This is a genomic window from Pedobacter lusitanus, from assembly GCF_040026395.1.
GTDB lineage: Bacteria > Bacteroidota > Bacteroidia > Sphingobacteriales > Sphingobacteriaceae > Pedobacter > Pedobacter lusitanus.
This window is the reverse complement of the sequence record NZ_CP157278.1, coordinates 3,806,314-3,863,984: the sequence shown is the minus strand read 5'-3', so window position 1 is coordinate 3,863,984 and position 57,671 is coordinate 3,806,314. Positions and strand designations below refer to the sequence as shown.

Genomic DNA, 57,671 nt, shown 5'->3' with positions numbered 1-57,671 from the left:
AAGATGTTGTGTAATATATTTAGCAATATTAGCTACTCTATTACCAGATTTAGCCTTAATTTCTATTTGCGACGCTCTGACTTTAACGATTGCAAACTCAGCTGCAACGAAAAAGCCGTTTAAGACGACTAAGAAAAAGGTTAAGAATATTTGAAAGCCCATTAAGAGTTTTGTCTAAATGTACTATTATAAAGTTCAATACTTTCTTCAATTACCTTATAAGCATAAGTAACGCCCATCAGTTTTTCGATAGTAACGTTCTTTTCTTCTAAAGCTTTATAATCCTGGAAAAATCTTACGATTTCTTTCATCTGGTGTGGTGGCAATTCTGAAATATCGTTAATGTAATTTACTGACATATCATTTTTTGCAACAGCGATGATTTTATCATCCTGCTCACCATTATCCACCATGTGCATTACACCGATAACTTTTGCCTCAACAATAGATAAAGGATAGACATCAACAGAACATAAAACAAGAATATCCAATGGGTCATTATCATCACAGTAAGTCTGAGGAATGAAACCATAGTTTGCCGGATACATCACAGAAGAAAACAGGACACGATCCAATTTAATTAAGTTAGAGTCTTTATCTATTTCGTATTTAGCTTTTGATCCTTTTGGAATTTCAATAATAGCATTTACCGATTCTGGTAAATTAGCACCTGGAGAAACACTGTGCCAGGGATGTTTTGTGTCTATTTGCATTTTTTTTATTCTTATTATTTATTCTCTTCGTTTGTATGTACCCTCTTTTTTAAAAAAGTAATAAGCAGAGGGATAGTAGTTATAACCATAAAACCCACAATAATATAAAGCAGGTAAGCGTTGATTTCCTTTTCAAATTTCTTGCCAAGAAAATAGCCCAGCAAAGTTAAAGATGTTATCCATAAAAAAGCACCACAAATATTATATAGTGCGAATTTCCTGAAGTCCAGTTTGACAACACCGGCAATAATCGGGGCAAAAGTTCTTACAATTGGTACAAACCTGCCCATGATTAAAGCAAAAGCACCCTGTTTATGATAGTAAGCTTCTGCGGCCTTAAGATAACGCTTTTTGAAGAAAAGAGTGTCTTTACGATCGTATAGAACCGGTCCGGTCTTCTTCCCAAACCAATAACCTGTAAAATTACCTGAAACGGCAGAAACAATTAAACCAAAGATGAGCACATAGATGTTCACATCAAGTTTACCCGTCGCCACGAACATCCCGGCAAGAAACAGTAAGTAATCTCCAGGTAAGAAAAAGCCAAAAAATAATCCTGTCTCAGCAAAAATCACGAAGATCAGGACATAAAAACCGCCTTCTTTAAGTAATTTCTCAGGATCAATAAAGTGATGTACGGAGGTCCAGAAATCGTGCATAATTCAAGTAATCGTAAAATTACAAATAATTTCCTGAGAAATGCCTAAATCAGATTTAATATTATAGTTGGATAAACCCCTAAGAATATTGTGATGATTACCGATAAAATTAAAACAACCTTATATTGAACAGGTGTTTCTAATACGATCTCAGAACCTTCTTTAAAGTACATGGCAACAATCACCTTTAAGTAATAGTAAAACCCTACAAGAGCATTTAAAATAGCAAATGCGACCAGATAAATCTGGTATTCATTCATCACATTTAAGAACATCATGTATTTTCCAATAAAACCAGCTGTAAGTGGTATACCTGCCAGAGAAAGCATAGCAATAGTTAACGCAAGCGCAACTAAAGGATTACGTTTTCCTAACCCGTTGAAACTTTCAAAAGTATCATGACCCGTTTTTTGTTTCACGAGAATTAATACCGCAAAAGCAATAATACTCGCAAAAGTGTAGGCCGCTGCATAAACCATTACATTGTTAGCTGAATTAGCCGTCAGTGTAATTAAAGAGAATAACAGGTAACCTGCATGTGAAATACTTGAATAAGCAAGCATTCTTTTGAAGTTCTTCTGGAAAAGGGCTGTAACGTTACCGATAAACAGGGTAATACATACTATAGCCATTAAAGGTGGCATCCAGAAGTCATGAAGCGGTGCGAAAGTTCCTGCAAAAAGACGAAGGAAAGCCGCAAAACCAGCAGTTTTCACTACCGTAGACATAAAGGCCGTAATTAAAGAAGGTGCGCCTTCATATACATCCGGAGTCCAGAAGTGGAAAGGTGCAGCACCGATTTTGAAACATAATCCAATCATGATCAGGATTACACCCGGATAAAACAGCGGAGATACCGCCTGATAGTTTCCAATCAGGTATTGATTAATGGCATGCAGACTAAATGATCCGGTTGCACCATAAACCAAAGTAATCCCGAATAAAAGGAAGCCTGTTGAAAAGGCACCCATCAGGAAATATTTTAAAGAAGCCTCATTGGAAGCAAAATTGTTCTTCCTGATACCTGCAAGGATATACAGTGCAACAGACATAATCTCTATACCGATAAACAGCATAGACATGTTGGTATAAGAAACCATGATCACAATACCCGAAAGAGCAAATAAGATCAGCGTATAATATTCAGCTATATTTTCACTGTTCTTTGAAAAATAATTCTGTGTCAGCAAAAAGATAAAAATAGTCCCTAAAATAGTAAGAGATGAAAAGGCAATTGCAAAATTGTCCATTTCCATCATTCCGTAATACACCGTATTAGAATTCCAGGCAGTAACCGCAAAGGTCAGAGAGATGAGCAGTCCCAAAAGAGTTAGTGGTAACAAAGCTTTCTTCGCTTTGAATAAACCTGCATAAAGCACCGCTAAAGCTGTAACAACAATTGTTATAATGATATTCATTTCCTTATTTTACCGATGTTAATTTTTGATTTACCTGTTCTAATAATTGTTGTACCGAAGCTTCTGATAAATGCAGAATAGGCTTAGGATATACTCCCAGTACGATAATCAGAATACAAATTATACCTAATACAATCTGCTCTGTTCCTTTAATGTCTGCAAAGCCAACAGTAAGCTCATTGGTTTTACCTAACATGATATTCTGGTACATACGGAACATATACACCGCACCAAAGATAACAGTAAGACCGGCAAATACGACAGCCCAGATATTGTACTGGTAAATACCAATCAATAACAGGAACTCGCCGATAAACCCGTTGGTTCCTGGCAGAGCAACTGTTCCCAATACAATAATCAGAAATGCGATAGCCAGTTTAGGTGCGGATTTTGCGATACCACCCAATTCAGCAATAGTATTGGTTTTCACTCTTGAGAAAACAATGTCCAGCACAAAGAACAATCCGATTACGTTAATACCGTGACTCAGCATCTGAATCATTGCCCCCTGTAATCCCTGCATATTTAAAGCAAAAATACCTGCAGAAATCAGCCCAACGTGAGCAATCGAAGAATAAGCAACCAGTCTCTTTGCATCTCTTTGTTTAAAAGCAATTAAAGACGCATATACTATACCGATAACAGAAAGGATGATTGCTGTATTACCCCAATCCTGTACACCCGCCGGTACAATCGGTAATAACCATCTGATCACACCATAAATACCCATTTTCAACATGATACCCGAAAGTAGCATCGTACCTGCAGCAGGAGCTTCAGTATAGGTATCCGGCTGCCAGGTATGGAATGGGAAAACCGGCATTTTTATAGCAAAAGCAATAAAGAATGACCAGAATATCCAGCCTTGCTGAACAGGATCCAGATGAAGCTGATAAAGTGCCTGTATATCAAAATTATGTGCCGGGTTCTGCAGGTACAGGTAAATAATACCCAATAACATGAACAAAGAACCTGCAATGGTGTAAACAAAGAACTTCATGTTTACTTTAATACGATCCTTACCACCCCAGATTGCACAGATGAAATAAATTGGAATTAAAGCTGCTTCCCATCCGATATAGAAAAGGAAAGCATCCATTGCTGTAAATACAACCAGTAAACCAGCCTGCATAAATAGAATTAATGCAAAGAAGCCAGCCGGCGATTTATAATTATGCTGATAACTTGCCAGAATAATTACAGGAACCAATACGTTGGTCAGTAATACAGTGATTAAGCTGATCCCATCGATACCTGCATGGAAACTAATTCCAAGATCCTGAATCCAGGGTAAGTTAACGACAAATTGTGTACTTGCATCCGGAACAAACTGTCCGGCAACAACTGCTGTCAGTGCCAGTGAAGCAACAGCAAAAACCAGGGCTACATGTTTAGCGGCATTGCCGGTAAATGCTGTAACCAGTGCACCAACTACTGGCAGAAATATAAGAAGTATTAAAAGTTGTTCCATTATGTTTTCTTGGACGATCTTTTATAGAGATAAATAAGTATACAATAACAACGAGATGATTCCAACCACCATCATAAAGATATAGAAACCAACATTACCAGATTGTAATAATCTGACACCCTTGCTCGCTTCTGATGTGCCCCATCCTAAACCATTGACAATACCATCAATAATTTTCTTATCAAACACCTTATAAAAGAATACTGATAAAGCATCCAGAGGTTTTCTGATTACTGTATCGTAAATCTCGTCAATATAAAACTTATGATAAGAGAGTTTAGCCAATGCTGAACGTTGTCCTTCGTCTGCCACAGGAACATGATTCTGCTTCACATATTTGTTATATGCAAATGCGATAGAAATCAATACCCCTACAACTGAGACCGCCATTAAAATATATTCAGTAGCATGATCCGGTGCTTCTCCATGATGCTGGATAACCGGGGCAAGCCAATGCGATAACCAATGATTTCCACCCAATGACTCAGGAATACCAATTGCACCACCAATAGCAGAAAGCACGGCAAGAACAATTAATGGAAGAGTCATGCTTTTTGGTGATTCATGAATTTTTTCTTCAGCATGGTGAGTTCCTCTGTATTTACCAAAAAATGTAAGGAACAACATTCTGAACATATAGAATGCGGTCAGGAAGGCAGTAAATACACCTATAGCCCACATTACTTTGTTGTACTCATATACATGAGAAAGAATTTCGTCTTTAGAGAAGAAACCTGAGAATGGTGGTAAGCCTGCGATAGCAATCGTACCAATCAGCATAGTCAGGAATGTAACAGGAAGTTTTTTACGTAAACCACCCATATGTCTCATATCCTGCTCATGGTGCATTGCATGAATTACAGACCCGGCACACAAGAACAACAACGCCTTAAAGAAAGCATGTGTAATTACGTGGAAGAATGAACCATTGTATGCGCCAACACCTAATCCCAGGAACATATAACCAAGCTGGGAAACCGTAGAGTAAGCCAGAACTTTTTTAATATCCGTTTGTGTCAGGGCAACCAATGCGCCCATAACAGCTGTTGCCAGACCGATGATTGCAATCAGATGCTGTACTACAGGAGCCAGGTCAAATAACACATTTGAACGGGCAATCATATAAATTCCAGCCGTTACCATCGTTGCTGCGTGAATCAGGGCAGAAACTGGTGTCGGACCAGCCATCGCATCAGGTAACCAGGTAAACAATGGTATCTGTGCCGATTTACCACAGGCACCAACAAATAATAATAACGCGATTAAAGCTATAGTAGAATTGCCGGAAAGCATATTGCCAGCCTGCGGAAATACTTTAGAGAACTCCACACTACCAAAAGTAGTGAAGATCAGGAATACAGCGATTAAGAACCCAAGATCACCAATACGGTTCATCACAAAGGCTTTTTTCGCAGCTGTAGCATAACTGCTGTTGGTAAACCAGAAGCCGATCAGCAGGTAAGAGCATAAACCAACGCCTTCCCATCCGATAAACATCACGATATAGTTTGATCCGAGAACCAGCAGCAGCATGAAAAAGATAAACAGGTTTAAATAGCTGAAGAACTTTCCAAATCCCTCGTCATCATGCATATAACCAATAGAATATACATGAATCAGGAATCCGATTCCGGTAATGATCAGTAACATAATTGAACTCAGCGGATCTACCAGAAAAGATACCGGAATTTTTAATGTACCCGCACTGATCCAGTCAAACAGGAAAATCTCGTGAGATTTTACAGCATCATTGCCTAAAGCTAAAAAGATGCCGATACTAATCACAAAAGAGATGAATATCACGCTACTCCCAATAAAACCGATCAGGTTTTTGGATAATGTATTTCTCCCAAGACCGTTGATGATAAAGCCTAAAAGAGGAATTAACGGAACCAGCCAAACTAAATTTATCATTTTATAATTTATTCTTAATAATTACCACTTAAGGCGATTCAATACATTAATATCTGTAGACTGCGTATTTCTGTAAACCATTACAATAATACTCAGGCCCACTGCTACTTCGGCTGCAGCCAAAGCCATGATGAAAAATACAAACACCTGTCCCGAAGGATCGTTGCTATGTACAGAGAAAGCAGTAAGTAGTAAATTAACAGCATTCAGCATCAATTCTACCGACATAAAAATTACGATAGCATTTCTGCGGGTCAGTACCCCTATTACACCGATGGTGAAAATAATAGCACTCAACCATATATAATGATTAAGCGGTACACCCTGTAAGGTTTGAGTCAAGTTGTTCACTATACTTTTTCTTTTTTAGTTAATAATACGGCACCCACCATAGCTGTAAGCAATAAGATCGAGGACAACTCGAAAGGCAGCATAAACGGACCGAACAATTCTTTACCCAGGTTTTTAACCAGACCTAAGTTTGGATTCTGCAAAACCAGCGGATCAGATACTGCTGTAGCTTTTAAAGAGCCGATCAGTGTTACAACCAGACAGCATCCGGCAACAATACCGGCGACCTTTACCAAACCAGACTTTAAAGGTTCATTCTCCTTATTGAGATTAAGGAGCATCAGGACAAACAGGAACAGAACCATAATTGCCCCCATGTACACAATAAAGTTTACTACCGCCAGAAACTGGGCATTAAGCAAAATGTAATGGACTGTGAACGTAAAAAATGTTACGATCAGATAAAGTACACTATGCACCGGGTTCTTTGCGAAAATCACCATCAGTGAAAAGAAAATACTTAAAAAAGCGACCAAATAGAATACTGATGTACCCATTTATTATTTTTGTTTTAAAGCCGTGTAAACGGCAAATGTATAAACTGTTTATATCAAGAAGCGTATGACCGCTTCAGTTTCATTATTTTTTTTCCAGAGGTTGTTCTACCAGTTTATCTTTACCGTAGATAAAATCCTTACGTAAATAATCTGATGGTACTATAGGCCCGTCAAGATAGATAGCCTCTTTAGGACAAGCCTCTTCACATAAACCACAGAAAATACAGCGCAGCATATTGATCTCATATACGGCAGCGTATTTTTCTTCTCTGTACAGGTCTTTCTCTTCAGGTTTACGTTCAGCAGCAATCATTGTGATCGCTTCTGCAGGGCATGATAATGCACATAATCCACAGGCAGTACAACGCTCTTTTCCGTCCTCATCTCTTTTAAGAGAATGCATCCCTCTCCAGTTGATAGACATTTCACGCTGAACTTCAGGGTACCTGATCGTTGCCTCTTTCTTAAAAAAATGGCTGATAGTAATCCCCAGTCCTTTTGTAATCGCCGGCAGATACATGCGCTCAGCAAGATTAAGCGGCTTTTGTATTAATACTTTCTTTTTACTGGTTAATGGTTCCATTAAACCTCCTTTTATATTCCGCAGAGCGGATAGTTAAAACTTTTCTACTATTGCAATCACAATACCGGTGATAATTACATTCGCTATGGCAAGCGGGATCAATACTTTCCATCCCAAATGCATCAGCTGATCATAACGGAAACGCGGAATTGTCCATCTTACCCACATAAAGAAAAATATGAATACGAATATTTTAGCGAACAATACTGCCGTACCAATTAAAGGTGCAGCGACAGGTCCAACCTGAATCAGTACCCAGTCCATACCCGGATAATTATATCCTCCGAAATAAAGCGTAGCCATAACTGCCGAAGACACAAACATATTGATGTATTCCGCAAACAGGTAAAAACCTAATTTCATCGAAGAATATTCCGTGTGGTATCCACCGATCAGCTCAGTTTCACACTCCGGTAAATCAAAAGGAGCTCTGTTTGTTTCAGCAAAAGCACAAATGATAAACAGCAGAAAGCCTAAAGGCTGATAAAGCACATTCCAGTGCCAGCCATGCTGCATTTCTACGATTTCTTTAAGACTCATCGTATTCGTTACCAGTAATAAGGCAATAATAGAAAGTCCCATAGCTACCTCATAACTGATATTCTGCGAAGCCGCACGAATAGCACTTAAAAGAGAGTATTTATTGTTGGAAGCCCAGCCTCCGATCATCACGCCGTATACACTCAGGGAAACCACCCCGAAAATGTATAAAACACCAACATTAATATCAGTAACCTGTAAAGGAATAACTTTTCCGCCAATAGTAAGCGGGCTTCCCCATGGAATAACGGCAGTTCCGATACAGGCAGTCAGCATGGCTAAACCAGGACCAACCATAAACAGCCATTTATTGGAATGAGTAGGAACAATCTCTTCCTTCATGAACATTTTCAGTCCGTCTGCCAGTGGTTGCAGAATCCCGAAAGGGCCTGCACGGTCAGGACCAAGCCTGTCCTGTAAAAAAGCAGCGACTTTTCTTTCCGCATATGTAGAATACATAGCGATAACTAAACTTATACCAAAAATGATAGCTACAAGTACAAATTTTTCTATGACGAATGAGATATCCATTAGAATTTAGCGGTTTTTTCCAGTTCAACTTTATTAGCTTCCTGCAAACGAAGATCTTCCTGAATTACAGGTAATGGAATCATCGTTTCGTAATGATTAGCAGAGATTACGGAAGTATCGCTGATAGCTGTAGGATGCTCAATAGTCCAGTCTGCAGTCATCTTTTTATCGAAACGACAGGTGTTACAAATGAATTCCTCAACTTCACCATAAATGTCTTTACGGGCAGTTACCCTTAAAACATTTTCTCCTTTGTACCATAAAGTCACTTTACCACTGCAGGTAGGGCAATCTCTATGGGCATCGACAGGTTTTGTAAACCAAACCCTGTTTTTGAAACGGAAAGTTTTATCAGTTAAAGCTCCAACCGGACATACATCAATGACATTTCCTGAGAAATCATTATCAACTGCAGTCTGGATATAAGTAGAAATTTCTGAATGGTCACCTCTGTTTAAGATACCATGAACACGCTTATTAGTGATCTGATCAGCTGTAAATACACAACGGTAGCATAAAATACACCTGTTCATGTGTAACTGAATCTTATCACCTATATCAATACGCTCAAAAGTACGGCGTTCAAATTCATAACGTGTTTTTTGTAAACCATGCTCATAACCCAGATTCTGTAAATCACATTCTCCGGCCTGGTCACATACAGGACAGTCAAGCGGGTGGTTAATTAAAAGCATTTCGACTACACCACTTCTGGCTTCAATCACTTCAGGAGAAGTAATATTCTGCACTTCCATTCCGTCCATTACAGTGGTACGGCATGAAGCAACCAGTTTAGGCATTGGTCTTGGATCTTTTTCAGAACCTTTGCTTACTTTGACGATACAGGTACGACATTTTCCGCCACTACCTTCCAGTTTGGAATAATAGCACATGGCAGGAGGCACAATATCCCCTCCTATTTGCCTTGCAGCATTCAGGATTGTTGTACCGGGCTCTACTTCGACGGTTATCCCGTCTATGGTTACCTTAACTTTTTCACTCATTGTTAAAGATATTCTTTTATCATTCCTGTGTTTTCAATAAAAAACGCAGTTCCGATAGTTAATTTTCCTGTTTTACTTCTGCTTTAGCAATTGGTACTGCATAATCAGCGATACCATAATTTCCCTGAAGACTTTTTACCGGCTCTTTCACATGCCATTCAAACTCATCTCTGAAATGTCTGATTGCACTTGCCACCGGCCATGCTGCTGCATCTCCCAAAGGACAAATTGTATTTCCCTCGATCTTTTTAGACACATCAACCAATAAGTCAATATCACTCATTTTTCCATGCCCATGCTCCAGTCTGTGTAATACTTTTTCCATCCATCCGGTACCTTCACGGCACGGCGAACATTGTCCACAGCTTTCATGGTGATAAAAACGAGAAAAATTCCAGGTGTTTCTTACGATACACTGATCTTCATCAAAAGCGATAAAACCACCTGAACCTAACATGGTTCCTGTAGCAAAACCACCTTCAGAAAGTGATTCGTAACTCATTAAACGTGGTTCACCATTAGCCAGTTTAAGCGTCAGGTTAGCTGGTAATACCGGAACAGAAGATCCACCGGCAACAGTAGCCTTTAATCTTTTTCCATTAGCAATACCACCACAATATTCATCAGAATAAATGAACTCTTCTACCGGAAGACCCAGCTCGATTTCATATACACCCGGTCTGACCAGGTTACCTGAAGCAGAGATCAGTTTTGTTCCGGTACTGCGTCCGATACCGATTTTCATATATTCATCACCACCATCGTTAATGATAGGCACTACGGCAGCGATAGATTCCACATTGTTTACTACTGTCGGGCAGCCATATAATCCCGCAATAGCCGGGAATGGAGGTTTAATCCTCGGATTACCCCTTTTACCTTCCAGAGATTCCAATAAAGCCGTTTCTTCCCCACAGATATAAGCTCCGCCACCCGGCTGAACATATAACTCCAGATCATAACCTGACCCTAAAATATTTTTTCCTAAAAAGCCTGCAGCTTTTGCTTCTGCGATAGCTCTTTCCAGGATTCTGATCTGAGGCATCATCTCTCCGCGAACGTAGATATAAGATGTCTTAGCACCCAATGCATAGCTGGAAACGATCATTCCCTCAATTAAGGCATGAGGAATATGTGTCATCAGATAACGGTCCTTGAAAGTACCCGGCTCTGATTCGTCAGCATTACATACCAGGTAGCGGGCGACACCTTCTGGTTTTGCCAGAAAGCTCCACTTCATTCCTGTAGGGAAACCTGCACCTCCACGACCGCGTAAACCAGACTTTTTAACCTCTTCCACCACTTCATCAGGGGTAAGGGTTTTCAAAGCTTTCTCCACAGCACGATAGCCACCTTTCTGGCGGTAAACATCAAGAGTATTGATGCCTGGTACGTTTATATGTTCTAATAAGAGTTTACGGGCCATTATTTTTTGCGTAATTCTTCTATCAATGTATCTACCTTTTGATTGTCGAGGTTTTCATAAAAAGTGTATTCAGGGCCTATCTGCAATACCGGGCCGTAACCACAGGCAGCAAGACATTCAACACCTCTCCAGCTAAATAAACCATCAGCTGTAACCTCACCTTCCTTTACCCCAAGAGATTTTTCCATATGCTCCATCAGTTTTTCTGCTCCTACCAGACAGCAAGGCCCGGTACGGCAAACTTCCAGAACATATTTACCCTTTGGCTGCAAGAAGTACATACTATAAAAAGAGGCTACCTCGTAAACTTCAATAGGCTCGATTTTCAGATATGCTGCTACTTTATCCATCGCATTGGAACTTAACCAGCCAAGCTCTGCCTGTACTTCATGCAGTATAGGCAATAGGGCAGATTTTTGTTTCCCCTCAGGATATCTATTTGAAATTTCATCACACTTTGCAATCAAAGCTGATGAAAACTCTACAGGTTGTTGTTCTTCTACTTTAAGCATCTAATTCTCCGGCAATAATATTCATACTACTCATGTTGATAATGGCATCAGATAATAACATTCCTTCACTCATCTTCGCATACATGGAATAATTGATAAAACTAGGTCTTCTGAAATGCAGACGGTAAGGTGTTCTTCCACCATCATTGATCAGGTAAAATCCTAATTCTCCGTTTCCGCCTTCAACAGCGTGATATACTTCTGCTTTAGGTGCATCAATCTCTCCCATTACAATTTTGAAATGGTAAATCAAGGCCTCCATATTGTTATATACCTCTTCTTTAGCCGGCAGATAGAAATCAGGAACATCTGCATGGAAAACTCCCGCAGGTTCGTTCTTCAATTTATCCATTGCCTGCTGAATCAGACTGACACTCTGCCACATCTCCTCATTACGAACTAAATAACGGTCGTAAATATCACCGCTTGTACCTACCGGAACTTCGAAATCGAATTCATCATAAGAACAATAAGGCTCACTCACACGTACGTCGTAATCCACGCCCGTAGCACGTAATAAAGGACCGGTCCAGCTGTAACTTAAAGCTTGCTCTGGTGTAACACAGGCTACACCCGCAGTACGATCAATAAAGATACGGTTACGGTTAAGCAGACTTTCAAATTCCTTTAATGCAACCGGGAATTCTTTCAGGAATTTATTGATTTTAGCAAAGGCGATGTCATTGAAATCTCTTTCAAAACCACCTATACGGCCAATATTTGTCGTCAGACGCGCACCGCATATCTCTTCATAAATTTCATAGATATGCTCTCTGAACTGGAAAAGATATAAGAAGGTGGTTGTTGCACCCGTATCCTGAGCGATAATCGTATTACAGATAATATGATCTGAAATACGCGCCAGTTCCATGACGATTATTCTTAAATAATCCACACGTTTAGGTACGGTTATATTTAACAGTTTTTCTACTGTCATGTGCCAGCCCATATTGTTAATAGGCGATGAGCAGTAGTTTAACCTGTCTGTCAAAGGTGTAATCTGATAGAAAGGTCTGTGTTCAGCAATCTTTTCAAAGGCGCGGTGAATATACCCTATGGTAGAAACTCCGCTCACAATACGCTCTCCGTCTAACTGAAGTACGTTTTGAAAAACACCGTGTGTTGCAGGGTGAGTAGGACCTAAGTTTAAGGTTACCAACTCATTCTGAGGATCGTTGTCTGTATATACTGGTTGATTGTGATTCATGTTCTTATCTACCAAAGTATTCGTCTTTTTTATCAACTCTGTTTGGATCTTCCAAAGGATATTGTTTTAACATCGGGTGAACATTCAGTTCATCCATATTTAAAATCCTTCTTAAATCAGGATGTCCTTCGAATTTAACGCCGAAGAAGTCATAAGTCTCTCTTTCCATCCAGTTTGCACCGTTCCATAGAACAGTAGCTGTAGGAATTGCAGGCGTATGCTCGTGAATAAACACTTTAACCCTGATTCTGATTTTGTTCACCATATTATGCAAATGGTAAACTACAGCAATATGTTTGGTTTCCGGATAATGAACTGCTGTGATATCAGTAAGAAAAGTAAAGCCTGTACCTTCAGTTTCTTTAAGAAACGTCAATACGTCAATAATCACGTCCTTAGTGGTCTCTACGGTAAGCAAGCCATATGGTTCGTTCACACCGCTCACTTTAGCTCCGAAACGGTCAGCTAAAAGCTGTATTACGCTACTATTGTTAACCTCTGCCATTATTCTATTCCGTATGAAGCCAACATTTGTTTATACTGATCAGAATTTCTTCTTCTGCCAGACTCATTTTTCACTAATTCCTGGATTTTGCCAAATCCATCCAGAATTGCTTCTGGTCTTGGCGGACAACCCGGAACGTAAACGTCTACCGGAATAATCTCATCGATTCCCTGTAAAACTGAGTAAGTGTCAAAAATACCACCGCTTGATGCACATGCACCTACAGCCATTACCCAGCGGGGCTCTGCCATCTGTAAATACACTTGTTTTAAAACAGGACTCATTTTTTTAGCTATGGTACCCATAACCATTAATAAATCTGCCTGACGTGGAGAAAAACTTAAACGTTCTGAACCAAAACGACCGAAATCATAGTGCGAACCCATGGTAGCCATGAATTCAATTCCACAGCATGAAGTTGCAAATGGTAAAGGCCATAATGAATGCGACCGGGCTAAACCGATAACCTTGTCTAAAGAAGTAGCAAAAAAGCCAGATCCTTCAATGCCTGGAGGCGCGTCTACTATATTGATGTCACTCATATCATAAAACAAAAAAGGCTCATTCTAATACAGAATGAACCACAAATCTACAATATTTAGAGCCAAATAGGTTTAATCTATCTCGATTTAGAACCGATCTAAATAGATTAATTCCAGTCTAGTGCTTTCTTTTTCAGAATGTAAATAAAGCCTAATAAAAGCGTCGCCATAAACACAAACATCTCTATCAGCCCAGGCCATCCCAGCTCTCTGAAATTAACTGCCCAGGGATACATAAAGATCACCTCTACGTCAAACAGGACAAACAGGATTGCAACCAGGAAATACTTAATTGAAAATGGCTGACGTGCGTTACCAACGACTTTAATACCCGCTTCAAAAGTACTTAACTTATCTTTCGTTTTACGTGCAGGACCTAAAAGGTGTGTAGCTATCAAAGTCACTACAACAAAACCCAGGGCTACAATAACCTGAAAAATAATAGGTAAAAAATCTGAAGGTAAACTCTGCGTTTCCATATAATCTTGATTAGGCTACAAAAGTAAAAGAAAAAAGGGGGAAATCAAATATTCAGTTTTAAAAACAGAACGTCCGTTTTCTCCTCATTTTGTAGCCAGAATACACATTTACCTTTATTCTTAATTATCAGCGGCAGATTACTTTCTGCTCCCTTATTGTAATTCTTTAAAAGGTTCCATCAGCCCAAAATTGCTCCCCCCGTTAGTTCCAGACAAACATGTTACAAAGAACCAGCAAAATTATCCCGCATACTTAACCTGCTTCACACTATAAAAAGCATTAATTTAGAATAAAAAACTATATGACAAAAAATTTGACTAAGCAGCTATTGATTACTTTCATAGCAATTACCTTTTCTTATGCACCCGTAGCAGCACAAAGTCATCTAACCAGTGATAGTATAGATGTTTTTCTCAAATACAAAATGCAGCAGCTTCGTATTCCTGCACTCCAGCTGGCAATTGTCAGTAAAGGAGAGCTGGTCAAATTAAACAGTTATGGGATGTCTAATCTGGAAAACTCCATCCCTGCAACTGATGAAAGCATGTTCTCTATCAATTCCTGCACAAAATCATTTGTCGGGGTAGCTATTTTGCAGCTTCAGGAAGACGGAAAACTGAACATTAATGATCCGATATCAAAATACCTTGACAGTTTACCTGAGGTCTGGAAAGAGGTTACTATAAAACAGATACTGGCCTGCAACTCGGGTCTGCCTAATATTATTGATGAGTACGAAAATGTACTTGGAGCTGGTAACGAATCCGCGGCATGGGCAAAAGTAAAAATGCTCCCTATGGAATTTAAGCCCGGTGAAAGATTCAGCTACAACCAAACCGGCTATGTTATTCTGGGAATGATTATCAATAAGCTCAGTGGAGTACATTTTACTAAATTTATTGAAGACCGCCAGTTTAGTACAGCAGGGATGAAACTAACCCGTTTTGGCGATTCACATGACATTATACCTCATTCCGCAGGCTCTTATTCTACATTGAACAATATAAATGGTAACTGGACCAGCAGTGGTGATTTAAAAATTGTCTACGCCGAATTCCCGCAGTTTTTCAGGACAGCCAGCAGTATAATTTCCAATGCCAGAGAGATTGCACAATGGATCATTGCTCTTCAGCACGGTAAGATATTGAAACAAAAATCCAGTCTGGAATTACTATGGGCCTTTGTACCTTTAAATAACGGAAAACCCGGAGGCTTTAATAAATTACTTAATGGTTATGCCCTTGGCTGGCCTGTTGCTGTAAGAGATGAACATCCAGCCGCAGGACCCGTGGGTGGGATGAGAACTTGTTATTTCGTGTACCCAAAAGACGATCTGTCCGTCATTATCCTGACTAATCTCCAGGGAGCCAATCCAGAGTACTTTATTGATGAGATTGCCGGATATTATATCCCTGACATGAAAGAATCCAATGGTTTTGGCTTATCATCCTCCGTTAAAAAATTAAGAGCAGTCTTAATTAAACAACAATACAACGATGCCTTAAAAACAGCGCGGAATTTAAAAAAGCAATTCGGTGCAAATTTCATCCTCAGCGAAGAAGACATCAATGCCTTTGGTTATAGATTGATGTCTGAACAAAAAACACAGGAAGCTATAAAGATATTCAAACTATATACTGACCTCTACCCTACGAGCAGTAATGCCTATGATAGTTATGCCGAAGCACTGGCAGCAAGCGGGAACAAAGCAGAAGCCATAAAAAACTACAAACGCTCTTTTGAACTGGATTCAAAAAACACCAATGCATTACAACAAATTAAAAAGCTGGAAAACATCTAGTCTGCCCATAATATAAAACAAGAACGGCCCCAGGTTCATCAAATAACCCGGGGCCGTTCTTATATAAGAATATTTAAATACTACTTTTTCTTGGTAGGTGCTTTAGGAGCCGGAGCTGCTAATTGTTTTGCACCTGCCAATGCGTTTGCATTTGCAGGATCAATAGCTAAAGCTTTTTTGAAATAATCACCAGCTTTTACTTTATCAGTTGCAGTATAGAAGAATCCTAAGTTAGTATAAGCTTCAACTAAGTTTCTTTTTTCAGCATCTGCTGCACCTAATTCAGGTTTTTTAACAGTTACCAGGTCAAGATATTGCTCATAGTAAGGAACAAGTAATCCTTTAGGATTAGTCTGATCATCCATCATGCGGGCAACACGTGCTCTCATGATATAAGCCAGAGTAAATTCAGGTGAAACTTTGTTTAAGTGAGATAAAGCTGAATCAGCCTCCACTAAAATAGTTTTACTTGGATTCTTTTTGTCTCTGTCTTTGTTTGCATAATCAAAATAATCGGCAGAAGCCAGGTAGTAATAGTTAGTTAATGAACCTTTACCGTTTGGATTCAATTTGATAGCATCTTTATAAACAGAAGCTGCCTGATCGTATTTTTTGTTAGTATATAATGCTTTACCAACATCCTCTAAAGCTTCAACATTAGTAGAATCTTTAACGATTGCTTTTCTGATGCTGATTAAAGCTAAACTATCCTGACCTGCATTTAACTGAGCTTTACCTAAATAAAGGTAATCTGCTGCGATTAAACGTGAAGTATCAGCATTTTTAGCGAAGAAATCAGTCAACAATTTTAAGCTTTCAGGATTTTTGTTTTCAGCCGCTGAATATGCCTGCAGACGGTTGATTACCATACTTTTCTGGTTGTTTGGATATAACTTTGCAATTTCAGCAGTTTCAGTTTCCAGACCTTTGTAGTCTTTTGCATAAAACAGGAATTGTGCATAACGTAATCTTGTATCAAAAGATTTGTCAGTCAGATCCATGTATTTTTTATAGTTCTCTAAAGCCTGTTTAGATTTTTCTGCATAATGAGCTGGTTCAAAATTTGCCCATTGCATGTATAATTCAGCAATTTCGCGGTAAGCAGGACCATAATTAGGATCTGCTGTAATTACCTCTTTTAACTGTGTTTCAGACTCAGGAAACGCTCTTGATTCTTTGTACATTCTACCGATCTGAACTTTAGCTCTCACTAAACCTTCGTTGATATTCAATGCACGCATGTAGTTTTGTAATGCTTCAGAATTCTTTTTCTGCAAAGCGTAGAAATCACCCAGAGCCAAAAATGTCTCAGGATCTTTATCAGCTGCATCAATTTCATCTGCTTTTGTCAGGTTAGCTAAAGCTGCAGTAAAATCAGGTTTCGCTTCTGCGATGTAAGCTTTACCGATGTATAAATACGGAGTATGATCTTTTTTAGAAGCCAGTGAAATAGCTTTATCAAAATTTGCTTTTGCTGATGCAGCATTATTAGAAGCAAGATCCGCCTGTCCTAATCCAACATAGTTTAACGCAAACTTAGGATCAGCTGCAATTCCGTTATTAAAAACCGCTTTAGCAGAATCCACATAGTCATTATGCAGATATACATCACCTAAATTAAAATAGTTCTCCCCTTTACCCGCCTGAGAACTTACCAGAGATTTAAGCATAGAAGTAGCTTTAGCATACTGCTCAGCGTCAATCGCTTTTTTTGCATCATTCAAGTTTTGAGCAAAAGAGGCAGAACCCATCACTACTAAACCTAAACTTAAGGTTATTGCTTTCTTTGTCATTTTCATCCTTTTTCTGTTTGTTTTTTTAAGGGTGATGAAGCATGCATGGAAAAATGCAGTTTTCATCCGTTTTCTATTTGTTTTTAGTATTTAGCTAATTCGTTTTTGGCGCACCAATAACCTCTGCCAGGTCAGGGCTCAATATAATATTAATTTTTATTTTTTATATTAATCTCCCGCGGATTCATTTTGTTTGGTCCCAGTCCGGATTTCAAAACGATCAGCTGACCCCTCTGGCCAGTTAACCACGTTGCAAAACCCGTGCCTAAACCATTTTTACCTTCCGCATTAACAATATATATATTCCTCAGAAAAGGATATATACCATCAATTAAGTTCTTTTGAGTAGGTTTATAAAAGGCATTATCCCCTTTTTTGCCCGCGGTGTTTTTTACACCCATAACTTTCACCTTAGAGGTAAAGTCCTGCTGATCCCTGCTACTTTTTAGTAGCCAGTTCACCCCAACAACCCCAATATAGTTCTTATGTTCTGCAACGTATTTTATAACGTCATTATTGTTCTGCAAAGTATAAATACCTGATTTAGGCAGATCTTTAATTTTTGCAAGGTCTTTGAAGTAGCGCAGTGTGCTCGAATAAGCGTTATCGAAAACGAGTTGTTTTCCTGAAGCAGATGTTCCTTTCAGTATAGAGACAACCTCATCCGCAGTAATTGTAGAGTCAGGATTGTCATTTCCGGTTATCAATGCAATACCATCAATAGCGAACCTGGATGTAAAAACAGGAATACTCCTTTTGCTGTAGGCTTTCTCTTCTTCCGGAGTAAGCATTCTTGATAAAATGGCCACCCTTACGCTATCATTTAGAAAAGTAGGAAGGATTTTATTCTCATTGCCCTGTATCAGTTCAAACCTGGCATCCGGATAATCCAGTTTAAAAACTTCAATCTGATCCTGAAGAACTGAAGAAAAGCTTTCATCGACAAGCATTTTAACAGTGCCTGAAGTACGAGATCCCCCCCCATCATCATTTTTAGGTTTTTGCTTACAGGCAATAAATAAAAATAATGGCAGGATAAAAATTAGCTTCTTCATTCTAATTGTCTTTTTGATTAATTAAACGGAAAAATCTGATGATTGCATAAACAATCAGCAATAGCCCAAATAAAATGCGGTAGGTCGGCTTAATCTCAAACGGAATGTCTTTCCAAAAGATCAGAGCAGCTCCCAGTACCAGATACATGGTGAGCATCACTAGCCCTAAAATGAACAGAAATCGCTGTTGAGGCGATTTCTGTTTAAATGTATTGAAGTCAAACATTATAGTAAATAATATTAGTTAGATAAAGTAAAACTGATCGGGATGTTATACTTCACACGAACAGGTTTACCATTCTGGATACCAGGAGTCCATTTTGGACTGGCCTTTAATACCCTGATGGCTTCTTCATCAGTACCACCACCTAATTTACGCTCAACTTTAATATCGGTAAGACGACCATCTTTCTCAACTACGAAAGACAAGAACACTTTACCCTGGATATTATTTTCCTGAGCCATAGGAGGATATCTTACTGCTTTATGCAGATAAGCATAGAATTTCTCCATACCTCCAGGGAAACCTGGCTGAGTTTCGATACTTACGAAGTCATAAACTTTAGTATCTTCCACTACTGCTGCCTGTTTAGGACCTTCACCTACAGGACCAGTCACTACGATATCAGCTCCCGGATCACCTTCGATTGTTTTCTGACCTGGGTCAGCAGCTTTTAATTGCTCAATCTGCGGAGGATCTTCATCACGTACCTGATTATCCGGTTTTACAATCGGAGGAGGGAACTTGATTTGATCCGTCTTTGGTGGCGGAGGCTCTACCGGAGGCGGCGGAGGTGTTTTTGGATCCACCGGCGGCGGAGGTGCAACAACAACTTCAACCTGTTTCACAATTTCCTCTTCAGGAAGCTGACCTTTGATCAGAGTAACGATCTTAGGTAAAAGAAACAAAAATATAAAAGCTGCCGAAGCAAAAAGTAGTGCTTTGGATGTGTTCGCGCCATTCTGTTTACGTAACTCGTAAGCACCGTAAGATTTGTTCTTTTTAGCGAAAACAACATCAAGCCATTCTTTATTGAATAAATCTATTTTAGATCCGAACATTGCTTGTTATTTAAAATGTTAATAATATTATAAAAGATTCTGCGATTTCATGAATGCTTTTTCAGCATCAGTGATGTTTTCATCGTCAATTGCAGGAGCCGATTTGATTCCGGTAATTGCTAATTCATCCATGATATCAACAAAGTTTTTATAGGTAGCGCCAGAAGTTGGTTTAATCACCATAACGATTGATTTACCACTTGCAGCCTGTACTTTTTGTTTGTTGTCCAGTATCGATTTTCTGATCTGAGTAAAATCCTGAACTTCAGGAGCTGATTTACCAGCTTCTCCCATGTACCATGCAACTTTATTGTTTTTACCTAACAAAATTGTCATAGTCTGAGATGCCCTTAATTCAAGTCTTTGTTCAGACTTTTCATCTTTATCCGGCTTCGCAATATCCATTGCGATTGGTTTATTCAGCGTGGTGGTTAACATGAAGAAGGTAATCAATAAGAAAGCCAAATCAACCATCGCGGTTAAATCTACTTTCGTAGACGATTTCTTACTTCTTACTTTCCCACCCTTTTTGCCACCCCCGCCGGAGGTATCTAATTCTGCCATGTTCTAATTATTTGCTACCGCCTTCAGCAGTGGTGATTAAACTGAATTTGTTAATTTTTTGTTTTTGAAGGATGTCAACAATTTTTTTGACCATTGGATAACCTTCATCGGCATCGCCTTTAATACTTACTCTCATTCCTTCAGAATGCAGCTCAGCAACTGCTTTACGGGATTGAAGAATCCAGTCTGCCAATTGATTATTGGTAGAATCTGTAGGTATACCTGTTTCCAGACCTGATTTCTTTCTTTTCTCTCCGTCCAGCATCACGAACTGTTTCAAGCTCTGAATTGGAACACCAAATGAGCCTATAACGCTAAAGCGTTTTTTCTCTTCTGGCGTGAAATTAATTTTATATTGCTCACCTATTTTTTCCAGCGTAGCTACTTTGATATCCTGACCAGCAGCTTCGAAGAAAACTTTGTCTGCACCAATCGTTAAGATTGCAATGTCCTTTTCAGGAACTTTGATCTTATACGTTGAAGTAGGAAGTCTTACATCCAAAGGATCCGGTTGTTTTGCTGTTGCTGATAAAATAAAGTAAGTAAGTAACAGGAAGGACACGTCGCACATGGCGGTCATATCAATCGAGGTACTCTTTCTTTGAACCTTTGCTCTAGGCATAATTTTAAAAATTACTTATGTTTTGTATAATGATGTTAATTCTTCCGGTTTTCCATAAAGCCGGTAAAAAAAAATTACATTATTTTCTATTTATGCGTAGAAGCATAAGTTTGGATGATGCTAAAACCAGCTTCATCAATTGCATAAGTTAATTTATCAATTTTAGAAGTCAGGATGTTGTACATGATGATCGCTAAAGTTGAAGTACCGATACCAGTAGCTGTGTTGATTAGTGCCTCAGAGATACCTGTTGCTAACGCTGCTGAATCCGGAGCTCCAGAAGCACCTAAACCACCAAACGCCTTGATCATACCTGTTACTGTTCCTAATAATCCCATTAATGTACCTACTGATACTAATGTTGCGATTACAGTTAAGTTTTGCTCTAACATTGGCATTTCTAATGTTGTAGCTTCTTCGATATCTTTCTGGATAGCTAAACATTTCTGATCTGTATCCATGTTTGCTTCAACTTCCATCTCACGATATTTTTTCAAACCAGATTTGATTACGTTAGCAACCGAACCTTGTTGTTTATCGCACTCAGCCATAGCTGCTTCGATATTATTTGAATTTAAAAGAGTTTGTACTTTTTTCACAAAAGCATCTAAACTAGATGTACCAGTTGCTTTTCCGATAACGATGAAACGTTCTACTGAGAATACGATTACCATTAAAAGCATACCCATTAAGACTGGAACGATTGGTCCACCTTTGTAAGCCATACCTGCATAGTTACCAACTTTAGGTAAGTTCTCAACGTTGTTGTCAATAAAGTTATTTGCATCTCCAAGAACAAATTTGTAGATAAGTGCCGCGATGATAATACAAATTGGAATGACTAGAGTAGCGAATAGATTTGAAGCTGATGAGCTTTCCTTTTTAACTGTTGTTGGTTTTGGTGCGTTTGCCATTTTTTTAGTTTTTGAGTTTTTAGTACTTTGTTTTTTTTTAAATTTAGATTAAATATCTCGTAATACACACAACGACGAATAGAATCAAATGTTGCAATAACAAATCTACAACTTTGATTTTAATTCCAAATTAAATTATCATTACCAGGTAAATTTGATTTTCGCAATAATTCTGTCGTCGCGTAGCTTATATTAAAAAAGATTGTCTCGGTTAGGAGACAATCTTTCACAATGAAAACTAAAAAAAAATTGAAATGCAAATTTTTCCTTAAAAAAAATGATTTAAAGTGTGATTTCTACAACTTTTGGGACTGATTTCAGTATTTCATCGTTTGCGAACTCTTCAAATTGCTTAAAGTTGTCAATAAACGCTTTGGCAAGTTCATTTGCTTTATGATCGTAATTTTGTTTGTCCGACCAGGTATTTCTTGGGTTTAATATTTCAGCAGGAACACCCGGACAGGCATCTGGCATTTGTAAGCCAAAAACAGGATGTTCAGTAAATGTTGCAGCATCCAGTTCTCCATTTAAGGCCGCTGTAATCAAAGCACGTGTATAACTTAATTTCATGCGCTGACCTACACCATACGCTCCTCCGCTCCAACCGGTATTCACCAGCCATACATTAACTTTATGCTCTTCCATTTTCTTTCCAAGCAGGTCCGCATATTTAGTAGGGTGCAATGGCAGGAAAGCTTTACCAAAACAGGCAGAGAAAGTCACCTGTGGCTCCGTTACGCCTGCTTCAGTACCCGCTACCTTAGCTGTATAGCCGGAAATGAAATGAAACATCGCCTGACCCGGATTTAATTTTGATAATGGAGGTAAAACCCCAAAAGCATCTGCAGTCAGGAAGAAAATATTTTTAGGCATACCTGCAATAGAAGGTAAAACCGCATTATCAATATAATTGATTGGGTAAGCTACCCTTGTATTCTCTGTTTTTTCAATATTTGAAAAATCAACATCTCTGGTACCCGGAAAATAATTGATATTCTCCAGTAATGAGCCAAATTTGATTGCATTATAGATCTGCGGTTCTTTTTCTGCAGTCAGATCCACACACTTCGCATAACATCCTCCTTCAAAATTGAAAACAGAAGAATCACCCCAGCCATGCTCATCATCACCGATTAATCCTCTTGCAGGATCAGCAGATAAAGTGGTTTTACCTGTTCCCGAAAGGCCAAAGAATATAGCTGTATCGCCATCAGCACCAACATTCGCTGAACAGTGCATCGACAGTGTATTTTTCTGCTCAGGCAGAATGAAATTTAAAACAGAGAAAATTCCCTTTTTAATTTCGCCGGTATATCCTGTTCCCCCTATCAGGATTATTTTTTCTGAAAAATTCAGAATGGCAAAATTTGCCTGGCGTGTTCCGTCAACGGCAGGATCTGCCAGAAAAGTTGGCGCAGCAATAATAGTCCACTCCGGATTTTCAATAGTCTCTCCGGCTTCCGGTCTCAGGAATAGGTTATTGGCAAATAGATTTTGATAAGCAGTTTCAGTGATGACCCTTATACTCATTTTATAGGCATCATCGGCACAGGCATAAGCGTCTCTTACATAAAATTTGTCTTTGTTAAGGTGCGCACAAACTTTGTGCAGCAACGACTTGAAATCTGACTGACTAAACTGGATATTAATATCGCCCCACCAAACTGAATCTCTTGTAATATCATCCAGTACTATAAACCTGTCTTTTGGCGAACGACCGGTAAATTTACCAGTGTCAATTGCCAAAGCACCTGAAGATGAGAGCGTACCCTCTCCGTTATTGATCGCTTCTTCTATCAGTTGCGGTACGCTTAACTGATAGTATGCATTATCAGTACCCAAATTCAACCGGGATAAGTCTGGTTTAGGCATTAAAACTTTGCTCATAAAATGATTATTTGTTTAGGCAAAGTTAAGGAGATATTTATTGAAAAATTATCATTCCAAAGGAAATATTTCACTTATTGTGGCATATACACTATAATACAATTAACTGAATATCAGATAATTAACCACACTATTATCCGCCGGATTTTTTCACTTTATATCCTTCTTTCTGAAGCATCAAAACAACCTTATCTCTGAAATCACCCTGGATAATAATCTCTCCGTCTTTGGCACTTCCACCTACCCCGCATTTAGTCTTCAGCATTTTGGAGAGCTTCTCCAAATCTGCTGCACTACCCCGATAACCGGTAATCAGTGTAACAGCTTTCCCTCCCCTGTTCTTACGGTCCAGCATCACACGCAGATCCTGCTGATTATTCGCAACCACTTCCTGCGCCGTATCATCCTCATTTTCAAAACTATAAGAAGGATCTGTAGAATACATGATTCCTCCAAGATCGCTCAATGACTTTTTATTCGGTTTCATCTGTTATTTATTTTCTTTTTTTCAATAACCGGCCTTAAATTATTCCGGAACCGTAATACCCATCTCCGGTGGTACAATTACATTTAAAGACAAAGGAGAAATACTTACCGCGATCTCTCTGCCCATAAAATAAGGCTCTCCGTCAATATGTATAGCCGCATCTTCCACCCTGGTAATCTGTATATCTTTCCCTTTGATAATCTCTACCAGGTCAGAACGATCAGTGGTAGCACTCAGCATATGATAAGCCAGTACCGGTAATTTATATAAAGGGAATGATTTTATAATACAAACATCCAGCAAACCATCTGTTACTGAGGCTTGTGGAGAAACGTGTGCATTATTTCCATATTGAGAAGAGTTTGCTACACTAACCACAAAAGCTGTTCTGGTATAACCCACCCCATCAATCCGGATATGATAGGTTTCAGGTTTATAATTAATCATTTCCTTAAATCCCAGTTTAAGATAACCAGATAATCCTCTTTTTTTATTCCCCACAAATACAGAACTGATATGGGCATCAAATCCCATACCTGCCATATTAAAGAAAAATTTATCATTGAATGTTCCCGTATCTATTTTAATCACATTCAGTTTGTTTAATACCTGAATAGCTTTCGCGGTATTCATCGGTATTTTTAAAAAACGGGCCAAACCATTTCCTGAACCAAAGGGAATAATTCCAAGGATTTTTTGCTGCTGCATTACTTTTGCTGCAATTTCATTGATCGTTCCATCACCGCCTACGGCAACAATAATATCAAAGTTCTTATTCGCAGCTTCTTCCGCTATCTCTGCAGCATGTCCTACATACTCCGTAAAACTATAATTAGGATTAAACCTGGACCTGTCCAGGTTGGCATCTATTATAGCAGGGATCTTTAATTTATCCTTACCCCCGGATATAGGATTAATAATAAATAGAATGTTCGACTTTGCCAAAGGATATGATTTAATTATGGCACAAAATAATTGATATTTTTTGACTATTTTGAATATATATAGTAATTTTGCATTCAAAAGGTGGACTGATTTGCGATGTTATGTTAACATGACGGGATTGCAACCACGTAAAAAAAAGTGCTAACCATTCATACACTTCATTTTACTGCCTGTTTATACGGGGTCAATGTCCATTTTAAAAAATTGTTGATTAATAAACTAATTATTTAAAATGTCATATTTATTTACATCAGAATCTGTTTCTGAAGGCCATCCTGATAAAGTAGCAGATCAAATTTCGGATGCACTAATTGATAATTTTTTAGCATTTGATCCTGAATCAAAAGTTGCCTGTGAAACTTTAGTAACTACCGGACAGGTTTTCCTGGCTGGCGAAGTAAAATCAACCGCCTATCTTGATGTCCAGAAGATCGCAAGAGAAGTAATCAATAAAATTGGTTATACTAAAGGTGAATATATGTTTGACAGTAACTCTTGTAGTGTGCTTTCTGCAATTCACGAGCAATCTCCTGATATCAATCAGGGTGTAGATAAAGAAGACAAAACAACTCAGGGAGCTGGTGACCAGGGAATGATGTTTGGTTACGCAACAAGAGAAACTGAAAACTTCATGCCTCTTGCACTGGATCTTGCACACAAAATTCTGATTGAATTAGCTGCAATCCGTCGCGAAAACACTGAAATCACCTACCTGCGTCCTGATGCAAAATCTCAGGTTACTTTAGAGTATAATGATAACAATGAGCCGGTAAGAATCGATTCTATCGTTGTCTCTACACAACATGATGATTTCGACGATGAGCCTGCCATGCTTAAAAAGATAAATGACGATATTATCAATATCCTGATTCCACGTGTATCAAGTCAATATCCTCAGTTCAGCAAACTGTTCAACAAGGATATTAAATATCACATTAACCCAACCGGTAAATTCGTTATTGGTGGTCCGCATGGTGATACAGGTCTGACAGGAAGAAAAATCATCGTTGATACTTATGGTGGTAAAGGTGCACATGGTGGTGGTGCTTTTTCAGGAAAAGATCCTTCTAAAGTTGACCGTTCTGCCGCTTATGCAACCAGACATATTGCAAAAAACCTGGTAGCTGCCGGTGTTGCAGACGAAATCCTGGTTCAGGTATCTTATGCAATCGGTGTTGCTCAGCCTATGGGTATTTACGTAAATACTTACGGTACTGCAAAAGTTAAAGACGCAGACGGCAAATTACTTACTGATGGTCAGATAGCGAAAGAAGTAGAAAAAATCTTCGACATGACTCCTTATGGTATTGAAACCCGTTTAAAACTGAGAAACCCGATTTATTCAGAAACTGCAGCTTATGGTCACTTTGGTAAAAATAACGAAGTAATCACCAAAGTATTCAAAGCTTCTAACGGTGTTGAAAAAGAAATCACAGTAGAATTATTTACCTGGGAAAAATTAGACTATGTAGATGCTGTTAAAAAAGCATTTTCTCTATAATCCGGTATAATATTCATAATTGAAAGAGCGGTGTCTGTACAGACACCGCTCTTTTTTTGTTTAACATCCGGTTGTCCTGCGGTCTGCATTCCTGCCTGTCCGCATCAGGTTCATCACAACTCCATAGCGAGTCCACCTTTTTACGCAAAAAGGTGGACTCAACGTGGACTCATTGTGGACTCGGGGTGGACTCACAGGGTCCCTGATATTAATTCATATACAGGCAGATAAAACCCGGAATAAATCGTATTATTATTATTCAATAATAAAATATGATGATGCACAGATTTATATTAATCCTGTTTATAGGGCTTCAATTTGGAAGTGTTAAAGCGCAGACTAAAACTCCTGATCAGTTATACGGACAATTATTTATTGATGTACAAATGCAGAACGTACTTAAAGACGGAAAAACATTTGTAGACTGTATCCCTAAAAGAGAGCCTGCTAAAATTCTGGCAGATTACATTGCACTGAAAAAGGCCAATACCAGCTTCAGTACGCTGAATTTTGTTAAAGAGAACTTTATCCTCCCTGATACCGCTACGACTGCTGTCATCACAGCCAACAAACCAGTTGCAGCACATATTAATGAACTATGGGAAGCACTGCGCCGTAAACCGGCAGCAAAAATTGCGAACAGCTCCCTGCTTGATCTGCCGTCTCCTTATATTGTACCAGGCGGACGCTTCAGAGAGGTTTATTATTGGGACAGTTATTTCACTATGCTGGGTTTACAGGTTTCGGGAGAAAATGAAACCATTGAGAATATGATCAAAAACTTCGCCTACCTGATAGATCAGAACGGACATATTCCAAATGGAAACAGAAATTATTACCTCAGCAGATCACAACCTCCGTTTTTCTCCCTGATGATTGGCCTGCTTGCCAAAATTAAGGGAGAAGCTATATACAGCACTTATTTACCTGTTCTGGAAAAAGAATATGCATACTGGATGGATCAGTCAGCACCAACCAGACATGTAGTGGTCATGCCTGACGGCAGCAAGTTAAACCGCTATTATGACCAGTTAAATACACCCAGACAAGAATCTTATAAAGAAGATGTACTAATCGGCAGACAGGCAGCACAAAATAACCCCGAAGTGTATCGTGATATCAGATCTGCAGCAGAAAGCGGATGGGATTTCAGCAGCAGATGGCTCGCAGACGGCATGCAGTTAAAAACCATTCAAACCACACAAATAGTCCCTGTGGATTTAAATTGTTTACTCTATAACCTGGAAGTTACCCTGCAGCAATGTTATGCTCTTCAAAAGGATACAGCCAAAGAAAAACAGTTCCGCGCCCTGGCTTTAAAAAGAAAAACCAGTATGCAAAAATATTTCTGGTCTCCGCAGCAATCCTGGTTCACGGATTACAATATCAAAACAAAAAAACAGGCTCCGGTACTAAGTCTGGCAGGCATGTATCCGCTGTTTTTCAATCTTGCAGATCTCAGACAGGCTAAACTGGCCAAAAACATATTACAGCAAAAATTCCTTAAACCAGGCGGATTGGTTTCTACACCACTGAACACGCATCAGCAGTGGGATGCGCCTAACGGATGGGCCCCTTTGCAATGGATAGCCATTAACGGACTGGGTAATTATGGTTTCCATGACCTGGAAAAAGATATTTCTGTACGCTGGATCGATTTAAACACCAACGTTTACAAAAGAACAGGCAAATTAATGGAGAAATATAATGTTGTTGATCTTCAACTGAAGGCCGGAGGTGGAGAATACGCCTCTCAGGACGGGTTCGGATGGACAAATGGCGTATTACTTTCACTGATGAAGAAATACGGTTATACGCTGTAAAAAAAGAAAACCATTTATAAAAGGCTTTGTTTTAATAGGCAAACAACCTTTATTATGGAACAACCAGCTGAAATGAACACACTTAGCCAGATTTTAGAAAAACTAAGGCAAAAAGGGCTAGATAACGAAATAAAGATGACGGATCATGGTAAGATGCAAGGGGTCGGTCTGCACAAAATCTATAACCCGGAGGATCTGACTATTATAAAAACTTATCGTTTTGAAGGTGATTCAGATCCGGGAGATAATTCTGTCCTTTATTTACTGGAAGATAAAGAAGGTCAGATCGGTTATATTATAGATGCCTATGGAATGTACAGTTCTCAGGAAGGAACGGGGTTTGATGATTTTCTGAAAAAAATCCCTACTGCTGACAGAGATCTGCAGGAATTATTTAAATAAACAACTGATCTGCACAAAGGAAAAAAGAATGGACTTCCCTTTGTGCAGATTATTTCCCTAATTCCGGAGGCAGTTCTTTCATCTCTTCACTGCCTGGAAACAGGATCACCTCATTGATGCATAGCCGGGCTGAAATACACAGTTACTTATCTGTAAAGGAGCTTTCAGGAAAGGTTTAATGCTGCACCATTTCAAACGTTTGCGTAGAAATTCGGGCCTAAAACGGATCCCTTTTCAGGTCTTTCGGGATTAAAATGAATACCTTCATGTCAGGCAAATCAACCTAACCTAAGGTCATGTTCAAATTAATCAAACCAAACTTTTTATCAAAAGCAGTCTTCGGGATCGCTTTATTTTTAAGTACTGCCGGTACGGGTAGTCAGGCACAGCAATTAAAATATGTATCCGGCAATAGTACCTGGGATGCAGATTCACTGGGAAATCATCGTGCTGTAGTTCAGGTTCCGGTCTCAGGCCCGGTAGCCAGAGCAGTGATTGAATGGCGCAGAAAAGATAATCCGGCAAACAAAGAAATCATCGTGATAGATGCCCGTTCAAACCAGCGGATCTTAAACGTGAAAACAGAATCACTTTCAAGAGAAACCGGAACAATATATTTTGAGCCGGTTTCAGGTGCAGGCACTTATTATATTTACTATCTGCCTTTCCATGTTCAGCCCGGATCAAATTACCCCACAGCAATTTACAAAAAGCCTAATGATCGCACCGCTGTAGCGTGGACTAATAAAATAACCAGTAAACCCATCACAGCTAAAATTGATTATCTGGAATCTTTTAACCAGTTAAACAGCTTTTATCCGATGGAGGTTATCGCCACTGCAAAAGAAGTAAATGCATTAATTTCAAAAAACAAAGATCAGCCTTACCTGATTTTCCCGGAAGACAGACTCCATCCTGTAAAAATGGAGAAAGACCTCCCTTTACGCTGGATTCTGAAAGGAACAGGCAAAACTTTTACAGATACTGCAGATCGTGGTGAAAATTTCAGTTTTCAGCTGGGATTATTTGCTGCCTCAAAGGATCTGCATAATGTGAAATTGAAATTCACTGATTTAAAAAGCTCTGCGGGTGATGTCATCCCTGCTAAGCTCATTTCCTGCCTAAACACTGACGGCATAAACTGGGATAATAAAATACTCAGCAAACAGGTAGATATTAACAAAAATGATATTCAGTCTTTATGGTGTTTGCTGGATATCCCAAAAAATACAAATCCGGCTACTTATCGTGGAACCGTAACAGTAACGGCTAACGGAACAGCACCTGTTCCTGTACAGATCAATTTAGTGGTCAGCCAGAAAACAGCCGTTAATGGTGGTGTAAACGAGCCCTGGAAACAAACCCGCTTAACCTGGCTGAATTCTTCTTTAGGTCAGAAAAACGACTTGATCGGGCCATATATTCCTTTAAAAATCAATGGTAATACGATTAGCTTGCTGGGCCGGAAACTAATTCTCGGAAATGATGGTATGCCAGCGCAGATTGAGTCTTTCTTTACCGAAGAGATGACAGCAATCGATCAGCAGGCACGTCCTTTATTAGCTTCTCCATTTGCACTGATCGCTGAACAGACAGATGGTACAGCACTGAAATGGAAAACCGGCAAACCAACAATCCGGCAGGTTGAACCAGGCGAAGTCATATGGACAGCTACAAATACCTCTTCTAAATTGCAGATGGATATTAAAGCGAGCCTGGAATTTGATGGTTTTGTAAATTATTCTGTAAAACTGACAGCGTTAAGCGACGTTAATCTGAAAGATATCAGAATGGTCATCCCTTTCAAAAAAGAGGTAGCCGAATATATGATGGGGCTGAATCTCAAAGGAGGAAAAATACCTGCAGATTACAAATGGAAATGGGATGTAGCACACAAAAATCAGGACGGAGCCTGGATAGGTGCTGTAAATGCTGGTATACGTTTCGCTCTGAAGGATGAACATTACACGCGTCCGTTAAATACAAACTTCTATCTGGATAAACCACTCTTATTACCTTCTTCATGGGGAAATCATGATAAAGGCGGAATAGATATTCAGCAAAATGCCCTGAATACTTCTGTAACCAATTACAGCGGCGCAAGAGAAATGAAAGCCGGTGACACGCTTCACTATAATTTCAATTTAATGATTACCCCTTTCCATACACTCAATACCGGGGATCAGTGGGCAACCAGATACTATCACAAATACAACAACGTGGATACTATTAAGGCTACCGGTGCCACTGTGGTTAATATTCATCATGGAACAGCAATAAATCCCTATATCAATTACCCTTTTATTGCTCATGATGCGATGAAGAATTATATAGATTCTGCACATCACCTGGGGCTGAAAGTAAAAATCTATAACACTGTACGTGAAGTTTCAAACAGCGCATATGAACTCGCTCCGCTTAGAAGTCTGGGCCATGAGGTCTTTTCAAAGGGTAAAGGCGGAGGTTATGCCTGGCTACAGGAGCATCTGAATGCGGATTATATTGCTGCCTGGTATGTACCTGAGGTAAAAGATGCTGCAATTATCAACAGCGGTATGAGCCGCTGGCATAATTACTACGTGGAAGGAATGAGCTGGCTGGTACAAAACATCGGTATTGACGGCATCTATCTGGATGATGTAGCTTATGACAGAACAACCATGAAAAGAATCAAAAGGGTACTGACTCAAAACGGGCATCCGGGTATTATTGATCTGCATTCTGCCAATCAGTATAATAAGCGTGATGGTTTTAACAACAGTGCCAATTTATACATGGATCATTTCCCTTATTTAAACAGGCTGTGGTTTGGAGAAAACTTTGATTATGAAAACAATACACAGGATTTTTATCTGACAGAAATTTCAGGAATTCCTTTTGGATTAATGGGTGAAATGCTTGAAGGTGGTGGCAATCCATGGAGAGGAATGGTTTATGGGATGACTAACCGTATGCCATGGTCAGCGAATGCCGATCCTCGTCCAATTTGGAAAACATGGGATAATTTTGGCATCAGACAAAGCCGCATGATCGGATACTGGGTAAAAAACAATCCGGTTAAGACCACGCAGCAGGATGTGCTCGCTACTGTTTATCTAAAGGACAAAAAAGCTCTGGTAGCTATAGCAAGCTGGGCTAAGGAAGATACTAAAGTCAAACTGGTAATTGACTGGAAAGCTTTAGGAATTGATCCGAAAAAAGCTACGCTGACTGCTCCTGCAATTAAAAACTTCCAGACAGCTCAGACTATTGCGGCAAACGAAGAAATAATAGTAAAAAAAGGACAGGGATTAATGCTCATCATTGAATGATTTTCAGCGGTCATTTACTGATTATAAAACGACTTATTAAATTATTTATTTAGTCTGTATTTTTTAAAATACATAACAACCTAATTTATAGGGCTTTAACAAAATAATTAAGCTAAATATATTTCCACTTTTTTCGCCTTATGTCACCACTTAGGGAATTAATGTAGTATAACTTTGTTTTGTGTGAATCTTTATAAGATTAGAAATCGTTCTTACCAACATTAGTTTAGTATACCTCATGGCTTTAGGTGTGTTTTGCCATGAGGTATCTATGAAACGGTCTTTTTCTTTTTGCTTGCAAAACACAGTTCCACAATCTTTCTCACAGCTTTCGTAATTTCCTTTCTTCCTGATTCGGTATTGAGATCAAGACCACATAAGGTACTTGTATTTTTTTTTGTATGTAAAACGGAATAGTATATGCCGCAAATAATGATCGCTGAAACTGCCCTGAAATTGATATCTGAATCTTTAAAGTAAGGGTCAGTTAACTTCAGCAGCTCTTCTCCCATAGTCTCCCTTTTTTTACTCAGATCATTCAGAATGCTGCTTTTTTCAGAGATCTCCCAAAGAATAATCCGCTGCATTTCATCCTCATTAAAAAAGAAATCAAACTGATTTTCAAAGATCCCTGAAGCAAACTCAATCATCGTTTGTTTTTTATTTGCAGCGACAGCCGCATCACTGACTTTCTTAGAGAAAGTAACCCAGTAATCTCTTTCTATCAGGTAGGTCTCTATCAGCTGATCTACAGTACCAAAATAACGATAGATCAGTTTTTTACTGACCCCGGCTATCTTGGCAATTGCATTTACACCCAAACCCGTGTATCCTTTTGACCGGATAATTTCCCCCACTGCATCAATAAGTTTACGCTCTGTCAATTTTCTGTTTTTTGGTTCTGCTTTAAGCAAATCATTTTTCTCCGGCATAGTCTCTATCGTAGGGCATTTCTCCAAAAATAGCGTTTTATGACCTCTTTTGGTGTAATAGCCCGGCAAATTTATTTCGCCTGTTTATTTAACTGTTTACTGATCTTTTCTTCATTTTCATGGAAAAGATAATTGTGATTTTCAGCAACTATCATAGAAGGGATATCTTCGCGCTGTTTACTGAGAAAAGGGAAGGTCAAACCGATCTGCAATTTAGGCTGACACTTGCTGATTGTATCTTCAAAATGGTTATAAACCGGCGAATCCAGCAGAATCTGGTAAGCCGGTCTGAAAATCACGGTTAATTGTGTACCCCTGAATCCCCCGATTTTCAGCAGACCATCTGCAACAGCAATCTCTTCATAACTCAGCCAGGCTCCGGTAGCCAGGATGTCCAGATTTAATTCCGCAGCCTGATTAATAGAGGTATTAAGCTTTTCCATACTGAAAAACTCGGTCAGTACCAGATCATCCTCAGCGAAGATGACATATGGCTCATCTGTATGATCCCTGATAATCTGTTTGGCTACATTGTATAGTCCGTCATATTTCAGCGAGGTTATTTCTCCGGTATACACCCGGAAAGGAATAACAGACTGGTTAAGTAATGGGATCAGATCAGCCAGTCTGTCTGCAGACAGACTGGAGTTAGTTGTGGCAATATTAAACCGGCACATAACTGATCAATGTTGTGGTCACTCCTGTTGACTCATTATTCTGGAGATAAATTGCATTACCACTTTGCACCACATAAGAAGGATAAGACTTATTGGCCAAATGCTTAATGACATCCTCTTCCGTCATCCAGCCGATATACTCAACAGTGTTCGCATAAATATAAGATAGACTTACAGATCCAACGTTCTTATAACTTTTCCACATGCCAAATAGTGGTCCGGTAATTTCGCAGCCATATACATTCACCATACTGGAAGTTATACTTCTATATCCTATATCTAATTTTGAATTGCGTAATGAGTTCATAATGGTTCCTTCATACGATTTAAGGTATGAATTCTCCATCTCACGGATCACTACAGGATATACCATATCATAACGTCCAAACGCATCTATTGTACAGTTTCTTGTCAGATATAAAGCTTGTTTAGGCTCTTCTCCATTGGTTTTGTACCGGGTAACTCTATAATCAAAATTAGCTGTATTGTTAAACTCTTTATCAATTCTTCTCAATAGGGTACCTTTAGTTGAGGCCAGTATGCCGCGTTTTTGATTTTCTATACTGTATAATACCTCATCACTCTGATAGACTGTCGATTTACCTTCAAGGTAAAGTTGATTTTTACTCAAGGCCTTTAGAATTAAGGGCTCTATATCACCTGAATAAACTTCTGACCCAAAATAAATTGCCTCCCGCTCTTCATCCATAAAATGATTACCATAAATAAAAGTACTCTGAAAGTCGCTGAGCAGATATTGTTGTTCCGGTATCAGTTTACTGGTTTCAATTAACGTATTTAACTCCTCATAAGTTACCGAAATCAGCGCAGGGCCGCCGCCACCAGTCGCATTAATAACTGGATTTAAAGCCGTACCGGTGATCGTAATATTATCACCAGCAGTCAGGACAGGAATATCTGCTGTTCTGGCCAGGGTTCCGCTTAAAGCCGGTAAAAAAACCTCCGTATTTTCAGTTGTTATTGCAGCCGGGCTGATATACTGATAGAAATTATCAGCCGTAGGAAATGATAAACCCGAAGCATTAAGTTTCCCCTGAATGTCCGTATCGCCATCTGAACTGATTCTGAATTGAGCCCCAGCAAAGGATGGATCTGCCGAACCTTCTTTTGCTGCTCGTGTACCAGTAAACGACAATGTACCGTCTTCTATACCAAAAGTCAGTTTCCCTGCAAAGCCACTGACGGCCATCTTATTTTTCAGATCGAGATTAAAATCTATTCCTGTATCCGTCAACACCTTTGGAACCCTTATCTTATTGATAAATGTATTCTCTGCGGCGAATATATTCTGATCAGTCAACCCGGCTTTCTGGTTAAGTCCATGGGCTGTCTGATCCTTGATATGACTGTTCAACGCTTCGGCATCTGCTTTCTGATCAAAACGCAGATCGAGATTTTCAATATTACCAGACGGAATAATAGCGTCTTTATGCCAGAAAGAGTCCCAGGTATCCCAAAATTGCTGCTGAGAAGGTTTAAGACCGGTTCTAAACCAGTTCTTTATGATATTTAAAGTTTGTTTTGCCATTTCTATAATTTTATTTGTTTTGCCAGTTATCAGATAAGGTTATTTGATTGCTGAAATAATAAACATCAGACCGCACTATATGACAGTCTCTCTGTGATGACCAGGCCCGTATTGTCAATCTTCTGCAGATATAATCTACGATCACTTGCTTCAACAACAACAGAGGGTTGTTGTTGATTAGCCAGGTATTGTAATACCCGATCATTCTGTAAAGAACTATTTACCTGTCCGATTCTCGCATAGACGTAATTAAGGCTAAATCTTGTGTCTGTATAATTTCTGTCTATATAAATTAGCTCTCCCTTTATATTACATTTATAAACATTGGCTGAAATAGAATAAATTCTGCCTGTAAGCATTTGCAGATTCGAATCCCGCAATGTTCTCATGATGTCACCACTAAAAGAGTACAATACTGAATTTTCCATCTCCATGATCACCACAGGTGTAACAGTCCCGTAATCCCCTAAAGCCTCTACGGTGCAATTTGACGACAGATACAAAGCATCCTGGGGTTCTCCACCATTAGTCCGGAATTTTGTGCGTCTGTAATCGAAATTGGCAGTATTATTCAACATCATATCCGTTCTTCTCAGTATAGTACCTTTTGTCGAAGCTAATATTCCACGATATAGATTTTGTGTAGTATAAACAATCTCATCAGCCGGGAAATTAGCTGAACGGACTACTGCATGAATTTTAGCAGGAGTGATGGCCAAAACGATCAGCGGTTCTACCGGACCAGAATAAACTTCTGATCCGTAATATAAAGACTCACTAGGAATCGGGTTATCTGCTATCTTGTGTTCTGCATAAACAAAAGTGCTCTGAAAATCTGATATACAATATTCTTTACCTGGCACAAGGCTTTCAGTGTGGATCAGTGCATTTAATTCCTCATAAGTGACCTCAGTAATAAAATTTCCGCTGCTCTCTGTAAGATTCCCGCCTCCTACCGTGGCATTAATGACTGGTTTTAAAAGTGTACCGGTAATGGTAATATTATTACCGGCACTGATGGCCGGTATATCTTCTTTTCTGGCCAGTATACCACTTAATTGAGGCAAAGACAACTCAGTATCTTCAGTTGTAACTACTGCTGCCGGCTGAATATGCTGCTCAAAACCATCATTTGCACTTAATGATATCACTGAGGCATTCAGCAACCCGGATACATCCAGATCACCAGACGGCTTTATGCTGAACTTAGCTCCCGAAAAGATTTCACGTGACACCCCCCCTGAATCACGTGATACAGAAGAATACGATAAGGTACCGTCTTCAGTATCAAAAAACAGTTCGCCGGAAAAGCCTTTAACTACTTCATTGTTATCCCGATCCGGATTCAACTCCAGGCCAGCATCGGTTAGCAGACCAGGTATACGAACCTGTTTAACAAATGTATTCTCTTTCAGGAAAGTATTCCGGTCCGCAAGACCGGCTTTCTGATCCAGCTCATGTGTATTAAGATCACTGATATGCCTGGCAAAGTTATCGTTGTCAGCTTTTTCACCAAAACGGATATCCAGATTTTCTATGTTTGCCGCAGGGATAACCTCGTCCTTATGCCAGAAAGAATCAAAAGTATCCCGGAATTGTTGTTGCAGTGGCTTAAATCCGGTATTAAACCAGTCTTTTATAGTATTTAGAGTTTGTTTCGCCATTTTTATAATTTCATGATTACGTTTTTATTCAACCGCAGCTGTATCCGTAGTTATAGAAAATCCTTTCGCAATCAGCCTTTCTTTTGCAGCTAAACCAGCTCCTGTTGGTACAGCCGGAGGATTTTGATTGTTCAACTCAACGCTCAGAGAGGTAAACTCAAGCTTATCTAAATCAATCAGAATATTATTCACCTCCTCTACTGAGAATTTATTGCCTTTCAGATTCAATTGCTTAAGTCTCTGAGATAAAAATACCAAAGGTGTAAATGAAGCCAGGTTACTCTTTTCAATTGCAATAAAAGATAGATTTAAACAATTTTTAAAACGGTCCGGATTAAATGAAGTTATTTTAGAGGTATCCATTGAAAACCGTGTTAACGATGAAGGCAGGCTAATTGTCGAATTCACTTCGCTCAAATTATCATTCAGGTTAAAGTCAATAGATCTAAGATTGACGCAGTTCTTAAACATATCCAGATTGATATTCTTCAACTGCTTATTCATACTTATAACGATATTATCCAAACTAGCTGGTAATCCAACGTTGAAATCAATTTTATTCAGGGCAGTGGCTAAAATCTGTATCGCTAAATACGAAGAAATATGATCGTTAAAAATATCCAGATCAATGCCGGTTACGATATCATTATTTTTACCATCTTCTCCATTAGAAAGAGCAAACACCTGTAGCCTGGATGGCATTTTAGTATTAAAATAACCCAAATTACCTTTCGACACTGTAAAAAGAGGCAAGTCCTTCAGTCTCGATATATTTTCAGTTTTAGTGACACAACTATCACTTATATAAACCGAATTAACCATTGAATAATCGGAAAAAAACAATTTTATTTTATACGTCCCTGCTTTTTTATAGGTGTGTTTAATCGCTGCAGTAATTCCGTTGGATTTTTGGGAATCCCCATCACCGTAATCTATAAAAAAATCAATAGGCCGACCACTACTACTATAAATCACACTACCATCACTCATGGTATAATTATCTCTGATAACGGTCAAAGTAATGATAATTGGAGAAGCCATATTAACCGAAGCTGCGGCTACGGCATAGTTCCCTAAAAATTCAGGCATTCTATAAAAATCACCGTCTCCCAGTCCTCCTTCTAATGCATCATAGTTAGTTGTATAAACCGGAAGATTATTTAATCCAACGATTCCCTTATCCAGCGTTTGCCAGGTCTTATCGCCCCGAAAGTACTGCGCAGTGGTACCAGGAGCAATGATGTTCTCTTTACTGTTTATAGTTGCGGCCAAATCTTTAAGACCAGCGATATCTGTGTCCTGAGTCGTGTTTTTCAGATTGATTACCTCAAGCTGATCCAGTATCTCTGTATCATCAAAGTTGTATAGCCTGTCTAATTTTTGTTTATCCTGAGCGGTATAATCATTGGATGACAGGCCCTTGCCAGGCTCTTTGTCTACCTTATTACTCCCATGAGCAATAGCATCGGCCAAATGGCCTGAGAAAGCTTCCTGATCAGCTTTCTCATCGAAACGCCTGTCCAGATTTTCAATGCTTGCAGTGGGAATCATCTCATCCTTATGCAAAAAAGAATCCCAGGTATCCCAGAATTGCTGCTGAGAAGGTTTTAAACCGGTCTTAAACCAGTTTTTTATTGTATTTAAAGCTTGTTTCGCCATTTTGTTTTAATTAAAATTATGGTGGTGGACTGGATTTTAGCAGATACTTAAAGCTTGTTTCGCCATGTTATCCTCCTACGTATTCGATAAACATCACAATACGGTAAGGATTAAGATGGTCAATCTGAGCCCCTGTTCCCGGCCAGCCAATGTGATTTAAAATATCTGGCTCTTTCCCTGAATCTCTATCATCTGTGTTTTTTGAAGTAACATTCTCACCCCAGTATGACTGACGCTGAAGCCCTGCCCTGTCATTCGATAATATTGGTAGTTGTGATTCATTTAAACTATGTGATGCAGCTCCTCCATTTTGCCCGACACTACTAAATCTATAGTCATCAGGATTCCAGCCCATAGGTAATCTTCCACGCCATTCGGCTACTTCTGCCCAGCCCAAAGGGATCTGATTGAATGGCTTTTTAAATAAGACCATACCTCCGCCACCAGAAAAAGGAGCTGCTATCTTTTTAAGGGTATCGACCTCATTTCTCAATGCTGCCAGATCTACAGAAAGTGCTTTTTTCGCAATCTCCGCACCTACGGTCTGCAAATCCATCAGCCTGGGCAGCGTGCCCCAATTGATCGCACCTGTACCAGTTCCAAATTGTGCATAACGGGTAAAGAAAACATCTTTGGTCTGTCCGTTTTCAAAAGGACGTTGCTGTTTATCTTCCCTGATCACAATGTTGGTTTGTACCAGCCCACCTCTAAAGGGTAATAACTCCCCATTTAAAACAACATAACCGTCTGTAACTGTACTTCCTGAAACCGTACAACCAGACAAAATATAATTGCTGCCACCTAAAGCAGTAACAGATTGCAGGGAGGTATAACTTGCCTGCATAAAATTTAATGTATCGGTCTCTAATGGAAACCCTCCGGTTTGTTCAAAATTTATATTGTTCATATCGTTTCTATTGTATATCGTTTACTTGCTAGTTTATAAAAATCAACCAATGCATTTAACTGGTAATAATTTGCCGGGATGTTCAGCTCTGCCGGAAGCATCACTTTGAAATCAGCACCGGTATCAGCGAAACTTGTACTGGGCTGCAGAAATAACCGCTTTAAATAACGCGGCCGATTCTCTGCCCTGGTATAGATATAGGTCCGCTTGAAACGGTTACCATTATCTATATAAATACGTCTTAATTCATTATCAAACAGATCATTCAATGCCTTTCTCAGATAACAAACCTGCCCGTTATGTGCCAGTTTATACAAATTATCTTCTCTTCTGGTATACCATAGCTGGTACAGCATGGAAACTGGTGTAACCAAAGCCTGGATATAACTCACCATCAGATTCTGTCTCAGAAAAGTAGGCAGGATTAAAACCGTAAGCTTCTTAAAGTCTATTTTGTACCACATAATTAATTTTGCTAAAGTCTTTGATTTCGAAATATCCCGACAGCGGAGTATGACGCACAATAATTTCCTTTGGTGTACCGTAATTACCCGGAGCCCCGTCTACCCAGCTGCTTTGCGCACTGAGAATATGAGGGATCTTTACACCTGGTACCAATTGCAACTTGTCTACCAGCGAAGCCAGAATCAGCTCTCCATTGAAAGGCATCTCTCTGAGGTATTGCCTAATCGCTTCTTCAACTGGTTTTCCACCATTCAGAATACTGTTCCCCTGTGCATCCAGTAATAACGGGTCACGATAGATGTCAATGGCCAGGAAAAGCCTGTCCGGCAAGAAATTAATAACGTCTATGGATACTCCGGCATCCCTGATCTCGGAGATATACGCTTCGAAGATTAATTTTTGCGCATCTGTAATCGGCCCTAAATCCCCTGCCGTTTCTGTAGCGATTTTAACAATCAGACGACTTTCGTCTTCAGATTCAGTTACCGCAGCATATTTGATAATTTTACTGTTCTGAATCTGTTCAGGCGTCACCTTACTATTGTCATAATAATCAGCATCACGAACCAGTGGGAAACCGTACTGGAAAGCCATCGTTTTCTCTCTGTACCATCTTGCAGTATGTGGTTTTAATAATGAGATCCTGGTATCTGTCTCTTGTTTGTGCAGATCAAACAGTTTTTCGAGGGTGGAAATTGCAGCGGCAATAACAAAAGTTATCAATCGCCAGATGGCCACTCTGCTTGTACTGTTCAATACATCCAAATCGGAATCGGCTTCTTTAGCCTGTATTATTTCTGCTTGTATTTGTTCTATGCTTCTTGCCATAATTAACTTACTATAAAATCGTAACTAATTGCCCAGTAGTCTATACCCTGGGGTTTATTAACTGTTCCCTCACCCAATTTGCCAAAGCCTGTTGCCGGAACATTTTTCATACTGAGCAATACCAGTCTTTCAGATCTGTAATCAGGCAGAAAAATCAGGGTTCCGGCTATTAGATCTTCCGCCGGACCGGAGTTATTGAATACAGCCAGATCAGTAGCAAATTCAGCAGTTCCATATTCATGTATGGAAATATCCCACCACGTTTGCTGTTCATAAATTCTATACTCCTTCATATGCTCCGTTTAAGTCTATTCCATTTTCATTGATCGCTAACTCTTTAACTATAAAGCCGTCTGCTTCAAGCTGAACGCGAATATTCCTGTACAAAAAGCGGTCTATGGTACCACTTTGTGCCTGCCCGATGTCAATTCCGGCATGTGGATTTTCTTTCCATTCACCCTGTTTGCTTTTTAAGAGGTGCTCTACATGCTGTGCATCAGATTCTTCGATCAAAAAATCGCCTCTGACCACCAATGCATCATCGTCTTTTAGTAAAATGTCTTTCATCTTATTCTATTGTCAAGTTTATAGTTCCTGTTACCGGGCCACCTGAGTTAGCCAAACCACCGAGATAAGTTATCTTTACAGCCTTGATTTCGGCAATCACTGCTTGTGATATAGCTTCTGAAAGTTTATCCAAAGATGTATTTGCACTATTTTCTTCCGTTTGTTCGGCCTGAATAGCAGTTTTGATTTTCTGCTTTAATCTTTGCTGGTCTAAACTCATTTTAAAAAGGTTTTAAATCTGTTTTCTATAGCGGTAAACTGTGCTTCATTAATCAGCTTGATGGTTGGTCCCATATTGGTTGTGAACTTCATTAATTTGATTGCAGCCAGTAAATCGAGCATTAGTTTTTTTAAAGTTTCCTGCTCCTTTTGAAGCAGGAAACCTTCAGCTGTCATTTCAAGCTTTGTTTTTTCAATCTGAAAGGATGCACTGGTCAATTCTCCTGAATTAGCCAGTACAGCAGTTTCCTTATTGACAAACACCACTGAAACCAGGCTTTTTTCTTTTGGAACTAACAGAAAACCACCATGATCACTGTCTGCCTGCAAATGAACACCAAGAATCTCTGAAGAACCGTCAATGGGCTGCACTTTACAGGTCATTTTATCAAGGTCAACGGTAACTACTCTTCCAATCTTGGCATATACTTCATCCCCTGTGCGGGCAAGAGCCTGTATTATTTCTTTCATATCTATGCCTTGGTTTTGTTAATATTAATGGGTTGCCCCAACTCAATTTTCTGACGGTAACCACTGATTCCAAATCTGACCTCATTCTTTTTGATCAGATAGGTCCCGCCAGAACCTTCAGCAGGTTGTATCTCAATCATATCACAGGTATTGACCAGAGGTTCCCCAAAAGCCTCAAAACTTCCTTTAAGTCCTTCTTCTTTATAGGTATCCAGAGATTGCTGTGCGTATTTTCTAAGCTGCGGATCTGTTAACCCGTCAATCCGGATCTGAATGATATCATTACCATCTTCATCCCCTAATACCACCTTGGTTTCCACATGTTTCTCGTCAAAAGAGATCGCTACAACTTTCGCTTTGACTTCACTCTTATCCCGGTATTCAAAGGTTTCACTGATGATATTCTTTCCGGTAAGAAACTTCACTTTACTGCGATTGTCAAACGGATAGGTTAACCCGACATACAAAATGCTTTCTTCCCCAATATTGCGGAAATAGGCATTCAGCATGTATTTTTCCTTCAGCTCCTGCAGCTCTTCAGAAACTGTTGGTTTGGAAACACGGTAATTACCAATATTCAGGGTCTCATCAATGAGTTTGAACTTAAACCCAGTTCCCTTTAATAAGTGTTCTATAACCTTACTTAATGGTGCAGCGTTAAGAGCCAGTGGTTCTGGTTTTTTCTGTTTAAGGATATACATCCCATCTTCACATTTGATCTTTACTGGATTTTTGGTCTCAATGTTTTTGATCATTCCTGAAAAACGCAATTTTAAATCATCATCATAACCCAGTCTTACCGTTATTTTATCTCCTCTTTTTATTGGTAATCCGCCTTTTTTATTTCCTTCCCAGGAAATCTTTTTGGGCAACTCCAGTTCACAGGTATCAGTTAAAGTGCTTATGTCAGATTGTATGGTGCAGCTGACCAATGAATCAAATTCCCAGCTCAGTTTTTCTCCGTCAGCCTGGGTTATCGTAGTTCTACTGCACAACCTTAACATCTTTCTCCTGTTTTAATTTGATTTCATAAGGGGTATCTGAAAGCATCGTTATCGAGACTCCCTGACGATTACTGTGAGTTTCCTGGTTCAGTGAAAATTTCTGAATAACAACAGACTCAATGTTAAAGAAGTCTAAAAACTCACTATGTACTTTAAGTGAATCTTTAATATTCAGATAGCGGTTAAGCTCCTTAATCTTATCTGTCGGATATTCAGTAAAAGCCGGAGTCAGATTACTGTTCTCATAATGTGTAATACCGGCAACCATCGTAATACTGTAATCACCCTGGGTCACATACTCTTTAATTGTTCCGTTTCTGCCTTGCAGCGCTGTAGAAACGATAGTTTTCTCAAGGTTCAGGGTCATAATACATTCTTCAAAAGTGAAAGAACCCGGAATCGAATCGTGTTGTATGGCCAGAGAGGTAAGCCAGGAAACACCTTCCAGGTCATCCAGGATTTTAAAATCCGGTCCTGGCTGATCTATGACCTGAAAGGGTTTGGCAAGCCCAAAGCGGAATGCCAGGTTTTGTACCGTTCCAGCTGCCAGCTGTTTACGGTTAGGTAATTGTATTTTAAGTGGACTATCCATGTTATTGTGCTTTTACTAGTGAAAAATCTGCGACCGCAGTGAGTAAGGCATCTTTCACCATAGCGACCATGCTTTCTTTACTCATTGTAGTACCGTTTTGATTATAGATATTCAGGTTTTCGACCAGCTTGGTAATATTCAGATTCCCTACATTCTGGGTAGAAGTACCTTTATTCGGCGCTGAAGTGCTGTTCATAACCTGAGTAGCGGCTACTCCGCCAATCGGACTCATTGCAGGGAGTGCCGGTGCGACTTTAAGATTAAAGCTGGGAATCGCAAGTCCTGCATCCTTAGGAGCGTCCTTTCCGGCTCCTTTTTTCTCAGTCCCTGATTCTCCTCCTTTATTTCTTTCATTCTGACTATCCTCAAAACTTTTTCGGCCCTTCTCTTTACCTTCCTCAGCTGCAACCTTCAGATCTTTCATCCCATCAGAAGAAAAAATCTTATTCCACAGCTCTTTGATTGGTTTGATCAGTTTCATGATTTTAGCCATGATGCCATCGAATAAGTCTGTAATCCACTTCCAGATACCACTAAAGGCCTCTCTGATCGGTTTAATCAGCGTGTCGGTAATCCACTTTGCGAAACCGGAGAATGTTTTGGTAATCCAGGTCCAGATAGCCGATATAAAATTATAAATCGCAGTAAAAACAGATTTGATGACGTTCCAGATACCCAAAAATATACCGGTATATAAGTCCCAGATAAAGGTTGCCACGGGCATGATCACGGATGACCATAACCATTGTAAGCCACCACCAATGACATCCCAGGCCCATTGTGCAGCTACCATCACAGCACCAAATGCGGCAGAAAACCCATTCCACAGTAAGTCTATTGCAGGTTTAATGATCAGTTCCCATACCCTGTTAATTACAATGCCGATGTTATAAAATACGGCCTGCGCAACTTCCCAGATACTGAAGAGAATTTCGCGGAAACGCTGAGAATTATCCCATAATAATTTAACTGCCACCACAACGGCGACAATACCAGCGATAATCCATCCGATCCCCGGAATACTCATAATAGCAGTTCCTACCGCGCTTATAGCAGGGATGATATTTTTTATTCCTGAGCCGACTGTGCTGATTACTGTTCCTAAGCTGCCCATACTTTTACCAATACCATCTACCAGGCCACCTACACTGCCCATACTTTTGTTCACAGTGTCCATAACTTCACCTACGCCGCCCAGTGTATCACCTATAGTACTTGCATAACCACCGATATTGCCGACCACATTACCAATAGTCGCTGAAACACCTCCCATGTTTTCCATAGAGCCGCCCAGCTTCGTCATCAGCTCACCTACATTACCCATAGCCCCGCCCAGGTTAGAAGATAATTCCCCGATACTGCCTGATACCTGTCCCATGGTTTGCATCACGCCCCCCATGTCACTGGTTACTGTACCCATCTGACCAACAAATGTCCCGAGTTTGTCTACTGAATCGCTTACAATACCAACCATACCCTGGGCCTGATCGGGCTGTGCTCTTGCCGCATTAATTACGTCTCTGCCGGCCTGAATGGCTCCCGCAAAGCTGACTCTGAGATTTATAAATGATTCTGATGCCTTGTTCAGGTCAGACGTTAATTGTTTTAAGGAGAAAACCTTTTGAAGATCACCAATAGATTTGGTCGTTTTCTGGATCGTTTCATCAATCGTTTTTAACCCTTTTTTTATATTCTCAAAAACAGGGTCGCCATTGGTGATGAAATTAATAGGAAAAATAATGCCGCCGTCAGCCATGTTGGAATATTGTTTTGTTTAATTGATATAATTGTTATTTGTTTGCAGAACTGAATGCGGATGAAAAGCCGGGGTATCGGCTTTATACACAATACCCCTAGCCACCAAACATTACTTTGAATAATTCAGCCTGATTTTCAAGTCGCCAGCGTTCCAGCCATTGTGCCTGGGCATGTAATTTTGCCCATTCACTTAGTTGTAACCTTTCCGGATCGACACTGAAATTCGAGCGGATTAATGCATCGCCCTGCCACCTTCCGGTGTCTGTTTTGCTATTGTCAGGCCCGCCATTAAGCGAGCCTACAAGTTTTTTACGGTAACATTAAAAGAGTTCATATGCTGCGCCAGACATTCTACAGCTTTTAACTTTAAAAAGTCTCGCTGGCTCAATGCTTCATCTGAGGCAACCACACAATTATCAAATAATGCAATGGTACCTTTAATCGCATTTTTCTCTCCTACTGCACCCGTAGCTTCCAGGGTTTTGAAATCAGGCTCCTTGAAAATCGCCTGATAGGTTGTGCCGGCCTGCTTTACTTCTCCCAAAATTAAAAAGCCATGCTTTTCTTTAAGTTTCAGGATCTGAATAGCACTAAGTCCGCAAACCAGTTGTTCGGTATTTTCCATAATTAATTGCTTTTATCTACTACGTGCGAAACGATTAGTTCTAACTCTACTTCTTTACTCATATCACCTTCTTTCCAGTCAAAAGTGTTCTTTTTAAACTCGCAGTTTTTTAATACATGTGTAATTAGTGGTCCTGCTTCCGGCTGATAGTTTACGGTAATGCTAAATGGCGCAATACGGTGTAACTGACCTTTTGGAGCACCTGATTTTAAAGAAAATACAGTTCCGGCAAGCAGCGTAATAGAAGCTGTTGTTGAAATTCGGCCATAGCCGCGGCTCACCGGATTTCTGCCTGCGCCATAGATATTTTCTTTTTCCATGGCCTCTTCATACTTGATGGCTCTGATACCTGTTAAGGGTACTGCATCGATATTGACAACAATATCCGCCCATCCATACTCTCTACCGTTAATTAATGGCTCTAATGTGATTCCCATTTTTATTTATTTTTGAAGTGTTAAACCAATTTTTACTGTAATTTCTCTTAAGGTTCCTACTGGTACCAGTTTTAATACGACCTCTAATTTTGAAGTCTGCAGGATAGGCTGATCAGGGTTAATGATTACTTTATAACCACTCAGCTCACCGCTTCTTACCATCTGATCTAAAACCTCATCACAGATGGATTCTAATGCTGATGCTGTTGAAGCCTGAATTTTTCCGGTGTCCGGATCTACATATGCAGGGCCGGAAACTTTTGGTAAAAGCACCTTGTTAACTTCTCTGATCGCTTTATCAATTGTTCTGTTATTTTCGATATAAGCGAAGTCACTGGTTAAGGCTGCAGCTGTGAAACTGTCATTTAAATAAGATCCCGCAATTCCTGTATATTTTGTACCGAATATGTAGCCCTTATCATGAATTGACTGTAATTGTGACGGCGTATAATCTCTGATTTTCGAACCATCAGTCAAACCAAGTACATCCAGCTCCCTGGCCATATCTGCTGTTGCATCTGCTGGCTTCGGATAAGCAGTAGATACCAGATTTTGTTTCTCAACCCAGCCAATAGATTCCTGAACATTTGCTTTTGATACTGCGCCCAATACTGCACCGATACATGAAATATTACGCGGAGTTGTTAATGCTTTTGCCAGATAATTTCCTTTTCCGGCTGCATCCTGACCAATAACGACACTCACGCGGTCAGCATTAAGCTCATGCAGATTAACTAAAGCCGGGATATCAGCCGGAGTAGTGAATACAGATAATAAAATACTTAATGGAATATTCTGATTACCTAATTCTTTTGCGATTGCCTGCAAAGCCGGCACTGCAGTGATCAGCGAGCTTGCTGGCATAACCAGGTCACAGACTGCAATCTGTCTGATATTACCTTCGGCAAAGTTCTGCAGATTTTTAACCTCTGTAAACTGAGAATCCGATCCGGCAATACCCTTGATATAAAGTTTTGCGCCTTCATTGATCCTGAAAAACTCCTGAACATGGTAAACCAGCACGGGGTTTGTTACAGATAAATTATCTACTTCGTTTGCAGATAGTACTAATCTTTTTGGGGTATCAGCTTCGCCATAAACTATAAGTCCGCTAATGTGGTCGTTACCTGAAAGCTGTCTTGCAAGTCCGCCATTTTCTCTGATGAATTTTACACCGTTCATTGATTTGTTTTTGTTATTTTTTGAATTGTTTTGTTATTTAACTCTTGAGCGTAATCCTGAGCAGCAGACTCCAGATAGAATGGACTGCCATCACTGGTCAGGTAATACACATCCACAACCGGATGTGGAACAAATACTGTATTTGTCTCTTTTTGCGCTTTAAGCACGGGTGTTCCTTTGTTTCTTTTTGCCATGTTGACGGGTTAATTATTGTTTAAAATTGTACTAAGTTGTAAGACAAGCCGAGCCCCAGCGCAGGTATAAACTGCCCTTGAACAGGGTTATAGTAATAGCCGGCTGTTAAGCTCAGCCCAAGACGGGAGGCTTTAGGTGCTGCAATTGTCAGCGTCTGCATACCATTGATAGTAATTCGTTTATCCGGACTCAGGATATCGGTATACTGCACATAGGGAGAAAACCAGTTCTTCCGTTTTTGATAATCTTGCCGCAATAGCTTGATCTGGTAATTAATATCAAATGTCCCACCCAGCGTATCCAGACTGAAACCCGCTGTTAAATATTCATCCTGATAGCTATATCGCTTCTTTTGTAAACTGTCAATAATACCTGTTGCTCTGAGTGCTGTAATTTTCAAACTGGCATTGATTAAGGAAGCCTGCTGCAATTTTTTGGTCTTATCGAGATTGTCCAGCCGCAGACTGTCCAGAACAGACTTGCTTATTGGCAACCTGGTAATATCTCCATCGCCGATAATATCAGCCTTCCTTTCAAGGGTAACCTTCGTGTAACCTTTTTCATCAACAGCGCTTGCCAGTATCTTTGCCGCTGTTTTTGCTTCATCAATTAATGCAGGTGGTCTTACCTCTTTCTGCAGTGCCAATGATGAGGGTGGAGCGAGTCTGTATAGTTTAAAACCAAGCCAGGCGATCAGGAAAACTGCAATGATTAGTGCCAGTTGTAAGCCTTTTGTTTTCATCAGATTAAATTTGTTTTTGAGGGTTTCATCAGCATAATTTTTATTTGTATATTCTTTTATCCGGGATTTACAGGCATAGCTTATCTGTACTTACTGATAGCTGTACTGTCTACTGTTTTTTGTATCTGCAGATTGGCTGACCGCTCTATCAGGTAGGCTTTAAAAACCTCATCTTTCTCTCTTCGCTCTGCTTTAACCATGTCTTCAAGCTGTTCTATCTTTTTTGCACAATCCTCTTTTGCGGTATTTGCATCAAACCGCTCAGTTACAATCACACTGACCAAAACCAGTGTAATTACATAAAGTGCATAGGCAAAGGGGGTTTGTGCAATCTCCTTTAAAGAGATTTTCTCTAAGCTTTCTTGTATATTTTCCAATGGCTATGTAATTTTTAGGCTTCATTTTCTGAAAATGCTCCGCTATCATTTAATCTTATTTTTTTAACAGTTTCAGGTTTATTTTTGAAGGCAGCTCTTCTGCAGGCTACCAATCTGGTTTTGTCAATCCAGGCCAGGCCAACGGCATTGCTCTGGTTACCGCCATAAACCAGATAAGCTTTTTCATTTTCACCACAGTAGAACCCGACATGGCCGCCGCCAGGACGTTTAAATACCAGAATATCATTAAAAGCTTCTTTTCCTTTTTCCACTTCAACTCCCCAGTCTGACCATTCCAGTGCAGCCAGCAGTTTACTTCCAACTGTTTGATATCCGGCCCTCAACACACAAATCCCAACAAAAAGTCCGCACCATGGAATGTCATCATTTGTATACCAGCCCGAAACGCCGGTTTCTTTAGCCCATTTCAAAATATTGGGGTTACTGTCTTTTCCGGGAATCTCCAGTAAGCCATAGTGCTTACGGGCCTCCACCCATATCCGTGGAGATTTGAAACTGTCCAGCCATTTAAATTTTTGTGGTAATTCGCTCATCTCTCTTTAATTTATTTTTTCATAATCTGGTTAGGGTTATGCGGGTGGCACTAAGCCTCCCCGCCATTTTTCACCTGTTTATTTAACCCTGTTAAAAGGAGTCCGTTAAGGTCTCCTGCATTTCGAAGGAGACTATCAGTATTGCAAATGATAGCCGTAAAACATTGGTCTGAATACACGAATGTTTCTGATTCATCTGTCTGTTACAGCCGAATTTTTCAGGCTTAAAAACCTGGACTGAATTTGCGCTGCATCTGATATTTTGTCGTCCTTACAATGACAAAGGTGTAGCATTTTTCAGGGCTAAAAAAATTGGTAATCAGGCATTGTAATTCTCATAACATTTTTTGTATCAGTCAGATACAACGATTGATCACCACTTTTTTTTAACCTTATTTTTCATAGAGATTTGTCCTTATAAAGCATTTGATATGAACGATTTGATCTTAAAAAACAAGAAAAAAGACCAGGCAGAAAGTCTGGCTAAAAACGGAATTCTGAAAGGAAAGAAGGGCCCTGGAAACAGTGCCCGGCAGCGTAGAAATGAAGAGGAAGACGGCTACGATCCGGAGGTTTTCGATTTGCTGAAAGCAGAAGAAGAAACGGGCTCTCTGAGTGAGGCCAGACGTTACTTTGAAAACGATAGAGTAAAGGTGAAAGAATCACGCTTCACAGAAGAGAACACTTTACTGGAAGAAGGTTTCGACGATTGGTAAGCCATAACTGTCGATTGGGACAGTATTTCTCTGTTTACAAAAAAAGCCTGTTTTACAGCCTTGGGAAGGGTGAATGTAAAACAGGCGCCGGGAGGTGATTATAAAATGCAGGTTTTAACTGGCATAATTGCCTTCACCTTTTAAAATTGCTCTGACAGTACGGGGACTAATATAAAATTTAGCCGCAGTTTTTTCTTCCAGTGCGTCCAGACGCCATTCGGGTTTCTGTTTTACAAGCTCATCAAAGTAATCTTTAACAGCTTGATTTCTCGATATAAATTGTTGTTTTGCCATCAGTATAATTTTTTAAGAGCGCTCCTGAGAGCTTGAAATTTGTTTATTAATATTTATGGGTTTATAAACTCGAGAAATTCAATTCCAGACGATCCCACTTACCGGCATCGTTTTTCAACTTGAAATCATAAGCAAACCCTTTTAGCGTAATGCTATAACTTTCTTTCAAAAGACGCAGCCCTTCAGTCCACCTGACATCATCGAACTTATCTTCATGCTGCATCAGATTAAAGACTCTGGCATATTCAAGATCTCCATTCTGATTGCGTTCCAGGAAACTTAAGAGTATCTCAAATAGTTTTACATCTCTCTTTTTTACCGTATCACACAAAAAATCCTTGATCAGACCAATTGCTTTAACCGCACGTTCATCCCAGACAGGATCGGTATCCCTCCTTCTGGTTACTCGCTTATTACCTGTCTTATTCGTTAAACTGAATCCACCTTTGCTGGTAGCTGGAATTAACCCATAATCTGCTGTTTTCTGGGCCTGGGCAGCCATTACCTGGTGTACTCTGGATTTAAACAGGCGTATCATAAAGTGCAGTTTTGCAGCCTCATCCAGCAGGGATGAAATGTCAGTATCCCGTGCAATTTCATAATCCATTCTGGCCCTGGCTCTCCTGTTTTTTTCTTGTTTTTTACGATCAGCGAGTAAGCCTTCCAACTGATTGATACTTAATTCGGTTGCGTTAATTCTCATCATTTCCATATTATTTTCTTTTAGTAATTTTTAAGTGATTGGCATCATACACATAGAATTGCTCCTGTGTATCAAAACGTTTGATCTTCAGACCGAAACCTGTATCGGTGTTTTCTCCACCTATTACCTGTCCTATTGCACAGAAATGCGGATGGTATTCGTTGATTACTTTTACTTCACTTCCTGCGTAGTAGGCTACCAGATTGTCCATTGAGTTATTCATAGTTTAGGGTTTAATAATTTACATTTCAGCTGGGTTAACCTGTTTACATATTGAGTGCGAATATTAATTACTTACTCAATCTGTGATCAAAACAACTAATACCTTCATCTTTTTGTGGACAAATTTTCTCATTTGATTGCCATTCTATCAAATTAACTGTATCGAGTATTGCAATATAATTTTACAATAGTTCGTTTATAGTCTGATAGTTGCATTTATTCCTTTTTTATTTACCTTTGTAAAAGATGTAGGCCATTTGTTTAGGTAAAACAAACATACACACAGTATGTGTTTAATTGCAAATAAATATTCACAATATGAAGGAAGCTTCAGGTAAATCACAGATCCTTAGCCAAATAAAATCTCACTATAACTTTAAAAACGACGCAGAGTTTGCACGTTACTTAGATATAAAACCTAACACTTTGTCTAACTGGCATAGTAGAAACACCATCGACTACGAGTTGATAGTCACAAAATGTGTCGACATTGATGCAAACTGGTTGTTAACTGGACAGGGCGAGATGCTGAAAAGTGAGGGTCAGGAGGTTAGTGTCAGAAAATTAAGAACAGACTTATTAATGGATACACAAAATATTCCGCTTTATGATGTACAGGCAAGTGCAGGAGTGATTGAACTATTGGGAAAAAACAGACTTAAACAGGTTCCGATTGATTATATCCGTATTCCTAAATTGCCCAAATGTGATGGGGCATTGTACATTACGGGTGACAGCATGTATCCATTGCTGAAATCTGGCGATATCGTCATGTATAAAGAGATCAAAGACATTGCTCATAATATCATCTGGGGTGAAATGTACCTGACTTATCTGGAGCATAACGGAGATGAATTCTTTTTCACAAAATATCTGCAGAGATCTGAAAAAGAGGGGTATGTCAGGTTTGTTTCTCAGAATCAGCATCATCAGTCAATTGAATTCCCGTTACATGCAATTAAAGCGCTGGCAATGGTAAAAGCATCAATCAGAATTAATTCACAACTATAATTATTTCAACACAACAACAGTTATTTATTAACAATAATTATTCTCCATTAACACAACTACATTTAATTGATGTTTGTTTTCTATCTTTTGCATTAATAATTCAATGTTTAATTATAAATCAAAAAGAATGAAAACACTATCTATGTTTACCCTCTTGATTATTACAGCACTTTTGACCAACGCTACCCCAATCAAGAATCCAAAAGAGAGAAAAAAAAGAAACTGTAACAAGACCTGCCAGATTTAGCAAACCAATTGCCTGGGATATCATCCGTCCGGTTTGGGCGATTGGAAGATTAGTAAATGGTGCCACAGTTAAAAACGAGAATACCGGCGAAACAGCTATATCAGCAGGCAAAGGACGCGCTGTTCTGAACGCAAGCGTTGGAGATGTCATATCAGTAGTATACTTAAGCTACATAGCCAGTATCGTGGTTACGGCAGATCAGTACGAGGAAGGCAGATCTAATATCTGGCTTTTCAGATCTCCTATTCCATCGCCTTAAAATAAAGTACCTAAAATATAAAAAGCCTGTTATCATATGATAACAGGCTTTTTATATTTTATTTAATCTTGCGGACCGGACGGGACTCGAACCCGCGACCTCCGCCGTGACAGGGCGGCATTCTAACCAGCTGAACTACCGGTCCGTTTTCCCAATCCTTTTAACACGAATGTCATTTGGATGCTTTCGGGGTTGCAAATATACACTCTTTAATCAAAAACAAGTTCAAAATTCCCCTGTTTTTAAACATCCTTCATAACTCACTGAATATTAGCTGATATTTATTTACGAAGACTAACTAAACGACTTAATCAAGTGTTATTCTGACACCAGATGCATTTTATATGCACAGATTTTCATCAGTTAGCACTTCACCGTTTTCTTTTTAACAAGACCAGCCCCCTTGTCTTTTGCCTTTCTGATATAGTCAGCAGCAGCAGGAACTTTACATGCCGTTCCATTTTTATCTACGACCACAACACCTATTTTACCCGCGGCAGTGATCGCATCATCAGTCAGAGAAACCACATAGACACCTGCACAAATGACAAAGTTATTCATTGTATAACGCACACGATTTTGTGACGAGTGTATCGTTTGCTCAATCCTGATCAGCAAGCGCCTCAGAGCCTCTATATTTAGCTCATTATCGGGTTTTAATGTTATTAGATTAGCCAGGGTAGACCAACCCGCAGCAGCAACATATTCTCTGCTGTCATCTATCCATTCCATAGCAAGTTCAAAACCGTACCGCCCACCTGCAGTCACCCATGGAACAGTATATTCGCTGATATTATTGGAAACCGCTTTGCCTACCCAATCCTGTAGTTCAGCTCTTGTCATTTTTTCATCGTCAGCAATCAGACCGGCCAGATACATCGCATCTGCATTCCCTGTCGCAAATAGGTCTTTAGCCAGCTGGTAATCCACTTTAATCTTCTTCTGGATCGTTTTCAACTGCTCCACCTTAACCCCGAAAAAAGGTTCTTTAACACCATGCTTCAGCAATATATTTTTAATACTTTCACTGCCCATTGCGTACAGTTCAGCCATAATCTCGGTGACATTCATATGCATATTTGATTAAATATCTTGTTTTGGCGGATACGCTATCCCTTCTTCTTTAATCAGTCCATAACCATACTTCATGATGGTTTCAATTACGGGAATCGTTTTCATCCCTTTCGCTGTTATGCTATATTCTACTTTTGAAGGCACGACAGGATACACAGTACGTCTAATTAAGCCTTTATTCTCCAATTCACGGAGCTGACTCGCCAGCATTTTATCCGTAATATGTGGAATATCCTTTTTCAGTTCTCCATAGCGCAGAACGTTGTTTTGAAGCCGCCAAAGTATGGGCATTTTCCAGGTACCGCCTATATGTCCCAATGCAAATTCAATAGGCGTATAATAGAGTTTTTTATCGTGAAAGAATTCAGGCATCTATATAAGTATTTGTAAATGAGAATCCTTTCAAAATAGTAAGTATTTAACTTATGAGTAAGCAACCTAAAACGAACCGGATTCTTATGCAATTTGCAAAAAAACATAATAAGAAGCATTTATGAGACGAACACTTTATATACTCGCGACAGGTATATTTGGCATTGCTACGACAGAATTTAGCGTTATTGGAATCTTGCCACAAATAGCCGAAAGATTTAATATCACCATCGATAAAACCGGCTTGCTTTTAAGCTCATTTGCAATTATCATTGCAATCTTTGCTCCATTTATGATGCTTCTGGCTTCATCATTCGACAGAAAGAAGCTCATGTTACTGGTTTTGGCTGTCTTTACCATTTCAAATATCTTATCAGGCTTTTCTGTAAGCTTCAATATGCTCCTGCTTGCCAGAATGCTGCCTGCATTTTTACATCCTATATTCTGGTCCATTGCATTATCCACAGCAGCAGGCAGCGTACCCAAAGAGCAAAGCCCCGCAGCGGTAAGTATTGTCTTCGGCGGCTTTACCATAGCAAGTGTTCTGGGGGTACCACTAGCCACATTTATGACCAGTCTTTTCAATTGGCAGGCATCATTTATATTATGTGCAATTATTAACCTGATTTCTTTTTCAGCTATGCTGATCCTTCTTCCTGAATTGCCGGCAATAGAAAAACAACCACAAGGCGCACAGAGGACAATACTAAGAAAACCTGTTTTATGGATAAATCTTATTCTGGCCTGCCTGATGATTGCCGGCATGTATTCTACCTATGGATACATAGCAGTATTTTTAGAAAAGGTCACCAGGATGAATAATATAGAGATTAGCCTGATGCTGCTCATTTTTGGCTTCACGGGTATAGGAGGTAACTATTTTGCAGGCAAATTCCTGAGTAAAAATATCACTAAAACAACTTTCGCCTTTATAATTGCTTTATCTCTTATTCATATTTTACTCTATTTTGAAGGCAGCCAATTTGCTCCAATGATAATTGTAACGGGACTATGGGGATTCATCCATACAGCGGGCTTTTTAATTAGCAATGTGAACGTAACCTCGGCAGCATCGGAGGCACCGGAATTTGTGAATAGCATATTTACCTCCTGCGGGAATCTGGCTGTGACTTTAGGCACAGCGATCGGAGGATTATGTATCGCTCACTTCCACATCCGCATTGTGATATGGTCAAGCGTCATCTTATTGGTATTATCTGCAATCGTATTAGTGATTAAACAATATACGAAATTCTCGACCTGACAGAAAAAAAACACCAGAAATCAGGAGCGCTGTAAAGCAAAAAAGCCTGTTATCATATGATAACAGGCTTTTTAATATTTTGTCTAATCTTGCGGACCGGACGGGACTCGAACCCGCGACCTCCGCCGTGACAGGGCGGCATTCTAACCAGCTGAACTACCGGTCCGTCTTTCCCTTTCGGGATTGCAAATATAGGAACTATAATTACAATTCAAAATTAATATTTCAATTATTTTTGGCCAAAAACCTAACTCATTAGATTACAGAGCCCTCTTTCATCTTTTCAGCATTTTCAGCGAACTGCAAGGCATCAATAAGTTCCTGTACACCCCCATCCATTACACCATTCAGGTTATAAAGGGTTAATCCGATACGGTGATCTGTTACCCTTCCCTGCGGATAATTGTAAGTTCTGATCTTAGCCGAACGGTCCCCTGTAGACACCATAGTTTTACGTCTCGAAGCAATATCTCCATTACGCTTCTGTAATTCGATATCATACAGCTTACTACGCAACATCTCCATTGCAATCTCTCTGTTACCTAATTGTGAACGCTCCTGCTGACAAACTACAACCATACCTGTTGGTCTGTGCGTCAACTGCACTTTAGTCTCTACCTTATTTACGTTCTGTCCACCAGCACCACCAGAACGTGAAGTCTGAAGATCAATATCAGCAGGGTTTAAATAGAAATCTATTTCCTCTACCTCTGGTAATACAGCTACAGAAGCTGCAGAAGTATGTACTCTTCCCTGAGTTTCTGTATCAGGTACACGCTGTACACGATGTACACCAGACTCATATTTTAACTGTCCGTATACATCTTCACCGCTAACTTTCATGATTACCTCTTTATAGCCGCCGGCTGTACCTTCAGTAACATCCACAACCTCTACTTTCCAGCGCTTCTGCTCAAAGAAACGGGTATACATTCTATATAAATCACCAGCAAACAAAGCTGCTTCATCACCCCCTGTACCACCTCTGATCTCAAATACCGCATTTTTTGAATCCTCAGGATCTACCGGAATCAACATCAGACGAACTCTTTCTTCAATTTCCTCCTGTTGTTTTAATAGCAGATCCAGTTCTTCTTTAGCCATTTCACGCATTTCGGCATCCTTCTCAGTAACAAGGATTTCTTTATTTGCATCGATGTTACTCATTACATTCTTGTAAACATGATACTCATTTACAATCTTGCTAAGGTCTTTATATTCTTTATTTAACTGGGCAAAACGTTTCATATCCTGCATAGTATCAGGATTGGTCAGTTGCTCTTCAACATCTTCCCAGCGAATTTTTATAGCTTCTAATTTCTCTAACATAATCTTTTTATTCAACTAATAAATAACCACTCCTACCCATTAAACAACGATATGAGACCAACTTCCGATGTGAATTACCAGAAATTGCCGTGTTAGAATGGTGTAAGAAGCAATTGATATTTATAGGATTACAAAAATAAGGTTTTTCATTGAAATATGTTATTGTTTTCAACTCAGAATTAATCTCCGGCCTTTTCAAAGTACTTCAAACTCAACTCCTCTCCGTCAAAAACAGCATAAGAATTATATCCAAACC

Annotated in this window: 63 protein-coding genes and 2 tRNA genes (2 of these 65 only partly in view); 8 read left to right on the top strand and 57 right to left on the bottom strand. The window is 39.5% G+C overall.

The window, feature by feature from the left end:
• The 17 genes from PL_RS16690 to PL_RS16610 form a co-directional block, all read right to left on the bottom strand.
• Positions 1-162, bottom strand: partial view of a hemolysin family protein gene (locus PL_RS16690; RefSeq protein ID WP_348619937.1) — the beginning only. The gene continues 1,164 nt to the left of window position 1, outside the view; the window shows 162 of its 1,326 coding nt (coding positions 1-162); the start codon lies at positions 160-162; its stop codon lies beyond the left edge, outside the window.
• Positions 162-713: an inorganic diphosphatase gene (locus PL_RS16685; protein ID WP_200890774.1), complete on the bottom strand. Its 552-nt coding sequence runs from the start codon at positions 711-713 to the stop codon at positions 162-164. The genes PL_RS16690 and PL_RS16685 overlap by 1 nt, the downstream gene beginning before the upstream one ends.
• 14 nt (positions 714-727) lie before the next feature.
• Positions 728-1,372, bottom strand: coding sequence for a DedA family protein (locus PL_RS16680; protein ID WP_348619935.1), 645 nt, complete (start codon positions 1,370-1,372; stop codon positions 728-730).
• Between the two features lie 44 nt (positions 1,373-1,416).
• On the bottom strand, positions 1,417-2,790 hold the full coding sequence (locus PL_RS16675) for an NADH-quinone oxidoreductase subunit N (protein ID WP_041883886.1): 1,374 nt from the start codon (positions 2,788-2,790) through the stop codon (positions 1,417-1,419).
• Between the two features lie 4 nt (positions 2,791-2,794).
• Positions 2,795-4,261, bottom strand: coding sequence for a complex I subunit 4 family protein (locus PL_RS16670; RefSeq protein ID WP_041883888.1), 1,467 nt, complete (start codon positions 4,259-4,261; stop codon positions 2,795-2,797).
• Positions 4,262-4,282: 21 nt separating this feature from the next.
• Positions 4,283-6,175 (bottom strand): NADH-quinone oxidoreductase subunit L, encoded by a 1,893-nt coding sequence (gene nuoL, locus PL_RS16665; protein WP_041883889.1) that lies wholly within the window; start codon positions 6,173-6,175, stop codon positions 4,283-4,285.
• 21 nt (positions 6,176-6,196) lie between these two features.
• Positions 6,197-6,526, bottom strand: a complete 330-nt coding sequence (gene nuoK / locus PL_RS16660) for an NADH-quinone oxidoreductase subunit NuoK (protein WP_041883890.1) — start codon at positions 6,524-6,526, stop codon at positions 6,197-6,199.
• On the bottom strand, positions 6,526-7,023 hold the full coding sequence (locus tag PL_RS16655; protein ID WP_041883893.1) for an NADH-quinone oxidoreductase subunit J family protein: 498 nt from the start codon (positions 7,021-7,023) through the stop codon (positions 6,526-6,528). Before PL_RS16655 ends, nuoK begins: the two co-directional genes overlap by 1 nt.
• Before the next feature lie 82 nt (positions 7,024-7,105).
• A complete protein-coding gene (locus PL_RS16650; protein ID WP_041883894.1) occupies positions 7,106-7,606 on the bottom strand; it encodes a NuoI/complex I 23 kDa subunit family protein in 501 nt (166 codons plus the stop codon).
• Between the two features lie 33 nt (positions 7,607-7,639).
• Positions 7,640-8,677 (bottom strand): NADH-quinone oxidoreductase subunit NuoH, encoded by a 1,038-nt coding sequence (nuoH, locus tag PL_RS16645; protein ID WP_041883896.1) that lies wholly within the window; start codon positions 8,675-8,677, stop codon positions 7,640-7,642.
• Entirely contained in the window at positions 8,677-9,681 is a 1,005-nt protein-coding gene (locus PL_RS16640; protein WP_041883899.1) for a 2Fe-2S iron-sulfur cluster-binding protein, read from the bottom strand. Before PL_RS16640 ends, nuoH begins: the two co-directional genes overlap by 1 nt.
• A gap of 58 nt (positions 9,682-9,739) precedes the next feature.
• Complete coding sequence (gene nuoF / locus PL_RS16635) at positions 9,740-11,107, bottom strand: NADH-quinone oxidoreductase subunit NuoF (protein WP_041883902.1); 1,368 nt, start codon at positions 11,105-11,107, stop codon at positions 9,740-9,742.
• Entirely contained in the window at positions 11,107-11,619 is a 513-nt protein-coding gene (nuoE, locus tag PL_RS16630) for a complex I 24 kDa subunit family protein (protein ID WP_041883905.1), read from the bottom strand. The genes nuoF and nuoE overlap by 1 nt, the downstream gene beginning before the upstream one ends.
• Positions 11,612-12,826: an NADH-quinone oxidoreductase subunit D gene (locus PL_RS16625; RefSeq protein WP_041883907.1), complete on the bottom strand. Its 1,215-nt coding sequence runs from the start codon at positions 12,824-12,826 to the stop codon at positions 11,612-11,614. Before PL_RS16625 ends, nuoE begins: the two co-directional genes overlap by 8 nt.
• 4 nt (positions 12,827-12,830) lie before the next feature.
• On the bottom strand, positions 12,831-13,331 hold the full coding sequence (locus tag PL_RS16620; RefSeq protein ID WP_041883909.1) for an NADH-quinone oxidoreductase subunit C: 501 nt from the start codon (positions 13,329-13,331) through the stop codon (positions 12,831-12,833).
• Positions 13,331-13,873, bottom strand: a complete 543-nt coding sequence (locus tag PL_RS16615; RefSeq protein ID WP_041883911.1) for an NADH-quinone oxidoreductase subunit B — start codon at positions 13,871-13,873, stop codon at positions 13,331-13,333. The genes PL_RS16620 and PL_RS16615 overlap by 1 nt, the downstream gene beginning before the upstream one ends.
• A 107-nt stretch (positions 13,874-13,980) precedes the next feature.
• On the bottom strand, positions 13,981-14,352 hold the full coding sequence (locus tag PL_RS16610) for an NADH-quinone oxidoreductase subunit A (RefSeq protein WP_041883913.1): 372 nt from the start codon (positions 14,350-14,352) through the stop codon (positions 13,981-13,983).
• Positions 14,353-14,654: 302 nt separating this feature from the next.
• On the opposite strand from PL_RS16610, the gene PL_RS16605 reads away from it, so the two are divergent.
• Positions 14,655-16,154, top strand: coding sequence for a serine hydrolase domain-containing protein (locus PL_RS16605; RefSeq protein WP_041883915.1), 1,500 nt, complete (start codon positions 14,655-14,657; stop codon positions 16,152-16,154).
• 80 nt (positions 16,155-16,234) lie between these two features.
• Here the strand turns inward: PL_RS16605 and PL_RS16600 are convergent, their stop codons facing one another.
• From PL_RS16600 to PL_RS16560, 9 genes are all read right to left on the bottom strand, one after another.
• Positions 16,235-17,953 (bottom strand): tetratricopeptide repeat protein, encoded by a 1,719-nt coding sequence (locus PL_RS16600; protein WP_348619929.1) that lies wholly within the window; start codon positions 17,951-17,953, stop codon positions 16,235-16,237.
• Between the two features lie 143 nt (positions 17,954-18,096).
• On the bottom strand, positions 18,097-19,002 hold the full coding sequence (locus PL_RS16595) for a substrate-binding domain-containing protein (protein WP_041883916.1): 906 nt from the start codon (positions 19,000-19,002) through the stop codon (positions 18,097-18,099).
• A 240-nt stretch (positions 19,003-19,242) separates the two neighbouring features.
• Positions 19,243-20,064, bottom strand: coding sequence for an energy transducer TonB (locus tag PL_RS16590; RefSeq protein WP_041883920.1), 822 nt, complete (start codon positions 20,062-20,064; stop codon positions 19,243-19,245).
• 27 nt (positions 20,065-20,091) lie between these two features.
• Complete coding sequence (locus PL_RS16585) at positions 20,092-20,628, bottom strand: ExbD/TolR family protein (protein ID WP_041883922.1); 537 nt, start codon at positions 20,626-20,628, stop codon at positions 20,092-20,094.
• A gap of 7 nt (positions 20,629-20,635) precedes the next feature.
• Positions 20,636-21,250, bottom strand: coding sequence for an ExbD/TolR family protein (locus tag PL_RS16580; protein ID WP_041883923.1), 615 nt, complete (start codon positions 21,248-21,250; stop codon positions 20,636-20,638).
• 86 nt (positions 21,251-21,336) lie between these two features.
• Positions 21,337-22,164, bottom strand: coding sequence for a MotA/TolQ/ExbB proton channel family protein (locus tag PL_RS16575; RefSeq protein WP_041883924.1), 828 nt, complete (start codon positions 22,162-22,164; stop codon positions 21,337-21,339).
• A gap of 282 nt (positions 22,165-22,446) precedes the next feature.
• Positions 22,447-24,051: a phosphoenolpyruvate carboxykinase (ATP) gene (pckA, locus tag PL_RS16570; protein ID WP_041883925.1), complete on the bottom strand. Its 1,605-nt coding sequence runs from the start codon at positions 24,049-24,051 to the stop codon at positions 22,447-22,449.
• A gap of 133 nt (positions 24,052-24,184) precedes the next feature.
• A complete protein-coding gene (locus PL_RS16565; RefSeq protein WP_052496434.1) occupies positions 24,185-24,538 on the bottom strand; it encodes a translation initiation factor in 354 nt (117 codons plus the stop codon).
• Positions 24,539-24,577: 39 nt separating this feature from the next.
• A complete protein-coding gene (locus tag PL_RS16560; RefSeq protein WP_041883927.1) occupies positions 24,578-25,483 on the bottom strand; it encodes a diacylglycerol/lipid kinase family protein in 906 nt (301 codons plus the stop codon).
• Positions 25,484-25,715: 232 nt separating this feature from the next.
• On the opposite strand from PL_RS16560, the gene metK reads away from it, so the two are divergent.
• The 4 genes from metK (at position 25,716) to PL_RS16540 (ending at position 32,520) form a co-directional block, all read left to right on the top strand.
• Positions 25,716-26,984 (top strand): methionine adenosyltransferase, encoded by a 1,269-nt coding sequence (gene metK / locus PL_RS16555; RefSeq protein ID WP_041883929.1) that lies wholly within the window; start codon positions 25,716-25,718, stop codon positions 26,982-26,984.
• A gap of 272 nt (positions 26,985-27,256) precedes the next feature.
• Positions 27,257-28,807 carry an alpha,alpha-trehalase TreA gene (treA, locus tag PL_RS16550; RefSeq protein WP_041883930.1) on the top strand — a complete coding sequence of 517 codons (1,551 nt, stop codon included), beginning with the start codon at positions 27,257-27,259 and terminating at the stop codon, positions 28,805-28,807.
• A 54-nt stretch (positions 28,808-28,861) separates the two neighbouring features.
• Complete coding sequence (locus PL_RS16545; RefSeq protein WP_041883931.1) at positions 28,862-29,209, top strand: hypothetical protein; 348 nt, start codon at positions 28,862-28,864, stop codon at positions 29,207-29,209.
• Positions 29,210-29,505: 296 nt separating this feature from the next.
• Entirely contained in the window at positions 29,506-32,520 is a 3,015-nt protein-coding gene (locus PL_RS16540; RefSeq protein ID WP_200890775.1) for a glycoside hydrolase domain-containing protein, read from the top strand.
• 269 nt (positions 32,521-32,789) lie between these two features.
• Here PL_RS16540 and PL_RS16535 read toward each other — a convergent pair whose 3' ends face one another.
• The 22 genes from PL_RS16535 to PL_RS16430 all read right to left on the bottom strand — a co-directional run bounded on the left by PL_RS16535 (position 32,790) and on the right by PL_RS16430 (position 49,924).
• The gene (locus PL_RS16535) at positions 32,790-33,479 is read right to left on the bottom strand and encodes a TetR/AcrR family transcriptional regulator (protein WP_152620349.1); all 690 of its coding nucleotides are present in this window, start codon (positions 33,477-33,479) and stop codon (positions 32,790-32,792) included.
• Between the two features lie 44 nt (positions 33,480-33,523).
• Positions 33,524-34,129, bottom strand: coding sequence for a hypothetical protein (locus tag PL_RS16530; RefSeq protein ID WP_041883934.1), 606 nt, complete (start codon positions 34,127-34,129; stop codon positions 33,524-33,526).
• Positions 34,116-35,678, bottom strand: a complete 1,563-nt coding sequence (locus PL_RS16525) for a hypothetical protein (protein ID WP_041883936.1) — start codon at positions 35,676-35,678, stop codon at positions 34,116-34,118. The genes PL_RS16530 and PL_RS16525 overlap by 14 nt, the downstream gene beginning before the upstream one ends.
• A 65-nt stretch (positions 35,679-35,743) precedes the next feature.
• A complete protein-coding gene (locus PL_RS16520; protein WP_041883938.1) occupies positions 35,744-37,342 on the bottom strand; it encodes a hypothetical protein in 1,599 nt (532 codons plus the stop codon).
• Positions 37,343-37,366: 24 nt separating this feature from the next.
• Positions 37,367-39,001: a leucine-rich repeat protein gene (locus PL_RS16515; RefSeq protein ID WP_041883939.1), complete on the bottom strand. Its 1,635-nt coding sequence runs from the start codon at positions 38,999-39,001 to the stop codon at positions 37,367-37,369.
• A 67-nt stretch (positions 39,002-39,068) separates the two neighbouring features.
• Entirely contained in the window at positions 39,069-39,908 is an 840-nt protein-coding gene (locus PL_RS16510; protein ID WP_041883941.1) for a hypothetical protein, read from the bottom strand.
• Positions 39,905-40,372 carry a hypothetical protein gene (locus PL_RS16505; protein ID WP_041883942.1) on the bottom strand — a complete coding sequence of 156 codons (468 nt, stop codon included), beginning with the start codon at positions 40,370-40,372 and terminating at the stop codon, positions 39,905-39,907. The genes PL_RS16510 and PL_RS16505 overlap by 4 nt, the downstream gene beginning before the upstream one ends.
• Positions 40,350-41,201 (bottom strand): hypothetical protein, encoded by an 852-nt coding sequence (locus tag PL_RS16500; RefSeq protein WP_041883943.1) that lies wholly within the window; start codon positions 41,199-41,201, stop codon positions 40,350-40,352. Before PL_RS16500 ends, PL_RS16505 begins: the two co-directional genes overlap by 23 nt.
• Positions 41,202-41,203: 2 nt before the next feature.
• A complete protein-coding gene (locus PL_RS16495) occupies positions 41,204-41,494 on the bottom strand; it encodes a hypothetical protein (protein WP_041883944.1) in 291 nt (96 codons plus the stop codon).
• On the bottom strand, positions 41,481-41,768 hold the full coding sequence (locus PL_RS16490) for a hypothetical protein (RefSeq protein WP_041883946.1): 288 nt from the start codon (positions 41,766-41,768) through the stop codon (positions 41,481-41,483). The genes PL_RS16495 and PL_RS16490 overlap by 14 nt, the downstream gene beginning before the upstream one ends.
• A gap of 1 nt (position 41,769) precedes the next feature.
• Positions 41,770-41,988 carry a hypothetical protein gene (locus tag PL_RS16485; RefSeq protein ID WP_041883947.1) on the bottom strand — a complete coding sequence of 73 codons (219 nt, stop codon included), beginning with the start codon at positions 41,986-41,988 and terminating at the stop codon, positions 41,770-41,772.
• Positions 41,985-42,458: a hypothetical protein gene (locus PL_RS16480; RefSeq protein ID WP_041883949.1), complete on the bottom strand. Its 474-nt coding sequence runs from the start codon at positions 42,456-42,458 to the stop codon at positions 41,985-41,987. The genes PL_RS16485 and PL_RS16480 overlap by 4 nt, the downstream gene beginning before the upstream one ends.
• 2 nt (positions 42,459-42,460) lie before the next feature.
• Positions 42,461-43,462: a hypothetical protein gene (locus PL_RS16475; RefSeq protein ID WP_041883951.1), complete on the bottom strand. Its 1,002-nt coding sequence runs from the start codon at positions 43,460-43,462 to the stop codon at positions 42,461-42,463.
• Positions 43,443-44,054 carry a DUF6046 domain-containing protein gene (locus PL_RS16470; RefSeq protein ID WP_041883953.1) on the bottom strand — a complete coding sequence of 204 codons (612 nt, stop codon included), beginning with the start codon at positions 44,052-44,054 and terminating at the stop codon, positions 43,443-43,445. Before PL_RS16470 ends, PL_RS16475 begins: the two co-directional genes overlap by 20 nt.
• 1 nt (position 44,055) lies before the next feature.
• Complete coding sequence (locus PL_RS16465; protein ID WP_041883955.1) at positions 44,056-45,810, bottom strand: phage tail protein; 1,755 nt, start codon at positions 45,808-45,810, stop codon at positions 44,056-44,058.
• Positions 45,811-46,110: 300 nt separating this feature from the next.
• Positions 46,111-46,437, bottom strand: a complete 327-nt coding sequence (locus tag PL_RS16460) for a hypothetical protein (RefSeq protein WP_041883957.1) — start codon at positions 46,435-46,437, stop codon at positions 46,111-46,113.
• Between the two features lie 2 nt (positions 46,438-46,439).
• Positions 46,440-46,874 carry a hypothetical protein gene (locus tag PL_RS16455; RefSeq protein ID WP_041883959.1) on the bottom strand — a complete coding sequence of 145 codons (435 nt, stop codon included), beginning with the start codon at positions 46,872-46,874 and terminating at the stop codon, positions 46,440-46,442.
• 6 nt (positions 46,875-46,880) lie between these two features.
• Positions 46,881-48,056, bottom strand: a complete 1,176-nt coding sequence (locus tag PL_RS16450; protein ID WP_041883961.1) for a DUF2586 family protein — start codon at positions 48,054-48,056, stop codon at positions 46,881-46,883.
• The gene (locus PL_RS16445; RefSeq protein WP_041883963.1) at positions 48,053-48,250 is read right to left on the bottom strand and encodes a hypothetical protein; all 198 of its coding nucleotides are present in this window, start codon (positions 48,248-48,250) and stop codon (positions 48,053-48,055) included. The genes PL_RS16450 and PL_RS16445 overlap by 4 nt, the downstream gene beginning before the upstream one ends.
• A 20-nt stretch (positions 48,251-48,270) precedes the next feature.
• On the bottom strand, positions 48,271-48,993 hold the full coding sequence (locus PL_RS16440; RefSeq protein WP_041883965.1) for a hypothetical protein: 723 nt from the start codon (positions 48,991-48,993) through the stop codon (positions 48,271-48,273).
• 80 nt (positions 48,994-49,073) lie between these two features.
• Positions 49,074-49,370, bottom strand: coding sequence for a hypothetical protein (locus tag PL_RS16435; RefSeq protein WP_041883967.1), 297 nt, complete (start codon positions 49,368-49,370; stop codon positions 49,074-49,076).
• A gap of 14 nt (positions 49,371-49,384) precedes the next feature.
• Positions 49,385-49,924, bottom strand: coding sequence for a TIGR02594 family protein (locus PL_RS16430; protein ID WP_041883968.1), 540 nt, complete (start codon positions 49,922-49,924; stop codon positions 49,385-49,387).
• A 431-nt stretch (positions 49,925-50,355) separates the two neighbouring features.
• Between PL_RS16430 and PL_RS16425 the strand changes: the two genes are divergently transcribed.
• Positions 50,356-50,640: a hypothetical protein gene (locus PL_RS16425; RefSeq protein ID WP_041883970.1), complete on the top strand. Its 285-nt coding sequence runs from the start codon at positions 50,356-50,358 to the stop codon at positions 50,638-50,640.
• Positions 50,641-50,754: 114 nt separating this feature from the next.
• Here PL_RS16425 and PL_RS16420 read toward each other — a convergent pair whose 3' ends face one another.
• The 3 genes from PL_RS16420 to PL_RS16410 form a co-directional block, all read right to left on the bottom strand.
• Positions 50,755-50,934: a hypothetical protein gene (locus tag PL_RS16420; RefSeq protein ID WP_041883972.1), complete on the bottom strand. Its 180-nt coding sequence runs from the start codon at positions 50,932-50,934 to the stop codon at positions 50,755-50,757.
• A gap of 61 nt (positions 50,935-50,995) precedes the next feature.
• Positions 50,996-51,640: a DUF3164 family protein gene (locus PL_RS16415; RefSeq protein ID WP_160292134.1), complete on the bottom strand. Its 645-nt coding sequence runs from the start codon at positions 51,638-51,640 to the stop codon at positions 50,996-50,998.
• 7 nt (positions 51,641-51,647) lie between these two features.
• Positions 51,648-51,860, bottom strand: a complete 213-nt coding sequence (locus tag PL_RS16410) for a hypothetical protein (protein WP_041883976.1) — start codon at positions 51,858-51,860, stop codon at positions 51,648-51,650.
• A gap of 317 nt (positions 51,861-52,177) precedes the next feature.
• Here PL_RS16410 and PL_RS16405 point away from each other — a divergent pair, with 317 nt between their 5' ends.
• Positions 52,178-52,870 (top strand): LexA family transcriptional regulator, encoded by a 693-nt coding sequence (locus PL_RS16405; protein WP_041883978.1) that lies wholly within the window; start codon positions 52,178-52,180, stop codon positions 52,868-52,870.
• Positions 52,871-53,447: 577 nt separating this feature from the next.
• On the opposite strand, the gene PL_RS16400 is transcribed toward PL_RS16405, so the two are convergent.
• The 3 genes from PL_RS16400 to PL_RS16390 form a co-directional block, all read right to left on the bottom strand.
• Positions 53,448-53,521, bottom strand: a tRNA-Asp gene (locus tag PL_RS16400).
• Positions 53,522-53,739: 218 nt separating this feature from the next.
• Positions 53,740-54,447: a DNA alkylation repair protein gene (locus PL_RS16395; protein WP_041879111.1), complete on the bottom strand. Its 708-nt coding sequence runs from the start codon at positions 54,445-54,447 to the stop codon at positions 53,740-53,742.
• A 12-nt stretch (positions 54,448-54,459) separates the two neighbouring features.
• The gene (locus PL_RS16390) at positions 54,460-54,822 is read right to left on the bottom strand and encodes a winged helix-turn-helix transcriptional regulator (protein WP_041879108.1); all 363 of its coding nucleotides are present in this window, start codon (positions 54,820-54,822) and stop codon (positions 54,460-54,462) included.
• Between the two features lie 121 nt (positions 54,823-54,943).
• Here PL_RS16390 and PL_RS16385 point away from each other — a divergent pair, with 121 nt between their 5' ends.
• Positions 54,944-56,086, top strand: a complete 1,143-nt coding sequence (locus PL_RS16385; RefSeq protein ID WP_041879105.1) for an MFS transporter — start codon at positions 54,944-54,946, stop codon at positions 56,084-56,086.
• 92 nt (positions 56,087-56,178) lie between these two features.
• Here the strand turns inward: PL_RS16385 and PL_RS16380 are convergent.
• The 3 genes from PL_RS16380 to PL_RS16370 form a co-directional block, all read right to left on the bottom strand.
• Positions 56,179-56,252 (bottom strand) — tRNA-Asp (locus PL_RS16380).
• Between the two features lie 89 nt (positions 56,253-56,341).
• The gene (prfA, locus tag PL_RS16375; protein WP_348619917.1) at positions 56,342-57,415 is read right to left on the bottom strand and encodes a peptide chain release factor 1; all 1,074 of its coding nucleotides are present in this window, start codon (positions 57,413-57,415) and stop codon (positions 56,342-56,344) included.
• A 179-nt stretch (positions 57,416-57,594) separates the two neighbouring features.
• A protein-coding gene (locus PL_RS16370) for a UDP-2,3-diacylglucosamine diphosphatase (RefSeq protein ID WP_041887035.1) crosses the window boundary here: on the bottom strand, positions 57,595-57,671 show its 3' end. Its footprint extends 679 nt past the window's final position; only the last 77 of its 756 coding nucleotides appear in the window; its start codon lies beyond the right edge, outside the window; the stop codon is at positions 57,595-57,597.

Coding starts and splice junctions, on each gene's coding strand:
- metK (WP_041883929.1), top strand. CDS start 25,716: ATGTCATATTTATTTACATCAGAATCTGTTTCTGAAGGCCATCCTGAT.
- treA (WP_041883930.1), top strand. CDS start 27,257: ATGATGATGCACAGATTTATATTAATCCTGTTTATAGGGCTTCAATTT.
- PL_RS16475 (WP_041883951.1), bottom strand. CDS start 43,462: ATGTTAAGGTTGTGCAGTAGAACTACGATAACCCAGGCTGACGGAGAA.
- PL_RS16675 (WP_041883886.1), bottom strand. CDS start 2,790: ATGAATATCATTATAACAATTGTTGTTACAGCTTTAGCGGTGCTTTAT.
- PL_RS16500 (WP_041883943.1), bottom strand. CDS start 41,201: ATGGCAAGAAGCATAGAACAAATACAAGCAGAAATAATACAGGCTAAA.
- PL_RS16530 (WP_041883934.1), bottom strand. CDS start 34,129: ATGTGCCGGTTTAATATTGCCACAACTAACTCCAGTCTGTCTGCAGAC.
- nuoF (WP_041883902.1), bottom strand. CDS start 11,107: ATGGCCCGTAAACTCTTATTAGAACATATAAACGTACCAGGCATCAAT.
- PL_RS16620 (WP_041883909.1), bottom strand. CDS start 13,331: ATGGCAGAGGTTAACAATAGTAGCGTAATACAGCTTTTAGCTGACCGT.
- PL_RS16505 (WP_041883942.1), bottom strand. CDS start 40,372: ATGTGGTACAAAATAGACTTTAAGAAGCTTACGGTTTTAATCCTGCCT.
- PL_RS16455 (WP_041883959.1), bottom strand. CDS start 46,874: ATGGGAATCACATTAGAGCCATTAATTAACGGTAGAGAGTATGGATGG.
- PL_RS16515 (WP_041883939.1), bottom strand. CDS start 39,001: ATGGCGAAACAAGCTTTAAATACAATAAAAAACTGGTTTAAGACCGGT.
- PL_RS16610 (WP_041883913.1), bottom strand. CDS start 14,352: ATGGAAACGCAGAGTTTACCTTCAGATTTTTTACCTATTATTTTTCAG.
- PL_RS16545 (WP_041883931.1), top strand. CDS start 28,862: ATGGAACAACCAGCTGAAATGAACACACTTAGCCAGATTTTAGAAAAA.
- PL_RS16540 (WP_200890775.1), top strand. CDS start 29,506: ATGTTCAAATTAATCAAACCAAACTTTTTATCAAAAGCAGTCTTCGGG.
- PL_RS16490 (WP_041883946.1), bottom strand. CDS start 41,768: ATGAAAGACATTTTACTAAAAGACGATGATGCATTGGTGGTCAGAGGC.
- PL_RS16640 (WP_041883899.1), bottom strand. CDS start 9,681: ATGAGTGAAAAAGTTAAGGTAACCATAGACGGGATAACCGTCGAAGTA.
- PL_RS16595 (WP_041883916.1), bottom strand. CDS start 19,002: ATGAAGAAGCTAATTTTTATCCTGCCATTATTTTTATTTATTGCCTGT.
- PL_RS16425 (WP_041883970.1), top strand. CDS start 50,356: ATGAACGATTTGATCTTAAAAAACAAGAAAAAAGACCAGGCAGAAAGT.
- PL_RS16415 (WP_160292134.1), bottom strand. CDS start 51,640: ATGATGAGAATTAACGCAACCGAATTAAGTATCAATCAGTTGGAAGGC.
- PL_RS16615 (WP_041883911.1), bottom strand. CDS start 13,873: ATGAGTGACATCAATATAGTAGACGCGCCTCCAGGCATTGAAGGATCT.
- nuoE (WP_041883905.1), bottom strand. CDS start 11,619: ATGCTTAAAGTAGAAGAACAACAACCTGTAGAGTTTTCATCAGCTTTG.
- PL_RS16600 (WP_348619929.1), bottom strand. CDS start 17,953: ATGAAAATGACAAAGAAAGCAATAACCTTAAGTTTAGGTTTAGTAGTG.
- PL_RS16465 (WP_041883955.1), bottom strand. CDS start 45,810: ATGGCTGACGGCGGCATTATTTTTCCTATTAATTTCATCACCAATGGC.
- PL_RS16585 (WP_041883922.1), bottom strand. CDS start 20,628: ATGGCAGAATTAGATACCTCCGGCGGGGGTGGCAAAAAGGGTGGGAAA.
- PL_RS16410 (WP_041883976.1), bottom strand. CDS start 51,860: ATGAATAACTCAATGGACAATCTGGTAGCCTACTACGCAGGAAGTGAA.
- PL_RS16605 (WP_041883915.1), top strand. CDS start 14,655: ATGACAAAAAATTTGACTAAGCAGCTATTGATTACTTTCATAGCAATT.
- PL_RS16590 (WP_041883920.1), bottom strand. CDS start 20,064: ATGTTCGGATCTAAAATAGATTTATTCAATAAAGAATGGCTTGATGTT.
- PL_RS16450 (WP_041883961.1), bottom strand. CDS start 48,056: ATGAACGGTGTAAAATTCATCAGAGAAAATGGCGGACTTGCAAGACAG.
- PL_RS16680 (WP_348619935.1), bottom strand. CDS start 1,372: ATGCACGATTTCTGGACCTCCGTACATCACTTTATTGATCCTGAGAAA.
- PL_RS16575 (WP_041883924.1), bottom strand. CDS start 22,164: ATGGCAAACGCACCAAAACCAACAACAGTTAAAAAGGAAAGCTCATCA.
- PL_RS16510 (WP_041883941.1), bottom strand. CDS start 39,908: ATGAACAATATAAATTTTGAACAAACCGGAGGGTTTCCATTAGAGACC.
- PL_RS16430 (WP_041883968.1), bottom strand. CDS start 49,924: ATGAGCGAATTACCACAAAAATTTAAATGGCTGGACAGTTTCAAATCT.
- PL_RS16445 (WP_041883963.1), bottom strand. CDS start 48,250: ATGGCAAAAAGAAACAAAGGAACACCCGTGCTTAAAGCGCAAAAAGAG.
- PL_RS16440 (WP_041883965.1), bottom strand. CDS start 48,993: ATGAAAACAAAAGGCTTACAACTGGCACTAATCATTGCAGTTTTCCTG.
- PL_RS16625 (WP_041883907.1), bottom strand. CDS start 12,826: ATGAATCACAATCAACCAGTATATACAGACAACGATCCTCAGAATGAG.
- PL_RS16460 (WP_041883957.1), bottom strand. CDS start 46,437: ATGGAAAATACCGAACAACTGGTTTGCGGACTTAGTGCTATTCAGATC.
- PL_RS16495 (WP_041883944.1), bottom strand. CDS start 41,494: ATGAAGGAGTATAGAATTTATGAACAGCAAACGTGGTGGGATATTTCC.
- PL_RS16385 (WP_041879105.1), top strand. CDS start 54,944: ATGAGACGAACACTTTATATACTCGCGACAGGTATATTTGGCATTGCT.
- PL_RS16655 (WP_041883893.1), bottom strand. CDS start 7,023: ATGGGTACATCAGTATTCTATTTGGTCGCTTTTTTAAGTATTTTCTTT.
- PL_RS16525 (WP_041883936.1), bottom strand. CDS start 35,678: ATGGCAAAACAAACTTTAAATATCATAAAGAACTGGTTTAGAACCGGT.
- prfA (WP_348619917.1), bottom strand. CDS start 57,415: ATGTTAGAGAAATTAGAAGCTATAAAAATTCGCTGGGAAGATGTTGAA.
- PL_RS16480 (WP_041883949.1), bottom strand. CDS start 42,458: ATGAAAGAAATAATACAGGCTCTTGCCCGCACAGGGGATGAAGTATAT.
- PL_RS16580 (WP_041883923.1), bottom strand. CDS start 21,250: ATGCCTAGAGCAAAGGTTCAAAGAAAGAGTACCTCGATTGATATGACC.
- PL_RS16565 (WP_052496434.1), bottom strand. CDS start 24,538: ATGAAACCGAATAAAAAGTCATTGAGCGATCTTGGAGGAATCATGTAT.
- PL_RS16520 (WP_041883938.1), bottom strand. CDS start 37,342: ATGGCGAAACAAACTCTAAATACTATAAAAGACTGGTTTAATACCGGA.
- PL_RS16405 (WP_041883978.1), top strand. CDS start 52,178: ATGAAGGAAGCTTCAGGTAAATCACAGATCCTTAGCCAAATAAAATCT.
- PL_RS16485 (WP_041883947.1), bottom strand. CDS start 41,988: ATGAGTTTAGACCAGCAAAGATTAAAGCAGAAAATCAAAACTGCTATT.
- nuoH (WP_041883896.1), bottom strand. CDS start 8,677: ATGGATATCTCATTCGTCATAGAAAAATTTGTACTTGTAGCTATCATT.
- nuoL (WP_041883889.1), bottom strand. CDS start 6,175: ATGATAAATTTAGTTTGGCTGGTTCCGTTAATTCCTCTTTTAGGCTTT.
- PL_RS16670 (WP_041883888.1), bottom strand. CDS start 4,261: ATGGAACAACTTTTAATACTTCTTATATTTCTGCCAGTAGTTGGTGCA.
- PL_RS16390 (WP_041879108.1), bottom strand. CDS start 54,822: ATGCCTGAATTCTTTCACGATAAAAAACTCTATTATACGCCTATTGAA.
- pckA (WP_041883925.1), bottom strand. CDS start 24,051: ATGAGCAAAGTTTTAATGCCTAAACCAGACTTATCCCGGTTGAATTTG.
- PL_RS16395 (WP_041879111.1), bottom strand. CDS start 54,447: ATGAATGTCACCGAGATTATGGCTGAACTGTACGCAATGGGCAGTGAA.
- PL_RS16420 (WP_041883972.1), bottom strand. CDS start 50,934: ATGGCAAAACAACAATTTATATCGAGAAATCAAGCTGTTAAAGATTAC.
- PL_RS16650 (WP_041883894.1), bottom strand. CDS start 7,606: ATGGAACCATTAACCAGTAAAAAGAAAGTATTAATACAAAAGCCGCTT.
- PL_RS16685 (WP_200890774.1), bottom strand. CDS start 713: ATGCAAATAGACACAAAACATCCCTGGCACAGTGTTTCTCCAGGTGCT.
- PL_RS16470 (WP_041883953.1), bottom strand. CDS start 44,054: ATGGATAGTCCACTTAAAATACAATTACCTAACCGTAAACAGCTGGCA.